At 38.3% G+C, this 57,671-nt stretch carries 54 protein-coding genes, 4 tRNA genes and 1 riboswitch (2 of these 59 cut by a window edge); of the genes, 32 read left to right on the forward strand and 26 right to left on the reverse strand.

Features of this window, described 5'->3' with window-relative positions:
- From FY048_RS15970 to FY048_RS15980, 3 genes are all read left to right on the forward strand, one after another.
- Nucleotides 1-64: the 3' portion of a DUF6160 family protein gene (locus FY048_RS15970; RefSeq protein WP_336169249.1), read on the forward strand. 662 nt of this gene lie to the left of the window's left edge; 64 of the gene's 726 nt are visible here — the last part of the coding sequence; its start codon lies off the left edge, out of view; its stop codon occupies nucleotides 62-64.
- A gap of 32 nt (nucleotides 65-96) precedes the next feature.
- Nucleotides 97-2,508 carry a DUF6160 family protein gene (locus FY048_RS15975; RefSeq protein WP_446091785.1) on the forward strand — a complete coding sequence of 804 codons (2,412 nt, stop codon included), beginning with the start codon at nucleotides 97-99 and terminating at the stop codon, nucleotides 2,506-2,508.
- A gap of 158 nt (nucleotides 2,509-2,666) precedes the next feature.
- A complete protein-coding gene (locus FY048_RS15980; RefSeq protein ID WP_446091786.1) occupies nucleotides 2,667-3,620 on the forward strand; it encodes a DUF6160 family protein in 954 nt (317 codons plus the stop codon).
- 73 nt (nucleotides 3,621-3,693) lie between these two features.
- Here FY048_RS15980 and FY048_RS15985 read toward each other — a convergent pair whose 3' ends face one another.
- A complete protein-coding gene (locus FY048_RS15985; RefSeq protein WP_446091787.1) occupies nucleotides 3,694-4,638 on the reverse strand; it encodes a tRNA dihydrouridine synthase in 945 nt (314 codons plus the stop codon).
- 84 nt (nucleotides 4,639-4,722) lie between these two features.
- The gene (locus FY048_RS15990; protein ID WP_446091788.1) at nucleotides 4,723-5,532 is read right to left on the reverse strand and encodes a cytochrome C assembly family protein; all 810 of its coding nucleotides are present in this window, start codon (nucleotides 5,530-5,532) and stop codon (nucleotides 4,723-4,725) included.
- Between the two features lie 140 nt (nucleotides 5,533-5,672).
- On the opposite strand from FY048_RS15990, the gene ffh reads away from it, so the two are divergent.
- A complete protein-coding gene (gene ffh / locus FY048_RS15995; protein WP_005048705.1) occupies nucleotides 5,673-7,088 on the forward strand; it encodes a signal recognition particle protein in 1,416 nt (471 codons plus the stop codon).
- A gap of 49 nt (nucleotides 7,089-7,137) precedes the next feature.
- Here the strand turns inward: ffh and FY048_RS16000 are convergent, their stop codons facing one another.
- Both FY048_RS16000 and FY048_RS16005 read right to left on the reverse strand, forming a co-directional pair.
- On the reverse strand, nucleotides 7,138-7,872 hold the full coding sequence (locus FY048_RS16000; RefSeq protein WP_446091789.1) for a pantothenate kinase: 735 nt from the start codon (nucleotides 7,870-7,872) through the stop codon (nucleotides 7,138-7,140).
- A gap of 14 nt (nucleotides 7,873-7,886) precedes the next feature.
- Nucleotides 7,887-8,639 (reverse strand): biotin--[acetyl-CoA-carboxylase] ligase, encoded by a 753-nt coding sequence (locus FY048_RS16005; protein WP_446091790.1) that lies wholly within the window; start codon nucleotides 8,637-8,639, stop codon nucleotides 7,887-7,889.
- 30 nt (nucleotides 8,640-8,669) lie between these two features.
- Here FY048_RS16005 and FY048_RS16010 point away from each other — a divergent pair, with 30 nt between their 5' ends.
- The 7 genes from FY048_RS16010 (at nucleotide 8,670) to FY048_RS16040 (ending at nucleotide 19,260) form a co-directional block, all read left to right on the forward strand.
- Complete coding sequence (locus FY048_RS16010) at nucleotides 8,670-9,473, forward strand: sulfite exporter TauE/SafE family protein (RefSeq protein ID WP_446091791.1); 804 nt, start codon at nucleotides 8,670-8,672, stop codon at nucleotides 9,471-9,473.
- Between the two features lie 256 nt (nucleotides 9,474-9,729).
- A complete protein-coding gene (locus tag FY048_RS16015) occupies nucleotides 9,730-10,425 on the forward strand; it encodes a GntR family transcriptional regulator (protein ID WP_016139097.1) in 696 nt (231 codons plus the stop codon).
- 10 nt (nucleotides 10,426-10,435) lie between these two features.
- The gene (gene smc, locus FY048_RS16020) at nucleotides 10,436-13,885 is read left to right on the forward strand and encodes a chromosome segregation protein SMC (protein ID WP_446091792.1); all 3,450 of its coding nucleotides are present in this window, start codon (nucleotides 10,436-10,438) and stop codon (nucleotides 13,883-13,885) included.
- A gap of 1 nt (nucleotide 13,886) precedes the next feature.
- Entirely contained in the window at nucleotides 13,887-14,930 is a 1,044-nt protein-coding gene (locus tag FY048_RS16025) for a cell division protein ZipA C-terminal FtsZ-binding domain-containing protein (RefSeq protein ID WP_446091793.1), read from the forward strand.
- A gap of 94 nt (nucleotides 14,931-15,024) precedes the next feature.
- Complete coding sequence (gene ligA, locus FY048_RS16030) at nucleotides 15,025-17,064, forward strand: NAD-dependent DNA ligase LigA (protein WP_446091794.1); 2,040 nt, start codon at nucleotides 15,025-15,027, stop codon at nucleotides 17,062-17,064.
- 252 nt (nucleotides 17,065-17,316) lie between these two features.
- Nucleotides 17,317-17,781 (forward strand): heteropolymeric bacterioferritin subunit Ftn, encoded by a 465-nt coding sequence (gene ftn / locus FY048_RS16035; RefSeq protein ID WP_001214863.1) that lies wholly within the window; start codon nucleotides 17,317-17,319, stop codon nucleotides 17,779-17,781.
- Nucleotides 17,782-18,069: 288 nt separating this feature from the next.
- Nucleotides 18,070-19,260 carry an MFS transporter gene (locus tag FY048_RS16040; protein WP_446091831.1) on the forward strand — a complete coding sequence of 397 codons (1,191 nt, stop codon included), beginning with the start codon at nucleotides 18,070-18,072 and terminating at the stop codon, nucleotides 19,258-19,260.
- Between the two features lie 69 nt (nucleotides 19,261-19,329).
- On the opposite strand, the gene FY048_RS16045 is transcribed toward FY048_RS16040, so the two are convergent.
- On the reverse strand, nucleotides 19,330-20,763 hold the full coding sequence (locus tag FY048_RS16045; protein ID WP_446091795.1) for an alpha,alpha-trehalose-phosphate synthase (UDP-forming): 1,434 nt from the start codon (nucleotides 20,761-20,763) through the stop codon (nucleotides 19,330-19,332).
- Entirely contained in the window at nucleotides 20,751-21,602 is an 852-nt protein-coding gene (gene otsB, locus FY048_RS16050; RefSeq protein WP_446091796.1) for a trehalose-phosphatase, read from the reverse strand. The genes FY048_RS16045 and otsB overlap by 13 nt, the downstream gene beginning before the upstream one ends.
- Before the next feature lie 357 nt (nucleotides 21,603-21,959).
- On the opposite strand from otsB, the gene FY048_RS16055 reads away from it, so the two are divergent.
- The 8 genes from FY048_RS16055 (at nucleotide 21,960) to FY048_RS16090 (ending at nucleotide 31,641) form a co-directional block, all read left to right on the forward strand.
- Nucleotides 21,960-22,691, forward strand: a complete 732-nt coding sequence (locus FY048_RS16055; RefSeq protein WP_016139090.1) for a hypothetical protein — start codon at nucleotides 21,960-21,962, stop codon at nucleotides 22,689-22,691.
- Between the two features lie 93 nt (nucleotides 22,692-22,784).
- Complete coding sequence (bioA, locus tag FY048_RS16060; protein ID WP_446091797.1) at nucleotides 22,785-24,065, forward strand: adenosylmethionine--8-amino-7-oxononanoate transaminase; 1,281 nt, start codon at nucleotides 22,785-22,787, stop codon at nucleotides 24,063-24,065.
- Between the two features lies 1 nt (nucleotide 24,066).
- The gene (locus tag FY048_RS16065; protein WP_446091798.1) at nucleotides 24,067-25,224 is read left to right on the forward strand and encodes an 8-amino-7-oxononanoate synthase; all 1,158 of its coding nucleotides are present in this window, start codon (nucleotides 24,067-24,069) and stop codon (nucleotides 25,222-25,224) included.
- Nucleotides 25,221-25,970 carry a malonyl-ACP O-methyltransferase BioC gene (bioC, locus tag FY048_RS16070; RefSeq protein WP_446091799.1) on the forward strand — a complete coding sequence of 250 codons (750 nt, stop codon included), beginning with the start codon at nucleotides 25,221-25,223 and terminating at the stop codon, nucleotides 25,968-25,970. Before FY048_RS16065 ends, bioC begins: the two co-directional genes overlap by 4 nt.
- The gene (bioD, locus tag FY048_RS16075; protein WP_446091800.1) at nucleotides 25,971-26,615 is read left to right on the forward strand and encodes a dethiobiotin synthase; all 645 of its coding nucleotides are present in this window, start codon (nucleotides 25,971-25,973) and stop codon (nucleotides 26,613-26,615) included. It begins immediately after the preceding gene.
- A 129-nt stretch (nucleotides 26,616-26,744) separates the two neighbouring features.
- Complete coding sequence (locus FY048_RS16080) at nucleotides 26,745-30,767, forward strand: RHS repeat-associated core domain-containing protein (protein WP_446091801.1); 4,023 nt, start codon at nucleotides 26,745-26,747, stop codon at nucleotides 30,765-30,767.
- A gap of 6 nt (nucleotides 30,768-30,773) precedes the next feature.
- Nucleotides 30,774-31,109 (forward strand): hypothetical protein, encoded by a 336-nt coding sequence (locus FY048_RS16085; RefSeq protein WP_446091802.1) that lies wholly within the window; start codon nucleotides 30,774-30,776, stop codon nucleotides 31,107-31,109.
- Nucleotides 31,110-31,392: 283 nt separating this feature from the next.
- Nucleotides 31,393-31,641, forward strand: a complete 249-nt coding sequence (locus tag FY048_RS16090; protein ID WP_446091803.1) for a hypothetical protein — start codon at nucleotides 31,393-31,395, stop codon at nucleotides 31,639-31,641.
- A 118-nt stretch (nucleotides 31,642-31,759) separates the two neighbouring features.
- Here FY048_RS16090 and rluB read toward each other — a convergent pair whose 3' ends face one another.
- The 5 genes from rluB to FY048_RS16115 form a co-directional block, all read right to left on the reverse strand.
- A complete protein-coding gene (rluB, locus tag FY048_RS16095; RefSeq protein WP_003653361.1) occupies nucleotides 31,760-32,683 on the reverse strand; it encodes a 23S rRNA pseudouridine(2605) synthase RluB in 924 nt (307 codons plus the stop codon).
- A gap of 41 nt (nucleotides 32,684-32,724) precedes the next feature.
- Nucleotides 32,725-33,318 (reverse strand): SMC-Scp complex subunit ScpB, encoded by a 594-nt coding sequence (gene scpB, locus FY048_RS16100; protein WP_016139084.1) that lies wholly within the window; start codon nucleotides 33,316-33,318, stop codon nucleotides 32,725-32,727.
- Nucleotides 33,315-34,106, reverse strand: a complete 792-nt coding sequence (locus FY048_RS16105) for a segregation and condensation protein A (RefSeq protein ID WP_035366239.1) — start codon at nucleotides 34,104-34,106, stop codon at nucleotides 33,315-33,317. Before FY048_RS16105 ends, scpB begins: the two co-directional genes overlap by 4 nt.
- A 224-nt stretch (nucleotides 34,107-34,330) precedes the next feature.
- The gene (locus tag FY048_RS16110) at nucleotides 34,331-34,948 is read right to left on the reverse strand and encodes an L-threonylcarbamoyladenylate synthase (protein ID WP_446091804.1); all 618 of its coding nucleotides are present in this window, start codon (nucleotides 34,946-34,948) and stop codon (nucleotides 34,331-34,333) included.
- Between the two features lie 90 nt (nucleotides 34,949-35,038).
- Nucleotides 35,039-35,701, reverse strand: a complete 663-nt coding sequence (locus tag FY048_RS16115; protein ID WP_446091805.1) for an elongation factor P hydroxylase — start codon at nucleotides 35,699-35,701, stop codon at nucleotides 35,039-35,041.
- Nucleotides 35,702-35,797: 96 nt separating this feature from the next.
- Between FY048_RS16115 and FY048_RS16120 the strand changes: the two genes are divergently transcribed.
- From FY048_RS16120 to lysM, 6 genes are all read left to right on the forward strand, one after another.
- Entirely contained in the window at nucleotides 35,798-36,358 is a 561-nt protein-coding gene (locus tag FY048_RS16120) for a YceD family protein (RefSeq protein ID WP_446091806.1), read from the forward strand.
- 74 nt (nucleotides 36,359-36,432) lie between these two features.
- On the forward strand, nucleotides 36,433-36,618 hold the full coding sequence (rpmF, locus tag FY048_RS16125) for a 50S ribosomal protein L32 (RefSeq protein WP_000290730.1): 186 nt from the start codon (nucleotides 36,433-36,435) through the stop codon (nucleotides 36,616-36,618).
- A gap of 151 nt (nucleotides 36,619-36,769) precedes the next feature.
- Nucleotides 36,770-37,756, forward strand: coding sequence for an ACP S-malonyltransferase (gene fabD / locus FY048_RS16130; RefSeq protein WP_446091807.1), 987 nt, complete (start codon nucleotides 36,770-36,772; stop codon nucleotides 37,754-37,756).
- Complete coding sequence (fabG, locus tag FY048_RS16135) at nucleotides 37,753-38,487, forward strand: 3-oxoacyl-ACP reductase FabG (RefSeq protein WP_446091808.1); 735 nt, start codon at nucleotides 37,753-37,755, stop codon at nucleotides 38,485-38,487. The genes fabD and fabG overlap by 4 nt, the downstream gene beginning before the upstream one ends.
- An 84-nt stretch (nucleotides 38,488-38,571) precedes the next feature.
- A complete protein-coding gene (gene acpP, locus FY048_RS16140) occupies nucleotides 38,572-38,808 on the forward strand; it encodes an acyl carrier protein (protein WP_004641570.1) in 237 nt (78 codons plus the stop codon).
- 190 nt (nucleotides 38,809-38,998) lie between these two features.
- Entirely contained in the window at nucleotides 38,999-39,472 is a 474-nt protein-coding gene (lysM, locus tag FY048_RS16145) for a peptidoglycan-binding protein LysM (protein ID WP_446091809.1), read from the forward strand.
- Nucleotides 39,473-39,515: 43 nt separating this feature from the next.
- Here lysM and FY048_RS16150 read toward each other — a convergent pair whose 3' ends face one another.
- Nucleotides 39,516-40,283, reverse strand: a complete 768-nt coding sequence (locus tag FY048_RS16150) for a hydroxymethylpyrimidine/phosphomethylpyrimidine kinase (protein ID WP_446091810.1) — start codon at nucleotides 40,281-40,283, stop codon at nucleotides 39,516-39,518.
- Between the two features lie 97 nt (nucleotides 40,284-40,380).
- On the opposite strand from FY048_RS16150, the gene FY048_RS16155 reads away from it, so the two are divergent.
- A complete protein-coding gene (locus FY048_RS16155) occupies nucleotides 40,381-41,055 on the forward strand; it encodes an HAD-IA family hydrolase (protein WP_446091811.1) in 675 nt (224 codons plus the stop codon).
- 59 nt (nucleotides 41,056-41,114) lie between these two features.
- Here FY048_RS16155 and ribB read toward each other — a convergent pair whose 3' ends face one another.
- The gene (ribB, locus tag FY048_RS16160) at nucleotides 41,115-41,774 is read right to left on the reverse strand and encodes a 3,4-dihydroxy-2-butanone-4-phosphate synthase (protein ID WP_446091812.1); all 660 of its coding nucleotides are present in this window, start codon (nucleotides 41,772-41,774) and stop codon (nucleotides 41,115-41,117) included.
- A gap of 90 nt (nucleotides 41,775-41,864) precedes the next feature.
- Nucleotides 41,865-42,015, reverse strand: a riboswitch (FMN riboswitch).
- Between the two features lie 176 nt (nucleotides 42,016-42,191).
- Here ribB and FY048_RS16165 point away from each other — a divergent pair.
- The gene (locus FY048_RS16165; protein ID WP_446091813.1) at nucleotides 42,192-43,973 is read left to right on the forward strand and encodes a DUF2157 domain-containing protein; all 1,782 of its coding nucleotides are present in this window, start codon (nucleotides 42,192-42,194) and stop codon (nucleotides 43,971-43,973) included.
- Nucleotides 43,973-44,524, forward strand: coding sequence for a GDYXXLXY domain-containing protein (locus tag FY048_RS16170; RefSeq protein ID WP_446091814.1), 552 nt, complete (start codon nucleotides 43,973-43,975; stop codon nucleotides 44,522-44,524). The genes FY048_RS16165 and FY048_RS16170 overlap by 1 nt, the downstream gene beginning before the upstream one ends.
- 56 nt (nucleotides 44,525-44,580) lie before the next feature.
- Here the strand turns inward: FY048_RS16170 and panD are convergent, their stop codons facing one another.
- The 11 genes from panD to FY048_RS16225 form a co-directional block, all read right to left on the reverse strand.
- Nucleotides 44,581-44,961, reverse strand: a complete 381-nt coding sequence (panD, locus tag FY048_RS16175; RefSeq protein WP_002120296.1) for an aspartate 1-decarboxylase — start codon at nucleotides 44,959-44,961, stop codon at nucleotides 44,581-44,583.
- Between the two features lie 134 nt (nucleotides 44,962-45,095).
- On the reverse strand, nucleotides 45,096-45,677 hold the full coding sequence (pth, locus tag FY048_RS16180; RefSeq protein ID WP_003653332.1) for an aminoacyl-tRNA hydrolase: 582 nt from the start codon (nucleotides 45,675-45,677) through the stop codon (nucleotides 45,096-45,098).
- 20 nt (nucleotides 45,678-45,697) lie between these two features.
- Complete coding sequence (gene rplY / locus FY048_RS16185; RefSeq protein WP_016139072.1) at nucleotides 45,698-45,994, reverse strand: 50S ribosomal protein L25; 297 nt, start codon at nucleotides 45,992-45,994, stop codon at nucleotides 45,698-45,700.
- A 96-nt stretch (nucleotides 45,995-46,090) separates the two neighbouring features.
- On the reverse strand, nucleotides 46,091-47,041 hold the full coding sequence (locus tag FY048_RS16190) for a ribose-phosphate pyrophosphokinase (RefSeq protein WP_016139071.1): 951 nt from the start codon (nucleotides 47,039-47,041) through the stop codon (nucleotides 46,091-46,093).
- Between the two features lie 36 nt (nucleotides 47,042-47,077).
- Nucleotides 47,078-47,152 (reverse strand) — tRNA-Gln (locus FY048_RS16195).
- 91 nt (nucleotides 47,153-47,243) lie between these two features.
- Nucleotides 47,244-47,318 (reverse strand) — tRNA-Gln (locus FY048_RS16200).
- Between the two features lie 20 nt (nucleotides 47,319-47,338).
- Nucleotides 47,339-47,413, reverse strand: a tRNA-Gln gene (locus FY048_RS16205).
- Nucleotides 47,414-47,439: 26 nt separating this feature from the next.
- Nucleotides 47,440-47,514, reverse strand: a tRNA-Gln gene (locus tag FY048_RS16210).
- Nucleotides 47,513-48,346, reverse strand: a complete 834-nt coding sequence (gene ispE, locus FY048_RS16215; RefSeq protein ID WP_446091815.1) for a 4-(cytidine 5'-diphospho)-2-C-methyl-D-erythritol kinase — start codon at nucleotides 48,344-48,346, stop codon at nucleotides 47,513-47,515. The genes FY048_RS16210 and ispE overlap by 2 nt, the downstream gene beginning before the upstream one ends.
- A gap of 18 nt (nucleotides 48,347-48,364) precedes the next feature.
- A complete protein-coding gene (gene lolB, locus FY048_RS16220) occupies nucleotides 48,365-48,943 on the reverse strand; it encodes a lipoprotein insertase outer membrane protein LolB (RefSeq protein WP_446091816.1) in 579 nt (192 codons plus the stop codon).
- Between the two features lie 4 nt (nucleotides 48,944-48,947).
- Nucleotides 48,948-50,657 carry a tetratricopeptide repeat protein gene (locus FY048_RS16225; RefSeq protein ID WP_016139068.1) on the reverse strand — a complete coding sequence of 570 codons (1,710 nt, stop codon included), beginning with the start codon at nucleotides 50,655-50,657 and terminating at the stop codon, nucleotides 48,948-48,950.
- A gap of 88 nt (nucleotides 50,658-50,745) precedes the next feature.
- Here FY048_RS16225 and hemA point away from each other — a divergent pair, with 88 nt between their 5' ends.
- Nucleotides 50,746-52,029: a glutamyl-tRNA reductase gene (gene hemA / locus FY048_RS16230; protein ID WP_446091817.1), complete on the forward strand. Its 1,284-nt coding sequence runs from the start codon at nucleotides 50,746-50,748 to the stop codon at nucleotides 52,027-52,029.
- Here hemA and FY048_RS16235 read toward each other — a convergent pair.
- A complete protein-coding gene (locus tag FY048_RS16235; RefSeq protein ID WP_446091818.1) occupies nucleotides 52,026-53,900 on the reverse strand; it encodes a DNA primase in 1,875 nt (624 codons plus the stop codon). The two genes, hemA and FY048_RS16235, sit on opposite strands and share 4 nt — an antisense overlap.
- Before the next feature lie 157 nt (nucleotides 53,901-54,057).
- Nucleotides 54,058-55,221 (reverse strand): outer membrane protein assembly factor BamD, encoded by a 1,164-nt coding sequence (locus FY048_RS16240; protein WP_446091819.1) that lies wholly within the window; start codon nucleotides 55,219-55,221, stop codon nucleotides 54,058-54,060.
- A gap of 71 nt (nucleotides 55,222-55,292) precedes the next feature.
- On the opposite strand from FY048_RS16240, the gene rluD reads away from it, so the two are divergent.
- The 3 genes from rluD to FY048_RS16255 all read left to right on the forward strand — a co-directional run.
- Entirely contained in the window at nucleotides 55,293-56,345 is a 1,053-nt protein-coding gene (gene rluD, locus FY048_RS16245) for a 23S rRNA pseudouridine(1911/1915/1917) synthase RluD (protein WP_446091820.1), read from the forward strand.
- Nucleotides 56,346-56,355: 10 nt separating this feature from the next.
- The gene (gene pgeF, locus FY048_RS16250) at nucleotides 56,356-57,093 is read left to right on the forward strand and encodes a peptidoglycan editing factor PgeF (RefSeq protein ID WP_446091821.1); all 738 of its coding nucleotides are present in this window, start codon (nucleotides 56,356-56,358) and stop codon (nucleotides 57,091-57,093) included.
- A 192-nt stretch (nucleotides 57,094-57,285) separates the two neighbouring features.
- Nucleotides 57,286-57,671: the 5' portion of a flavodoxin family protein gene (locus tag FY048_RS16255; RefSeq protein ID WP_446091822.1), read on the forward strand. It continues 166 nt past the right edge of the window; only the first 386 of its 552 coding nucleotides appear in the window; the start codon lies at nucleotides 57,286-57,288; its stop codon lies beyond the right edge, outside the window.

Here is a 57,671-nt window from a genome sequence, read left to right on the forward strand (position 1 = left end):
AAACTTGGCTATTCAAGGAAAAGTCATGGTCTTTAGTTGTGATGGTAGCCATCCTCGCTGTTAAGGGTTAATGTAGATTTCAAAGGAACTGAAGTGATGAAAAAAAATAAAGAAAATCACAGCTCAAAGTTTATTTTAAATACATTAGCAACCAGCATGTTGTTAGTGAGTGGACAAATTTATGCTTTAGAAGCTTTAACAGATGCTGATTTGAGTGCCGTTAATGGACAAGATGGAATCTCTATTCAAACTACGTTTAATGAAATTAATATTGATAATGCTTATTGGGATGACCATGCGGGCACACCAACAAGTGCTGATCAGGTCTTAAGAGCTCAAGCAAGTGGCGTAAAAGTCCAAAAAAGTAATGGATCTAATCAACCCTTAAGTACAAATTACCGTTTAGATGTGGGGAGTAATACGACTACAGGTAAAGCAGGCATAGATTTTTCTATGCAGAGTAGTCCTTCTCTTATTACGGTAAATAGCTTTAAAGTTTGTAATAGTTCAGCTACATGTTCGCCAACTTTAGGGCAATTGGCGATTCAAACGACTTCTCCTTTAAATTTGGCAATTACTACTCAAGATGGTTTATTTAACCCTAATAGCCAATCTAGCATGACGCTTGGTATTAATAATGCCAATATTTATTTAGGGCAATTGGATGCTCGCAGTCAGTTAAATCAGTTAATTTTAAGAAACTTTAACTTTAATTTTGTTGGTAAAGGAGTGATGTTTGTAGATCCGACCCGTGGCGTCGTTTTACAGACAAATACAGGCGCAAACATTGCTAGTGTAGGGCAAACTCCAAACAGTACATATGGTTATGTTGATTTTAACCGCGTAGCAGATTCAGCTTCGGGTTTAACAGCAGGTACATATGTTGATAGTAATGGAAAAGTAACGAATTCAGGCCTAAATATTGAGGTCATGCTCAGTTCGAATGTGGATAAATCTAACCCTTATGCTTTAGATGCAAATAATAGCCCAAAAAATGCGAAAGGTTTGATTCGTTTAGGTGCTAGCGGACGTATGGTCAATAGTTATCTACAACTCCGAGGGGTAGATGGTACGGCAGATACAACGACTTTAGGTACTGCAAATACAGCTTCGGGTACAGGTTCAAGTAATAGCATTTTAGGTAATTCTGGCGTTGCCTTTCGTATGAAAGGTGAATTCACCAAAGATAATGATTCAATGCTAGGCGCAGATGGCAAAGCAACAACTTTAGAAATTGGTGGAGCGGGTCTTAACGCTTATGGTTTCGAATTTGGCAACTTAACAGGTCTTAACTCAGCTACTCGCGGTTATTTCGACAGCGGAAATATTTATCTAAATCTTGCTGATACAAAAACCTTATTAATGCCAAACAACGCGACTTTAAATGCAATTCGTTTAGGCAGTGGTACTTTAACAACAGCTGCTGATTATCAGCATAATATTCACCGTGATACGGTTACTAATCCATTCAGTTTAATTCTTGCTATGCGTGGAGCAGAGTTTCAAGCATTTTCAAGACGTGGTCGTTTTACGACAAGTGCGAATGTCGCTCCTGCAAATCAGTTTGCAGACAATGGTGCAAACAACCAGTGGGGCTTAGCACTACCTTTTTATAACTTAAATGCTAATGCTGCTGTATATGGTTTAGACGCGCCAGCAAATAGTGCTTATTACTATACAAAAGATGCCAATGGTAAACCTGTTCAGAATGTAGTTGCTACATCTGGAACGACTTCGCGCTTAGGTTTTGGTATTGCAGCTGGAACTACAGGACGTGATGCGACTGGAACTAAAACGACCTCTGTATTATTGATCGATGGTTCTCCAAATGCGAATAATGTAGGTAACCCGACTGATTATTATATGGGGTTACGTAACATTGATATGTTCGTCAAAGGCAATGGAAGTATTGGTTTAGAAAATGGCAGTCTTAATATTAGTTTAAAAGAGATGCTACTTGCTTTGTCAACTGAGATCGCAGCAGGGTATTTACCTGGGGCAAAATATAAAACTTGTCCAGCTACCGGTTCCTGTACCTCACCAATTGATAACTTTGCCAGAAATAATGATGTCTTATTTGGTCTAAAACTGCGTTTAGGCGGAGATCTTAACTTATCGATCGTGCCAAACAGTTCAATTGCAGATGGCAGTGCTCTAACTGTACTGGGCGATTTCACCATGCCTGCCACAGCAACAGGAAACACAGTTCAAATTAGTGATCCGATCGATGGTTCTGCAATTGGCTTTGATAATATTACTGGAAAGCTTGCATTTAATACTGCTTTAGTCGTTGGTAAAGACAGTGCAAGTGGTTTAGGTAAAGTTGGCGTCAATACGGCGGTTTATTTTAACCCTGATAAGAGTATCGACGGCGCATTACGTGTTAAAGATATTAATTTTTACCCACCTTCAACTGGTGCAGGTGCACGTTTAGGTGAGCTTGCGATTACTGGTGGACGTTTAAATAGTAGCTTTAGTATTGTGCCTAGAAATGGTGCTTTTAACTAATCAAAAAATGGCAGTCATTGCCACTTTTTATGTGGTTTTTATTTTAATGTGATTAGATTTGCATTCGTCGGGTTATAGGGATAATTGTTTTGTACTTGCATATTATTCTGATAGTCTGAACAAATAATAAGCGTTTGTCTCTTAAGGATTAGAGCGACATGAAGAATAAAAATATAGGGTGCTGGTTGCTACTTGTCAGTAGTTCAAGTGTTTTTGCAATGCAGCCTTTAGATGACCAAAGTCTTGCGGCTGCAACGGGCCAAAATGGTTTAACCTTAGGTATTCAGGCTGATAAAGTTAAATTTAATCAAGTCGCTCTGATTGATACAAATGGTATCGCTTCAACTTCATATAACAGTAAGGCTGGCTTTGTCATTGCAGGGAATTCTACTAATCCGGTTCCTGGCATAGAGTTTATTAAAGCTGCTGTATCGAGTAATCCTTCTTTTAATATTGCAATGGATGTCGATGCTGGTAGTGGAAATCCTTTTTTAAATTTAGCGGTATCCATGGGTAGTGATGTAAACGGTATTCGACTTTTACCTTTTTCAGTCTATATGGCCCCTAGTGCATCTTTATCTAGTCCATCCGATTATGCATTAACAAGTTATGCACCAAAATCAATTTTTAGTTCGGGAACGACAGTAAATACGGGCGTAAAAGAGCTAATCCGTTCTACTGGCAATCTAGATATTAACTTTGTACAAACCAATAAACCTCGTTTAAATATTCAGCTTGGCCATGCTGCTCAATCAGTTATGGTTAAATTTGGAGGGGCAATTCAATCTATTTGTTCTGCTGCTGCGGGTTGTCCAATTACTTTAGTGTCCGATAATACGGGTGCTACATTTGGATTTAAATTTGCTGGCACAAATACCTCAACAGGTTTTATGCTTGATGGTTTCTATGCAGGGGTTGATCCAACTGGATTAACTTTTGGAAATACAGGCGTATCAAGTAAATTTGATGCTTCACTTAACAATGTCACTTTAGGAAATATGGGTACTCAAAATACAACAACGTTTAATAATTTACCGAATGGCTCAATGGGGAGTTTTGGTGTCACTGGCGTTTCTGTAACCGACTTTAAAATGAAAGTAAGCGGTTTTTAAATAATAACTTAACCTGAAATACTAAAGAGGGCGGTTGTAAAAACAATCGCCCTCTTTTTTTGACTATACTGCGTTAAATCTTTTCTAATCTGGTGTCTTCTAACTGTTGAACAATTTCATCCAAAGCTTTAATACGTTTAACTTGGTCCCATAGGTCTTTCGCTTGTGGATAGGCTTTAGTCATCATGCCTAACCATTGCTTATAACGACCAACCATACCAATTTCTGTTTTTGCTTGACCGTTTAAAAAACGAATTTGTAAATCAACTAGTTGTTCCCAACTGAATAACGCTTCATCCATGTTTTGGCGAATGCATTGTGTTAAATCTGGAGTCGTTACCGCACCACGGCCAATCATTAAGTCTTCACAGCCAGATTGTTGCTGACAAGCTCTAGCATCAGCATTGTTCCAGATTTCACCATTAGCAATTACATTAATTTTTAAAGCTTCTTTAATGGGCAGAATTTTTTCCCAATAGGCAGGAGGCGTGTAACCGTCTGCTTTAGTACGAGCATGAACCGTTAACCAGCTTGCACCAGCATCTTCAACAGCATGGGCATTTTCCATTGTGTGGTTTTCATCGAGATAACCTAAACGCATTTTTGCTGAAACAGGAATATGTGCAGGTACAGCATCTCTGACTGCTTTAATGAGCATATGTACAACATCAGGTTCATCAAGAAGGACTGAACCACCACGATGTCGATTAACGGTTTTTGCAGGACAACCAAAATTAAGGTCGATTGCTGGTGCACCAAGCTCTACAACTTTTGCAGCATTTGCTGCCAGCATATCTGGGTTGTTACCTAAGAACTGGACATGAACAGGTGTACCAGCTGCTGTTTTACCGTCATTTTTTAATTCTGGACAAAAACTATAGTAAATATGGTCTGGCAAAATACTGTCTGTAACTCGAATAAACTCGGTCACACACCAGTCGAAATGACCAACAGATGTGAGTGTATCCCGCATGATCGGGTCAGTTAAACCTTCCATTGGAGCGAGTATGAGTTTCACAGTCTGTGTCACCTGAGCAAAAAGAAAACAGCGTTATACGGGATATGTATAACGCTGTCTAGTATCGAAGAAATTTTAATTTATTTAACGACCCAAGATCATCTCGAGCACAAATTTACTGCCAATAAAGCCAATGGCTAAAAGCACAAAGCCGATTAAGGTAAAACGAATCGCTTTTTGACCTCGCCAGCCAAGTTTGTAATGGCCAATCAAGAGTGAGCCATAAATAATCCATGAAATAATACTAAATACGGTTTTATGAGCGAGATGCTGTGCAAAGAAGCTATCAACAGTTAAGAAACCAAAAGCAAGTGCAATCGTTAATAAAATAAAGCCAGTAATAATTAGGTCAAATAACAAAGACTCCATCGCCTGAATTGGCGGAAGTAAATTGACCCAAAAACGTTTTTTTTGTTTCTTTTTGAGTTCACGATTTTGGAACCATAGCAAAATAGCGTGAATGGTTGCCATCAGTAAAACTGCATAAGCAGAAAGCGAAAGAATAATATGAGTATCTAAGCCTAACGAATGCTGCTCAATAAATTGATTTGGTCGGCTGAATGCAAAACCTAAAATAAGGCCAATAGCCGCTACAGGAATACCTAATAAGTTCAACGGTACAATAGGGCGAAAAATACTAAAAATTAAACTTAACAACAGCATAAGCCACGATGTAAACGATACTAAATTAAAAACATCGTAGTTAATGCCGGCTGGTGTCAGCATGGCATGGCATAAAACTGTACCGTGCAGCAGAAGTGCCAAAGTCGTAATAAAAGCAAATAACCATGGGTTTGGTTCACGTTTTGACATTAAACGAATAAACAGATACCAGAAAGAAGTGGTATATGCGATGAGTGCCAAAATTGTGTAAACCAAGGGGAGGCTAATCATGTCAAACCTTTTTCAGGATTAATTCATCTATATAAGATATAAATTCGCTGCGAACTAAAGTATCCTATAGCATTCTATGCATAAATTTTCTATTTCGAGAAAGATTTTTTTGCAACTAGCCATTTTAAGCGGATTTTGCAATGTTTGATACCTTAACAGAACGACTCACACAGAGTTTAAGAAATGTTACTGGCTCAGGGCAGCTGACCGAAGACAATATTAAAGATACCTTACGTGAAGTACGTATGGCACTTCTTGAAGCCGATGTCGCGTTACCTGTAACTCGTGAATTTATCGCGAAAGTTAAGGAAGAGGCATTGGGCCAAGAAGTGATGACTCAGTTATCACCAGGCCAGGCATTTGTAAAAATTGTCTATGACGAACTCACCAAGATGATGGGTGAGGCGAATGAAACACTTGATTTAAGTGCTAAGCCTCCCGTTGTTGTATTACTTGCTGGTTTACAAGGTGCAGGTAAAACGACAACTGCCGCTAAGTTGGCACGTTTCTTAAAAGAACGTCAAAAGAAAAAAGTAATGACGGTTTCTGCCGACGTTTACCGTCCAGCAGCAATTAAACAGTTAGAAACTGTGTCAGCAGAAGTTGGTGCAGGTTTTATTCCTTCAGATGCTTCTGAAAAGCCAATTGATATCGTTAATCGTGCAATTGAACAAGCAAAAATCCAGTTTGCTGATGTGTTAATTGTCGATACCGCAGGTCGTTTACATGTCGATGAAGACATGATGGACGAAATTAAAGAATTACACGCTGCCGTTAAGCCGACTGAAACCTTGTTCGTGGTTGATGCCATGACGGGTCAGGATGCTGCAAATACAGCTAAAGCGTTTAATGATGCATTAGCACTTACGGGTGTGATTCTTACTAAAACTGATGGTGATGCACGTGGTGGTGCAGCGCTTTCTGTGCGTGCAATTACAGGTAAGCCAATCAAGTTCTTGGGTATGGGTGAGAAGCTTGATGCTTTAGAACCATTCCATCCAGATCGTGTTGCTCAACGTATTTTAGGCATGGGTGACGTACTTTCTTTAGTCGAGGAAGTTGAACGCAAAATCGACAAAGAAAAAGCCGAAAAAATGGCTAAAAAATTGCAAAAAGGCGGCAGCTTCAACTTTGAAGATATGCTGATGCAATTTGAGCAAATGAAAAGTATGGGCGGCATGATGGGCTTCTTAGATAAGTTGCCTGGCATGAGCGGTGCAGGAATTCAGCAGGCGATTGAGCAAGCAAATCCTGAAAAACAGGTCAAGAAAATGGAAGCTATTATCCAGTCAATGACCGTTAAAGAACGCCGTAATCCAGACTTGATGAATCCGAGTCGTAAAAAACGTATTGCAGCTGGTTGTGGTATGGATGTTGCTGAAGTGAATAAACTCATTAAGCAACAAGCACAAATGGCTAAAATGATGAAGAAATTTGCGAATCCATCTGGTATGAGCAAAATGATGCGTTCATTAGGCAATATGCAAAAACAATTTGGCGGCGGCGGTGGTGGCGGAATGGGCCCACTGTTTGGCAACAACGACCAAAAGAAATAAATTTATAAAATAAAAGGCGCACATAGCGCCTTTTATTTTGTTCTGTGTTTTAGTCTTTAGGATAATGAGCAATATATTGTTGTAGTCCTTTGAGCAAAAGATCTGTTTCTACGACAGGATCATATTTTTTCAAGAACTTAGCAAAAATAGGAGCATCTCCACCCGTAAGGAGCAACTTTTTAGGAGATTGCTGCATGATGGTTTCAATCGTACTAATCAGGCCTAACAAAATACCGTGGTGTACTGCATCGACAGTGTTATTACCCGGGTTTAAATTATCAAAAGCTGAGTCTGGAATTTTGATGCCCTTTGTATTTTGAATAAGCGCATCGCGCTGCAAATACAAATTAGGGAGGATGTAACCTCCTAAATGCTGTTTACCTTGCGTTAAATCAATCGTTAAGGCTGTTCCACATCCAATAATGCAATAATTTTCATCTGTTTGAGCTACAGCGAGTACTTGTAACCAACGGTCAATCCCGAGCTGACTTGGAACTTCATAGCCGCACTTTAACTCAGCATATTCAGCATGCACTTTGGCAAAAACAACAGGAATTTCGAGCCATTTTAAAATCTGCTGAATACGTTGGTTGTTTTCAGTATCGAGAACTGAAGAAATCCCAATGCGATGCAGACCTTGATGTTTAAAGTGTTGAATTAAACCCAGTAATAAATCGGCAGGGGACTGTAAATGTAGCTCAGCTGCATGTTCAATAATCTGCTGATTTTCAGTAATCCAATACTTTAAACGGGTGTTCCCGATATCAAGCCATAAACTTTTCATGGAAGAACACCTGTTTATTGATTTGCTTGTGGTCTTAAGCGACCTTGATAAAACTGCTGAGGTTCAGGAGTCTCAAGAATTACTGCACCTTCATTGGAAATTCCAACAAAACGACCATGTACCAATCCCTGACTATGTTCGAACTGTACCAACTGATTAAGCCATGCAGCATGGTGATTAAAACGTCCAGCTAAGTTGTAGCAACCATGATCAAACCAGCGAGCTGCATTTTGAATTGCAACATAAAGCTCTGAAATGAGTTCAAGACGACTCATTTGTTCTAGGCCTAAATCCTCTAGAGACGTAATCGGTTGATCACTATCAGTCACTGGTGGTGTTTTTAAATTAATGCCTACGCCCACAATAGCCTGATGCTGGGAAAGCGGTTCGACCAAAATCCCACCCCATTTTCCATGCGTACTATACAAATCATTTGGCCATTTCACTTGCAAATTCAGAGCTTGTAACTGTGGGATTTGCAAAATATTTAGAGCAACTTCAAGTGCTAAGCGACCATCTAAGGGTGTTCGAGTTTGCACCAATGTGCTTAAATAAATGTTTCCTTCAGGTGAAATCCATTGCCGTTGATGTTGACCTCGCCCTTGAGTTTGTTGAGCACTGCAAACCAAGCCCGTTGTAATGCCTTTTTGGGCAATTTCACGAATATCATCATTGGTCGAAGTTGTGGTTGCTTTTAATAAAACCACTTCTGGAAGCTGGTTTTTTGCGCTTAAAAGTTGTTGTAGTTGGCGAGTCTCTAAATCCATGTTGAATATGAGCAGAGTGGTAAAACATTTATGGAGTTAATCATATATTTACTCATTGGCGCAATTGCTGGTTTTACTGCCGGATTGTTTGGAGTTGGTGGTGGACTAATTATTGTACCAATCCTCTATGTGGTTTTTACCCAGTTGCACTATGACCCAGCGGTAATCATGCATATTGCAGTTGGAACATCGCTTGCAACCATTATCGTAACGTCGTTTAGTTCAGTTTCTGCCCATCATAAAAAGGGTGCAGTTCTTTGGCCTGTTTTCCGTAATTTAGCACCTGGATTAGTGATTGGTTCATTTTTAGGAGCGGGTATTGCCGATTTGATGTCTGGTCAGCATTTACAACTCCTTATTGGTGTTTTTGCGGTTGTGATGGCCTATCGTATGTTTAAAGGGGCAAATGTGGTTGTTGACCCAACACGTCAGCTTCCTGCAACACCTATGCAATTTATGGCGGGTGGTGGCATTGGTATTGCCTCTGCAATTTTTGGTATTGGAGGCGGTAGCTTAACGGTTCCGTATTTAAACCGTCATGGTGTCGTCATGCAAAAAGCAGTCGCAACTTCTGCTGCTTGTGGTTTACCCATTGCTGTTGCGGGTGCAATTGGTTTTATGTGGTTTGGTGCCAAAGAGCACATCTCTGTACCTAACACGATTGGTTATGTGCACATCTATGCGTTTATTGGCATTAGTGTCATGAGTTTTATTACAGCCAAGTTTGGAGCAAAAGTTGCTCATGCATTGTCACCACAAATGTTGAAAAAATGCTTTGCCTGTTTATTAGTGGTGGTAGGTAGTTACTTTATTTATAAAGGGATTATGCACTAGAGAGTAAAATATTCATCTTGTTAGAACTATGATTTAAGAGCTTGAGTTTTTAGAAATTCGAGCTTTTTTTATTCAATAAAATAAGAATATTTGGGGCTTTTATTCATCCGATTTGGGTGTTGTTTTTAAATGGGTTGGCTTAAAATGCAATAAAATTGTCAGACAATGACATAGTTTTTAATCGGTGCGATCAGTTAAAAACAAGGATGCGAAAGAAAAGCATGGATTAATGCATATAAAAAGTAGCGGGTGATTTATGAATCTCGAAGAGACAGAAAGTCTTTCTGAGCAAATTGTCAAATATATTAGCGAACAGATCATTAGTGGTGAGCTGGTTGAAGGCGAGCGTATTCAAGAATTACGTATTGCCAAAGAGCTGGATGTGAGCCGAGGATCAGTTCGTGAAGCATTGTTATTATTAGAGCGTACTCATTTAATTGAGATATTTCCACGCCGCGGGGCAATTGTTTCAGAAATGTCTGCACAGCAGGTTAAAGCACTGTTTGACACAAATATGATGTTATTGGGGCATATTGTTCAACGCATCAGTGAAACATGGCGAGCACATGAAGCAGATCAATTGCAGCTCTTATTAGAACAATTATTTGAGCATGTAAAAGCAGGGGATATCGAAAAATTTTATGATGGTGTTTTTCAATATCTAGCTGAACAGCAAGATATGGTCGGTAATCCTTATCTAATGAAGTTTTATAAAGAGTTACTACCTTCACTACGTCGTAGTTATTTTTTGACCTTAAATACCTCAAAGCGGGAACTACAAGAAGCATTTGAATTATTTAAACTCGTGACTGATGCAATTTTGATCCGAAAATCACAACAAGCCGCTTTATTTATGGAAGATTTTTGTCGACACTTACGTAACCTTGTGTTGGAATCGCTGACACGAATGAAACAGATTGAATTGGCCTGGGCAAGACGCTCACGCCGCTAGTTAGGGCATTATGCGTTTAAGCAGTTTAAAACTTTCCGGCTTTAAATCTTTTGCAGATAGTACAACTTTAAATTTTAAGGCGAACCGCACAGCAGTGGTTGGTCCAAATGGTTGTGGCAAATCAAATGTAATTGATGCCATTCGTTGGGTGATGGGCGAATCAAATGCTCGTCAGCTACGTGGTGGTAGCATGCAAGATGTTATTTTCACAGGAACCTCCAAGCGTAAGCCAGTGGGTGTAGCGAGTGTTGAGCTACGTTTTGATAATACCTATGGCAAATTGGGCGGATCATATAATGCTTATAATGAGTTGGCCGTTCGTCGTCAGGTCACCCGTGAAGGTAAGTCTGAATATTTCTTAAATGGCACACGTTGCCGTCGTCGTGATATCACCGATATTTTCTTAGGAACAGGGTTAGGGCCGCGTTCTTATGCAGTGATTGAACAAGGCATGATTAACCGTTTGGTTGATGCCAAGCCTGAAGAAATGCGTATCTTTATTGAAGAGGCAGCAGGCGTTTCACGTTATCAAGCTCGTCGACGCGAAACCTTGCAACATCTTGAACATACTGAGCAAAATCTTTCACGTTTAGAAGATATTGCCCTCGAGTTAAAATCGCAGCTTAAGACCCTTAAACGTCAATCCGAAGCAGCGGTTCAATATAAGACTCTGGAAAGTCAGATTCGTACCCTGAAAATTGAAATTTTGTCTTTTCAGGCAGATAAAAGCGTACGCTTACAAGAAGAATATACAGTTCAAATGAATGAACTGGGTGAAACTTTTAAATTGGTTCGCTCAGAGTTGAGTACGATTGAACATGATTTAGAAGCAACCAGTGCTTTATTTCAGCGCCTCATTCAGCAATCTTCACCGTTACAACAAGAATGGCAACAAGCTGAAAAAAAACTATCTGAACTGAAAATGACTCTGGAACAAAAACAGAGTTTATACCAGCAAAATAGTATGACTCTCGTTCAGTTAGAACAGCAAAAATTCCAAACTAAAGAACGTTTACAACTTTCTGAATTGCAACTTGAAACGTTGAATAATCAGTTAGATGAACAAACTGAATCATTAACTGGAATTGAGCATACTGCAACGGAAGCTGAGCAAAACTTTGCTGATTTACAATCTCAGCAAAAACAAGCACAGCAGCAATTTGGACAAGTAAAAGCTCAGGTTGAAAAACAACAGCAGCAAAAAATGCAGATGTCTGCCCAAATTGAGCAGTTAGGCAAAAATGTTCAACGCATTGAACAGCAAAAAGAAACGTTGCAACATCAAGCAAGTCAGATTCAATCGCATGTTCATGAAGGTGAGCAGGACGAATTTGAGCAACTACAACAGCAGCTTTGTCGTGAAATCTCAACGTTAGAGGCTGATATTGAGCAGTATGTGCAACAGATTGAACAGTCTCAACAAGCGCATCAGGCAACTAAAAATCAGCAACAAACACTGAAAACAGAAATACAGGTTTTATTATCTGAGCAGAAAAACTTAAGCCAACTTGTTGCTAAACAAAGTCCAAAGCAAAACCAAGATACGCTACGTTTAATGCAGGCTCTAGAGTTAACGGAGCAGGGTAAGCCACACGCGCAGATTGTTGAAAAGTTTTTAGCAAAATGGTTACAGGCACATATTGTTGAAACCGAACAAGTCTTTCAGGAAGGCGTTGCTCGCCAGTTAAAACCGTCAGAACAAACAAGCAAATTTAAAGGAAATTTGGCCTGTTTAAATGACTGGATTGCATCGCCACAGCTATCAATCTTTTCGAATGTAGCGATTGCACAAGATTTGACTACTGCTTTAAATGAGCAGAAGCAACTACAACATGGTCAGTCTATTTTGACTTTAGATGGCTATCATGTCGGACAGGATTGGGTCATTGCCCTTATGTATGATGACGAAAGTCAAAGTGCACAAGGTATGCTGAGCCATCGCATTCGTCTAGATGAAATTGAACAAGCTCTTGAAAAGCAGCAACCTGAATTACAAGCATTAGATCAAATTTTAGTTCAGCAAAAAGATGAGCTAGGGCAGTTGCAGTCTGATTTGCAGCAGAAACAGCAAGTAGTTAAACAAAAACAAAAAGACTTACAACAGCTTGATGTGCAAATTGCTAAACAGCAAACCGCAGCTCAAGCATTTTTACTGCAAAAACAACAATTGAAAGATCAGTTAGCTCAGTTAGACATGCAGCTTGAAGAAGATGCAATGCAAAAAGATGATCTGGAGATTGATTTGCATGCTCTAGCAATCAAACTTGAAACTATTTTACCTGATTATAAAACTTTGCAATTTCGGGTAGAAGAGTTAACAGAGCAGCTAGAAGAACAGCAACAAGCTTTGCAATATCAGCAACAAGAACGTGAAATTTTACGTCGTAATAGCACGCAAACAACTCAACAAATTGAGCTGCTTGAAAAAGATATCTCGTTTTTGCAGAGCCAATATCAGCAGATTAATGCTCAAATGGAGCAGGCGAAAAAATTTGTTGACCCTATTCAGTTAGAGTTACCAAATCTTGAGTCAGAATTTCAGCAACAATTTGCCCAAACTGAAAAGTTGCAAAAGAACTGGAATGAATGGCAGCTTGAACTCAATAGTGTGCAGGAAAAACAACAAACCCTGACAGATCAGCGTCATCAATATCAACAAAAAGATGAACAGCTCAGAGAGCAACTTGAAGAGAAGCGTTTGGCATGGCAAGCGGCTAAGTCAGATCGTGAACATTACCAAGAACAGCTTAAAGAGCTAAATGCCGAAATCCAAAAAGGTTTACAGATAGATTTAACCGAGCATCAGCAAAAACTGGAAAAAGTACAGAAACAGTTTGAAAAAATCGGTGCGGTTAACTTGGCGGCCTCACAAGAGTTTGAAGAGGTTTCTCAGCGTTTTGATGAGTTGAGTCACCAGATCCAAGATTTGGAAAATACGGTAACTCAACTAAAAGATGCGATGAAAAGCATTGATCAGGAAACCCGTAAGTTGTTTATGACAACGTTTGATCAGATTAATCAAGAGTTGCAAAATCTGTTTCCAAAGGTCTTTAATGGTGGTGAAGCGAGTTTAAGCCTTGAAGATGACTGGCAATCTGGTGTTAAACTGATGGCAAGACCACCGGGTAAGAAAAATAGTTCTCTAGCATTACTTTCCGGTGGAGAAAAGGCTTTAACAGCGTTAGCATTAGTATTTGCGATTTTTAGATTAAATCCGGCACCGTTCTGTGTGTTAGATGAAGTGGACGCACCACTTGATGATGCGAATGTTCAGAGATATTGTAATTTGGTAAAAGAGCTTTCTGAACATGTACAATTCATTTACATTACACATAATAAGCTGGCAATGACCATGGCAACTGATTTGTTGGGTGTGACCATGCCTGAACCGGGTACATCAAAATTAGTCACTGTCGATTTAGAACAGGCAAAAGAATACGGGTTAGTTTCGGAGTCATAGAATGGAAATCAATACGATTATTGGCATCGTTGTCGCCATTGTTATTATGCTAATTGGCTTAAAAATGATTTTAAAAAAGTCAAACCATGCCGAACCTTCATTAGATAGTGATTTGCATATTAATCCTGATAGTAATCAACCAGTTATACCTAGACATGTGCGCGATCAGCTTGAGCAAGCTGAAGCCGAGCGTGTATCGGCGACTAGCGCAGAGCGAGTAGAGCCGACGTTAAATGAATCTACATCGGTACAAGCCAGTGAAACAAAACAAACAGAAACTCTGGCTGTAGAACCCGCTAAATCAATTTCAGCCGAACCAACTCAACCAGTTGTTGAAAAATCTTCAGATGAAATTAAATCTGAAGAAACTCTAAAAAGCTCTACTATTAACACGGATAGTTCAGTTGAGTTAGTTAATACCGTTTCTGTTAAATCAGAAGCTGAAGCTTTATCAGAACAAAACTTAAAATCTGAAAGCGAAAAAACTGAGCCTGAGTTGAGTTTAAACCCAAATATTGAAACTGCCGAAATTGCTGAATTTGAAGGCGAGAGTAATATTCTGGATGTACATTTGCATGAGCAGCAACGTTATGATGATGAAAGTGCATTAGCGGTGGCTGAACAGATCATTGCATTAAATGTCTTTCCGAATCCGCGTCGCGCGTTGTCTGGTGATAAAGCACTTAAAGTATTATTAAAATACGGTTTACGTTATGGCGAAATGTCATGTTTCCATCGCTATGAAAATACGGATGAGCCGAGCGTACTAATGTTTTCAGTACTGCGTATGACAGACAATGGACCAGCTGGGTTTGACCTTGAAACCTTATCTAGTGAACAAGTTCAAGGATTGGCATTTTTCCTTGCGCTTCCAAACAGTAAAGCTGTGACTGGTTTTGACATGATGGCAAGTATTGCCGGTTTAATTGCTCGTGAAATTGATGGCAAAGTTTATGATGAGAATAATCTTGAATTTACACCACAGTTAAAAGAGCACTGGCGCCATCATGTGATTGATTATCGTCCGGCACATGCGACTGCCTAGTTTTAATTTTTTACGTTCGTTGCGATAATTGCAACATATCTAGTCGCAGCTCAGGGTGGAGAAATTTCCACCCTTTTTTATGGTGAATAACATAATGGCAACAACTTCCGTGATCGAACAGATGCGTCAGCTTATTCAACTGATTGCAAAGCATAACCATGCCTATTATGTGATGGATCAGCCGACAATCTCGGACAGTGAATATGATCATTTATTTCACCAGTTAAAAGCTTTAGAAGAGCAATATCCTGATCAGGTTCAACCAGACTCTCCAACAACAAAAGTAGGCGGACAAGCACTCTCTAAATTTCAAAGTGTGACTCATGTCGTTCCGATGCTTTCTTTAGGGAATGTTTTTAATCAGGAAGACTTGTTTGCATTTGCACGTCGTGTTGAAGAGCGTTTACCTAATCAAAAAGTACAATACGAAGTAGAACTAAAACTTGATGGTCTTGCGATTTCGCTTTGGTATGAAAACGGTGTGTTAACACGTGGTGTTACACGTGGTGACGGCGAAACCGGAGAAGACATTACTCAAAACGTCAAAACGATTCGCAACTTGCCTAAAGTGTTGCATTCCGATCACTTTGAAATTCCACGTTTGCTTGAAGTGCGCGGTGAAGTGCTCATGCCAAAGTCTGGCTTCGAGAAACTTAATGCTGATCAGGAAGCAAAAGGTGATAAAACGTTTGCCAACCCGCGTAATGCCGCAGCAGGTAGTTTAAGACAGCTCGACCCGAATATTGCTGCTAGTAGACCTTTAGCGTTTTATGCGTATGGTATTGCTCAGTGCGAACCAAATCATAGCTTAACTACCATGCACGACAGCCTACAATGGCTCACACAGCTTGGATTTGAAATTGCTGAGCGTCAATATCTATGTAATTCAATTCAAGAAGTACAGCAGCGTTATGAGCAAATCCAACAAGAACGTCCAGATCTACAAGTTGAAATTGATGGAATGGTCGTAAAGGTTGATGACTTAAAACAACAACAACAACTTGGTTTCCTAAGTCGTGAGCCACGTTGGGCAACGGCCTATAAATTTCCTGCACAAGCTGCACTAACTACGGTTGATCAGATTGATTGGCAAGTAGGGCGTACAGGGACTTTAACGCCTGTAGCGCGTTTAAACCCCGTATTTGTAGGGGGAGTAACAGTTTCCAATGTAACTTTACACAACATTGGTGAAATCCATCGTCTTGATGTGCGTGTTGGCGATACGGTTAGTGTATATCGTACGGGCGATGTTATTCCTAAAGTAGAAAAAGTTTGGCCAGAATTTCGTTCACCTGACGCTGAAATTGTACATTTACCTGAAAGCTGTCCTGTTTGTGCCTCTCCAGTTGTAATGCCTGAAGGAGAAGCTTTAGCACGTTGTTCTGGTGGACTTTATTGTGCTGCTCAGCGAATTGAAGCGATTCGTCACTTCGTATCACGTAAAGCTCTGGATATTGAAGGTTTGGGCGATCGTTGGGTAGAGTCTTTATTACACCTCGATTTGCTCAAAGATGTTGCCGATATTTACCATTTGCATGAGCACCGAGAAACTTTACTCGGTATTGAAAAAATGGGCGAGAAATCGGTACAAAACCTAATTGATGCCATTGAAGCCAGTAAAAAGACAACTCTTGCGCGTTTTATTTATGCTCTAGGGATTCGTGGGGTAGGTGAAACTACTGCCAGAATGTTGGCCAATACTTTCCAAACTCTAGAAGCGCTTAAAGCTGCTGATGTTGAAGCTTTAAAGAAAACCCCAGATGTCGGTGATATTACCGCGGAGTGGATTGCTGACTTTTTCTTGGCACCACATAACATTGAAGTGCTTGATCGCTTAATTGCAGCAGGAATTCATTGGGATGCACCAACAGCTCCAACACGTCAGCCATTAAATGGCGAAAGCTGGGTGTTAACAGGCACATTAGAGCAAATGACCCGTGATCAGGCGACTCAGATGCTACAAGCATTAGGTGCGCGTGTAAGTGGTAGTGTATCGAGCAAAACGAAATGTGTTGTTGCCGGTGAGAAGGCTGGTTCGAAATTAGAAAAAGCAGCAAAACTAGGTATTGTTGTTATGAATGAGACTGATTTCTTATCACTTATGGCGAGCTATGGGCAGACCTTAAGCGAATAAACATACCGAAATAAGAACCATTGATTTTAGTTACAAATTAATAAATTGATGGTTTGTGCCATATTTTAACGCTTGTTTGAACTTATAAATCAGACAAGCGTTTCTTTTTGCAGAGGAAATTTAATTAACTTAAACTGTAAATGCGTATGTTTCTCATTTTAATTTGATAAAAATCATAAACTTAACTATTTTTTACTTTGCAAACATTTTTAAGATTGCCCATAATAGTTCTCATACGATAGGAGATTTATTATGCGTGGCAATCCAGAAGTCATAGACTATTTAAATATGCTCATTGGCGGAGAATTGGCTGCCCGTGATCAATATCTAATCCATTCTCGTATGTATGAAGATTGGGGCTTAAATAAAATTTATGAACGTATTGATCATGAGATGCAAGAAGAAGCTTCTCATGCTGATGCGATCATTCGCCGTGTATTGTTCTTGGGTGCTAAACCAAACATGCATCGTGAAGATATCAATGTTGGTACAGACGTTGTATCCTGTTTAAAAGCTGATTTGGCACTCGAATATCATGTTCGTGAAAAGTTAGCGACAGGTATCAAACTTTGTGAAGAGAAGGGCGATTACATTAGCCGTGATATGTTGCGTCAACAATTATCAGATACTGAAGAAGACCATACATACTGGTTAGAAAAGCAATTACGTTTAATTGAATTGATTGGTTTACAAAACTATATTCAATCTCAAATTTAATAAAATGACCCAGCAAATGCTGGGTTTTTTATTAGCTGATTTTTAGTTTTAATAAAACAGATAGAAAAACATTTTTCTCAAATTGAACATATTCAAAGCCTTACTATATAAGGCTTTGGCAGTTACAAAAAATTCAGAAAAATTGTATCACACCCCCTGTTTTTTTTATGAAATTGGATATAATTTCGCCAACAAAACCCTTGCCTAGAAATCTAATGAGGCAAGGGTTTTTCTATGGAAAATCGGTTGGTATGGATCGCCAATGATTTTATGGTGAGTTCGCGAAATATGTTATTTACCAAACCTGCTGTTTTAGATACAGCTACTCTCTTAAGCACACAGCGTCTTGCAACACGACTCAGCTTTTTTAGCTTAGGTTTTGCGACCGCCGCTTGGGCACCTTTAATTCCTTTTGCGCAGCAGCGCCTAAACCTCAATCATGCCGATTTTGGTTTGCTTTTGCTTTGTATGGGGATTGGCTCAATGATTGCGATGCCTGCAACTGGTGCTTTAGTCAAGCGCTGGGGATGTCGTCCATTAATTGGGTTGGCATTGATGCTGTTAATGGTGTTATTACCCAGCCTCACGATGTGGAGCAGCATCGTGATGATGGCTGTAGCATTGTTTGTCTTTGGATCGGCAGCAGGATGTTTAGGAGTCGCTATCAATTTACAGGCAGTGGTTGTCGAAAAACATAGCTTGCGAGCGCTCATGTCTAGTTTTCATGGAATGTGCAGCCTTGGTGGCTTAACAGGCGCTATGCTTGTGACTGCATTATTGGCAGTAGGTCTTTCGCCATTAATGAGTACTTTATCTGTTGTCATGATTTTGCTTGTCATTGGTGCAGTTGCTATTCCTCCTTGTTTAACGTCTTATGAACAGGATGAAAAGCCACATCAAGAAACCGATATATCTAAAAAATTCTATCGACCTAACGGTATTATTTTGCTTATTGGCATGATGTGTTTTATTGCCTTTTTATCAGAAGGTGCTGCAATGGATTGGGGAGGTATTTATTTAACAAGTAAGTATCAGCTTAATCCAGCCTTTGCTGGTCTTGCTTATACCTTTTTTGCTCTGAGCATGACGACTGGACGTTTTACGGGCCATATCTTGTTAAAGCAGTGGGGCGAAAAAAATGTTGTAACCTATAGTGCGATTGGAGCAGCAATAGGTATGGTTGTTATTGTGACCGCACCCGTCTGGCAAGTAGTTGTATTAGGCTATGCACTATTAGGATTAGGTTGTTCCAATATTGTGCCAGTCATGTTTTCTCGCGTAGGGCGACAAAACGATATGCCTAAAGCAGCAGCACTTTCTTTAGTCTCAACGATTGCCTATACAGGTTCATTAAGCGGCCCAGCTTTAATTGGTTTAATTGGGGAATGGACGGGTTTAAGTACGGTTTTAACAGGGGTAGCTGTATTGTTATTCGTTATTGCTTTACTTAATCGCTTTACACTCGCAAAGACGAATTAATTTATAAATAATAAAAACAATCTCAAGAGCATCGAGAAATTTAATTTCTCGATGCTCTTTTATTTAGATTTATAAAACTTGATAAATAGATTGATAATTATCTTGTAATAACCGCTGAGGCTTCATCAGTAGAGTTGGTGTTTTTTCCAAATCATCTAAGAAATTATTTCGCCAATGAGTAAGATCAGATGCGGATAAATCCTCTATCAATTGTTGATAACGATTAATACGCTCAGTTTTAGACATCTCTAAAGCCATTTTTAAAGTATCTATCATTGCTACTCTATCTTGCGGATCAACAATCAAGGCTTGAGACATCTGCTCAGCAGCTCCAGCATATTTAGATAAAATGAGCACCCCCGGATTTTCTGGATCTTGGGCTGCAATATATTCTTTAGCGACTAGGTTCATACCATCGCGTAATGAACTGATCCAGCAAATATCAGAGTGACGATAAATATGCATGAGATTATGGTGTTGAACTGGATCATAACAACAATCTACAGGTCTCCAGTCTTCATGTGCAAACTCTTCATTAATCAGTTCCAATTTAGTTTTAAAACGTTCGTATAAGCGTTGATAAGCTGCAATATCCGTACGTGATGGCGTTGCCACTTGCAGATGTCGAACTAAACCATGATATTCAGGGTTGGTTTCTAAAAAGGTTGCAAATGCATTAAAACGCTCAAGTAAACCTTTTGAATAATCTATTCGGTCAACTCCAATGATTGTTTTTTGACGAGGTATTTCTTCAAAATTAAACACACAGGGGCTTGATAAATCTTGTTGTGCTTGCTTTTGAATAATTTCTGGTTGAACGCCAATTGGGTAAGATTTAATAAGTATTTGACGTTTTTTGTAGCTAATACAATCGCGGCGAATTTTCTGAGCTTCAAGTAAACTCAAACATGTTTGCATACATGCATTTTGATCAATCTGTGTTTGTAAGCCAATGACATCATATTGGCTTAAGTCTTGAATTAATTCGCGGGCCACGGGAATTTTGCGCCAGATGTTCAGGCTAGCAAAAGGGATATGTAGAAAGAAACCAATTTTATTTTGCATGCCTAATTCACGGCAGTAGCGGGCTACACTAAAAAAATGATAATCGTGTACCCAGATCATATCTTCAGGCTGAGCAAGCTGTTTTAATTTTTCAGCGAATAAGCGATTGACCTTTTGATAGGTATTATATTCTTGCCCATCATATTCAATCAGATCTTCTCGAGCATGCATTGCTGGCCAGAGAACTTTATTGGCAAAACCACAGTAATATTGAGCGTATTGTTGATGAGTAAGAGGGCAGGTAATGTAGTCAATTCCCGCAGAATAGGCCTGTTCGAATTCTGGTGCTTCGCTATCGGTAATTTGCTGACCATTCCAGCCTAACCAAATACCATTGCTATCATTCAATGCATCTTGTACAGCTACAGCAAGACCACCGGCCGAAGCTTTACCTGAAGGCATACTTATTCGATTCGATAATACAATTAACTTAGACATATTTTTTCTCCATTCTGATTTTGACTATTTTTGACATATAAGCTTTTTATTCTGTTTTGAAATAAAAGAAGAAAGTTTGTGACGGTATCTATATCTTTTAATCTATATTGAGCTTGTGTTTCACCAGAACCTACTTTAATTGAAGTTCCAAATTTCTGATTAATACAAATAAAACCAGACTCATCTGTTAAATCATCACCTATAAAAATAGGGTGAGCTGAAGATATATTAAGATGATTTAATATGGTTTGAATTGCTTTACCTTTATCAGCTTGGTTTGGAATTAACTCGACAACAAATTTTCCATTATTTATTTTTAATTGGGGGTAATTAGGAATAATCTGATGCATAATATTAATAGCATGATTTTCTAATTCAGGATTTTTACGATAATGTAAAGCAATAGAATATCCTTTATCCTCAATTAATAATTCAGGATACTTCTCACAAGATTTCATAATATCTTGTTTTAAATTTTTAAAATTAATTGAACTTAAATCTGGTCGAATATAATGATCTGAATCAAAATAAATATCTAAACCATGCAAGCCAGCAACAGGAATCTCAATAGGCTGTAATAGCTTGTAAGCTGTATCTACATCTCGACCTGTTACAGCAATAACGGGTATATTTAATTTAATAATTTTTTTTATAATTTCTAATGTAGTGTTTGGAATAAAACTTTGCTCAGGATCAATTTGAAATGGTGCTAACGTCCCATCAATATCCAAAAATAAGCAATAATTTTTATCTAAAGATAAATTATTTATAATATCGTCTGGTGTAACAAAATATGTATTCTTTTCTCTCCCATCAGATATTGTATTCTGACTGTTCATATTAGCCTTCCTAATATTTTTTTGTTCAACAATTAATCTTCTAACATTAAAATGAATTGATGAGTCATTTCTTTTAATAAAAAAACATAAGTATTAACATTAATTACATTGCATAATGGATTTATAGGCGAAGTGTGGATTGTGTTGTTTTTTGAGTGGCTTCAATGTTTAGATAATTAAATTTTTGTATGTTTCCTATTAATAATACAGGTCTTATTTATCAATATATTTCAGAATATTAAATAAGTGTAAATACTTGATTTTAATCTTTGGGATTTGTTTTTTATGTTGATTTTAAAAGATATTTTAAATTGATATTAATATATAATCTTTATAAAACTAGCTCTGGGCAAGCATATGAAGTTACAAAATAAAATTTTATTGATTACAGGCTGGGGTGTAGGAATTGAACCTCTGCAATCATTAAAATTACATTTGCAACAGAAGGGTTGTGATGTACAACTTATTAATATATTTGATGTTTTAACTGGTAGTTTCCAGGAACAGCTTGATTTAGTGGCTGAGGTTGATGTTGTAATGGGCTGGTCCTTAGGAGGTCAGTTAGCGACTCACTTAGTTGATTCTTTTTATAACAGCACTGGTCTAACTAAAACTTTAATTACGCTTGCTTCTAATCCATGTTTTGTTGCCAATAACACGTGGCAAACTGCAATGCCTGCTGATGTGTTCAGTCAATTTAAGGCTTCTTTTTTGCAAAACCAACAAGCGACTTTAAAACGCTTTTATTATTTAATTACTCAAGGTTCAGCACAAGCTAAAAAAGATTGGCTAAACATGCAAAATATATCAAACCCGCCTCCGTATGAGCTGTTATTACAAGGGTTAGAAATGTTAGAGCATTTAAACTTGGTAGATAACTTAAAAAATTACTCTGGTCCACAGCTTCATTTATTCACAGAGCAAGATGGCGTCATTCCTTGCAAGATTATTGAAAATTTTAAAGATATAGCGACAAAAAACATGAGTTATAAGCTATTAACAGATGCTACACATGCTTTTCCTTACCTACAGGTCGAAAGAACAATTGAAGAAATCTGCCAATTTTTAACAATTCATCAGCAAAGTTAATCAGCTTTGATTGATATCGCAATTTTCTTTCATTCTTAACAGGTTTAACATGTGTTCAATGAAAGATTTGAACGCTGTAAAAGGGTAAATAGGATGACCGATAATTTTGATTTGGAACATATTTGGCATCCTTATACTTCAATGACCCAACCTTTACCAACATTTAAAGTTAAACGTGCCTATAGCGCGACGATTGAGTTAGATGATGGTAGGACTTTAATTGATGGTATGTCATCTTGGTGGTGTGCTATTCACGGCTATAACCACCCTGAACTCAATCAGGCAGTGACCGATCAATTACAAAATATGTCTCACATCATGTTTGGTGGTTTAACCCATGATCCTGCAATTGAACTTGGAAAAATTCTTTTAAAAATTACCCCGCCAAGTCTCGATAAAATTTTCTATGCAGATTCAGGTTCTGTTGCCGTTGAAGTTGCTTTGAAAATGGCAGTACAGTTTTGGACCGCTCAAGATAAACCGCAAAAAACAAATTTTATTACAACGCGTTCTGGCTACCATGGGGATACATGGAATGCGATGTCGGTGTGTGATCCAGTTACAGGCATGCATCAGATTTTTGGTACAAGCTTACCAAATCGTCTTTTTGTTGCAGCACCGCAAACCAAATTTCATGAAGAATGGAATCCACAAGATATTGCAGAATTAGAACAAGCGATTCAGCAAAATCATGAGCATCTTGCAGCCTTAATTATTGAGCCGATTGTGCAGGGTGCAGGCGGCATGCGTTTTTATCATCCTGAATATCTACGTCAAGCCAAAGCACTTTGTGAACAATATAATCTGTTATTAATTTTTGACGAAATTGCGACAGGCTTTGGGCGTACTGGTAAGCTCTTTGCGTGGGAACATGCACAAGTCGAGCCGGATATTATGTGCATTGGTAAAGGGCTAACAGGCGGTTATATGACATTGTCTGCTACCTTAACGACGAAGCATGTTGCCGAGACCATTAGTCGCGGTGAGGCTGGCGTATTTATGCATGGTCCAACCTTTATGGCCAATCCGCTTGCTTGTGCTGTTGCCTTGAGAAGTACGCAATTGTTAATTGAGCAAGATTGGCAAGCCAATATTAAGCGAATTGAGCAACAGCTTAGCCAATATTTAACGCCTTTAAGTCAGCTTGATTATGTTGCCGATGTGCGAGTGCTGGGTGCAATTGGTGTAGTAGAACTCACCTTTAATGTTGATATGAAAACTTTACAGAAAGAGTTTGTGGACCGTGGAATCTGGATTCGTCCTTTTGGCAAACTGGTTTATGTGATGCCACCGTATGTCATCACTCAACAAGAGCTAAGTGATTTGCTTGAACAATTGGTTGAAGTTGTTAAAACGTTGCAGGGAGCGTATTAAGATGTCATTGCTTGATCATTTTGCTAACGAGTTAGATGAGTTAAAACAACAAGGTAATTTTAGACAATTTACCCAAAATGTGCAGCATGGCCGTTTTATTACAATTCAGAATAAAACAATGCTCAACTTAGCTTCAAATGATTATCTTGGACTGGCTGCTGATATCAATCTTCGTCAAGAGTTTTTAGATAGCTTGCCGTTAGAGCGGAGCTATTTTAGTTCTTCATCGGCCCGTTTATTGACGGGTAACTTTGATGAATATGAACAGTTGGAAAATAGCCTAAGTAAAGCATTTGGTGGTCGGTCGGCACTGCTATTTAATAGTGGCTATCACATGAATATTGGTATTTTGCCTGCTGTTGCTGATAGCAAAACTTTAATTTTGGCCGATAAGTTAGTCCATGCGAGCATGATTGATGGTATACGTTTATCTGGTGCTCAATATGTACGTTATCGCCATAACGATTTACAGCACTTAGAACAACTTCTGAAAAAGTATCATGATGATGACAAGATTGAACGAATCATTGTGGTCACAGAAAGTATTTTCAGTATGGATGGTGATGAAACTGATTTAGCCGCTTTAGTGCAGCTAAAAAAACGCTTTGCCAAAACTATGCTGTATGTTGATGAAGCACATTCAATTGGTGTGCGTGGCGAACAAGGTTTAGGGTGTGCTGAACAATATAATGTCATTCACGATATTGATTTTTTAGTGGGGACATTAGGTAAAGCACTAGCAGCAGTGGGGGGATACATTATTTGTCATCCCATTATTAAAGACTATTTAATTAATAAAATGCGTCCGCTTATTTTCAGTACTGCTCAACCGCCGATTGTTATGGCATGGGCAAACTTTATTTTTCAAAAAGTATTAGTTGCTCAATCTCAGCGTGAACATTTAAAAAATATTAGCCAATATCTTCAACAAGCTGTTGTGCAAAAGGGTTATGTAAGTCCATCGACCAGCCATATTATTCCAGTCATTTTGGGAGAAAGTCAGGCTGCTATCGATAAGGCAAAGCAGGTTCAGGAAAGTGGTTTTTATGCCATGCCTGTGCGTCCACCAACAGTACCTAAAAATAGTTCGCGTTTGCGTATTTCTTTAACGTCAATGGTACAGCAACATGAGCTTGAAGAATTGGTGAGTTTTCTGTGAGTCTGAATAAAAACTTGGTTGCCCAGCGTTTTGCCAAAGCAGGGCAAAGCTATTCAGAGCATGCAATTGTTCAAAAACAAATTTGCCAAAATTTAACGGTTTTACTCCAGCAGTTTTGTCCTACAACGATGTCACGTGTCTTTGAAATTGGTTGTGGTTCTGGCAATTTAACTCGTCTTATTGCTGCATCTTTTCAGATTGAAGAGTTAATTTTGAATGACTTGTATGCAGATGTGCAACAGCACTTTAACCATCAAGAAAATTTGAAATGGTTAATTGGTGATATTGAAGCTTTAGATTTTCCGCAGCAGCTCGACATGATCGTTTCTGGTTCGGCTTTGCAGTGGATGCAAGATTTACCTCGTGTACTTCAACATTGTCATGCTGCTTTAAATGAAAAAAGCTGGTTATGTTTTTCAACTTTTGGGCCAAGAAACTTAATCGAGATTAAAGAATTAACAGGTCAAGGTTTAAGTTATTGGTCTATTGAAAATTGGAACAATGCCTTAACTTTAGCAGGTTTTGAAGTTCTGCATTTGTCTGAGTCAGAAGCCCAGCTCTATTTCGATACACCTAAAGCTGTATTGCAGCATTTAAAAGCAACAGGTGTGACAGCAACCACACGGCATCGCTGGAATAAGCAAACTTTACAACAGTTTTATCAAGATTATGATCGGTTTAAGCATGTTGAGGGATATTCCTTAACATATCATCCGATCTATTGTATTGCGCGGAGAATGAAGTAAATGAGTGGTCAGATCTATTTTGTGAGTGGGATTGATACCGAAATTGGTAAGACCTACGCTACAGGCTTTTTAGCAAAATTATGGACTGAACAGGGTAAAAAAGTGATTACCCAAAAACTCATTCAGACGGGTAATGCTGATATTTCTGAAGATATTGAAAAGCATCGTGAAATTATGGGGCAGGGTTGGTTTCAAGAAGATCATGAAAAGCTCACCATGCCGGAAATTTTTAGTTATCCTGCTTCGCCTCATCTGGCAACACGCCTAGATAACAGAGAAATTGACTTTCAAAAAATTGAAAATGCAACACAAACATTAGCTGAGCGCTTTGATATTGTTTTACTCGAAGGGGCTGGTGGATTAATGGTGCCATTAACTACAAGTTTACTCACCATCGATTATATTGCTCAGCACCAGTTCCCCGTTATTTTAGTAACATCGGGTCGTTTAGGAAGCATTAACCATACTTTACTTAGTCTTGAAGCGCTTAAGTCTCGTGGGTTGAAATTACAAGCATTGGTATATAACCTAAAAGATGAATCAAAAGATCCATTAATTTCTCAAGATACGTCAAATTACTTGAAAGACTATTTAGCAATTCATTTCCCTGAAGCTCAATGGATTGAACTGGCAAAAATGAATTAATAGTGAGATTATATTAAGAATACAATTTTATTATTAAATTATACTTAATATGAGGTTGTATTTTTATATTTTAAAATTTATTTAATTATTTTATAATAATATTACATTAACTTTCTAACTATTATTTTAATGAAAATTATTAACGTTTTTATGTTTGTGGTTTTAACTTTAATTATTATGCAGCAAATCAAGGCAAGAGCAATAAACTGTAATAATATTAAAGAAGAGGAATTGTGTGATATTGTGGAGCTACCTGTAATAACTGTTGGAGCTTCCTCTAGTTCTAATTATTCTTCATTTTATAATGTCGGTTATGGAAGTTCTAGTAGTGGGTCAAGTAGTGCAATACAGCTACCTACTATAAATGTACAAGCAGTTGATAAAGATAAAGAAAATGATGACTGTAGTAAAACTACAAGTAACCCTATTGTTATTTCTCAAGGTAAAAAAATCCAAGAAGAAGTAGATTTTTCTTATTTGGGTGAAATGCCATTGGAATTTGTAAGATATTATAATTCTTTATTAACTGGTTATGCAGATTTTAGCGCATCTGGAAAGTGGAAACATAGTTTCGACTATCACTTGATACAGGATGATAATCAAAGGCTAATTCGTCAATTGCCAAATGGAGAAAATATTTTTATTAATGATCTTTACCATATAACTTTTTTAGATAATAAATGGACAGTTATATTGGAGGATGGTGGTGTAGAAATATATAATAAAGATGGATATCTTTTAAGTAAAAAGAGTATTAATGGTATAGGTTGGAGCCTAAAGTATAATAATAATAAGCTTATAGAAGTTGCTCATACTAATGGTACTAAAGTAACTTTAGAATGGAGTGGCGAGCAAATTTCCAAAGTTAGAGATCCTATTGGAAATATTTATACTTATACATATAATAGTAATCGTTTATATTCAGTAAGTTTTCCAAGCAATACAGGAACAAGATCATATCACTATGGAGAAAATGGGGCAGATCTAAACTATTTAACGGGTATTTCTGTTAATGGTAAGCGATTTAGTACATATCTTTATAGTGGAGATAAAGCTATTCAGAGTGGCCGTGCTGATGGAACTCAGACAGATAAAGTAAGTTATGGTGATAATTACTCAATTTTTACAAATCCATTAGGAGCAATATCTAAATATATTTATACAGATACAAAAAAAGATAAATTGACTAGAATTGAGCGCAGTGGCATAGGTAATTGTCCTAATAGTAGTGCAGTGACATCTTATGATTCAAATGGTTTTATTAATTCAAAAATAAACTGGAATGGTGTAGAAAAAAAATATCAAAGAGATAATTATGGGCGTGTTTTGCAAGAGACTACTGGTATAAGAAATGGTAATTATTCGAATGCCAATATTGTAAAATATACATGGAAAAATTCACCAAGTATTATTTTAAAAAAAGAATATTTCAATAATTCGAATGTCTTGGTAAAAGATATCAGTTATGAATATTATCCTGATCACAATCGTATAAAAAGTATAAAAACATGTAGCAAAGTTGGTACAAGTTTATGCGATACCATAGGTTACGGATATACTTTTCATAGTAATGGTATACCAAAAGATATCGCAGTAAATCGAAATGGAAAAACTAGTATTTATAGTTATGATTCGCTGGGTAATTTAATTCAGGTAAAAAATACATTAGGGCATGTCATAACATTGAGCAATTATGATGGTTTGGGTCATGTTGGAAAAGTAGTGGATGCTAATGGCTTTACTACAGAATATACCTATGATGCACGAGGACGAGTCATTACAAAAAAAGAGACTCTAGGAACTAATCAAGTTCGTACGATAACTTATACTTATGGAGCATTTGGTATTACTCAAATAGAAAGTAATGGAATGCGAGAAACAGTTAATTACAGCGATAATGGAACCATTGCTAGTATTACACATGGTGTGGGTACACAGATAAATAGCCAAAAAATCTTTAATTATTCAAAATTAGGCGTTCTATTGAATGTTGAATATCGAGAGGGTGTGAATGTTAAGTATGCTCGTACCAATAATCATAATCAACTTGGATGGACAACAGCAGATGTGGGTAATAATAGCCAAAATATTCGCTATCAATATGATGGTAATGGCAATATTACACAAAAGACAAATTCTTTAGGTAACCTTACAACCTATACTTACAATGTAAGAGGTCAGATAGAACAAGAAAAACAATATGATGGCAGTATTAATACGTATAGCTATGATAGCCAAGAAAACTTAACAGCAATTAAAGATTCTAAAGGAAATACTACAGCTTATACTTATGATGGATTTGGAAGAATACTTAGTCAAAGTAGTCCAGATAGTGGATTAAGCAAATATGAATATGATGTTGATGGTAATTTAACTAAGCTCACTCGAGCAAATAATGTAGTCACAACCTATAGTTATGATGCATTAAACCGAAGAATTAAAGCTCAAACTGGAACACAAATACAAACGTGGGTCTATGATAATTGTACGAATGGTAAAGGTCGTCTATGTGGGACAGCAGATGATATAAGTTCTACAGGCTATGGTTATACTGTAGATGGGAAACTATCTATCCAAGTGAAAAAAATTAATGGTACTGAATATCAAACCCTTTGGATATACGATCAATATGGACGTTTGATTAGTGAAAGTCGACCTAGCGATGCTTATAAAATCTCATATGAATATGATGCACTTAGCCGAGTGAGTGCAGTCAAAGTTAAAATAGGAGCTACCACACAGTCAGTTGTTAGTAATATAACTTATGAACCGTATGGAGGAACTAAAAGTTGGACATTTGGTAATGGCTTAACTCGGCAAGTAACTTATGATAAAGATTATCGCTTAACTGGTATTCAAACACCAAATATCCAAAATTTATCTCACCAATACAATGCTAATAATTCAATAAATGGAATTAGTAATATTTTAGATAGTAAATATTCGACAAGTTATAGCTATGATAATTTAGGGCAACTTACTAGATCGGCTTCACAGCAATATAGTGAAAACTGGGTTGTTGATAGTAATAGTAACCGCGTTAGTCGAGTAGGAAATACTAATGCTACAACTAACTACAGCATTACTACAGGTAATCGTTTAACTGCTACAACTGGTGCGGAAGCAAAAACATTTAGTTATGATGCCTTAGGAAATATTACAAAAAAGTCTGGGTATGGTGGCACACTTGAGTATAGTTATGATGGTTTTAATCGTTTAAAAACTGCCAAAGCTGGAACAACTACATATACTTATGACTATGGTGCAGATAATCTCAGAACCCGAAAAAGTGATGGTACATCCAACATTCATTACATTTATGCACCTGATGGTCGCCTATTGGCAGAAAGTCCTGCTGCCAATAGTCAAACAGGTAATTTAAAAAATATCTATATTTGGCTTGCTGGTAAACCTATTGGTTTAATACGCGATAACCAGTTGTATTATGTGCATACAGATCATTTGGGACGTCCTGAATTTTTGACGAACAGTGTAAAAGCCATTGTTTGGAAATCACAAACTGCAAGTTATGATAGTGCCCCGATTCAAAGTAGTATTGGTGACTTTAACTTGGGTTTTCCGGGACAATATTATGATGTTGAGTCAAATCTTTGGTATAACTGGAATCGTTACTATGACGCAAGTTTAGGCCGATATACACAAACTGATCCGATTGGTTTGGCTGGGGGGTTAAATCCTTATGCATATGTAGGAAATAATCCAGTTAACTTTATAGATCCTTATGGTTTATGGACTTTAAGTTTTGATGGGTATTATGGTGTAGGTGGTGGAGTTTCAGTTAGTTATAAAAATGGTAAGTTGGAGGTTCTTGGTCGAGTTGGTGTTGGGGCTGGTATAGGGTTTGGCCTTGATCTTAATGGAGAGCCTTCAAAACATGCTCTTGATTGTGGTTCAGGAGTAATTGCACGTACAAATACTACAATAGGGGCTGAGGTGGGACTTGGTCCTGTTGGTGCAGAGCTTAGCGGCTCATTTATTACAGGAAATGCTGCTGTTCAATCACAAGGTGGTAGTTTTTTTGATAATGGTTCATCAATTACTCTTGATCCCACTTCTGATAAGTCTTGGAAAGTAGGAGCTTCGTTAGGTTTTTCTTATACAACCGAAGTTGGTGGATACATTAATAGGTAATATGATATGAGAATTAATATTTTAAATATAACATGGAAAAAAATTATATATTTTGTTATTGCTACTTTTTTTATAGCGACAATTTTTAGAAGCTGTTTACATACCGATGAAAATGTAAAAATTGTGGAGCCTATTTTAAGTAATAATGAAATTATTAAAGATAACTATGGGAAAATTAATAATTATCAAATAGTGAAAGTGCGTATTTATAGTGCAACTCCTTATTATGGGGCAGGCAAGACGTTAACATTGACTGTAGATGGTGAAAAAAAAGAAGGGAGACTGAAAATTGATATTAAAAAAAATGATCCCACTCATTATAAAGTAGAGATTATTCGATAATTTTTTTGTATTGATTGGATTGGTCTTATTTTTATAAATTTAAAGTATTGAATAATCTTATGAGGTGAATGGTTGGAATACCAAAGTGTAGATTAAATATGTAAGAGCCTATTTCGTAAAGCTGACTTAATAGTTTTTTAATAAGATTCTTTTTACCTTAGAGGGAGTGAGAGTTGCTGAGTTTAATGTTTTTATAATTAGTGGTTAATATGAAAAAATTATTCTATTTGTAATTGTAGGTTTTATATTTTCACTTTTAATAGAGCAAGTGTTAGGTAAAGCGATGAAAAGCGATGAGAATATAAAATATATAGAACAGATATTAGCTAATGATGGCAAATTAAAGAAGGATTACGGAGAGGTTGAAAGCTATAATATTGTGTCTAAAGGTAGATTTTCTGGTTCGCCTAGTTTACCTGCCCATAACCATTATAAAATTCGTATTCAGACAAAAAATAATAGCCAAGTTATATTTCTTAATATATTTAAGGAAGAATCAGGGAAATTAATAAAGTATGAATATGAGGATTAGTTCTTAATATATTTAAGGATGATTCGGGTAAATTGTTAAAATATGAATATAAATAGTTTTCATGTTTAAATAAAAAACCGCTCTTATAAGAGCGGTTTTTTATGCATTATTTAATATTTTAGAATTTCTTAGAACCACGGTTAAAACCAGTCGATTTGCGTTGGTTACCAGTATTCACAGGAGCCTCTTTTTCATCATCGCGACGTTGTTGACGCAAGAAACCGCCACGACGAGCTGCCATTGGTTTTTCGGTCATACGGTCAGTACGACGTTTTGCCATACCAAATAAACCTGTGCCTTGACGTGGTTTTAATTCAACTGATTTTGCTAGATTATCGATATCAGTTTTATCGAGTTCCATCCAGCGGCCAGTACGTAATTCGCGTGGTAAAATAACTGTACCGTAGCGTGTACGCAATAAGCGGCTTACTTTAAGTTCTTGTGATTCAAAAATACGACGAACCTCACGGTTACGACCTTCTTTCACCACTACTTGGTACCAGCGGTTAATACCTTCACCACCAATTTCCGAGAAAGACTCAAATTTAGCTGGACCATCTTCAAGCTCTACACCAGTTACCATTTTTTGGCGTATTTTAGGCGTTACTTCACCCATAACTCGAACAGCATATTCACGTTCAATTTCATTTGATGGGTGCATTAAGCGGTTAGCAAGCTCACCATCATTTGTGAACAACAATAAACCAGTACTGTTAATATCTAGACGACCTACCATTACCCAGCGGTCATTTGCAATTTGTGGTAAATGATCAAATACGGTTGGGCGTTTTTCAGGATCATTACGTGAACAGATTTCACCCTCTGGCTTATAGTAAATCAATACACGGCGACGAATTTCGTCTTCAATTTGAAACTGAACTTTACGGCCATCAATGCGTAATTCATCGCCTGGTTCAATGCGCTCACCCACTTGGGCAACACGGCCGTTCACACTCACGCGTCCTGCGGCAATAACCTCTTCCATATATCGGCGGGAACCTAATCCGATTCGCGCTAATACTTTTTGCAATTTTTCACTCATGACAGCACAACCTTAGACATAATGATCAACAGTCCACCTCTTTATGATTTCGGTGCATTTGCATCGAGAGCCATAAAGGCTTCCTTGGCGTTCTGTAGGGGAGGCAATTGGCCTATCGAAGCTAGACCAAAAGCATTCAGAAACTGTGGCGTTGTAATTAACAACGCGGGTCTTCCGGGTAAATCTCTAAAACCGGCTTCTTTAATCCAGTTCCAGTCAAATAGTGTTCTAAGAATCTGACTATTATTAGACACACCACGAATTTGTTCAATATCTGCGCGGGTAACCGGTTGATGATAAGCAATGACGGCCAGCGTTTCTAGTAATGAAGGCGACAGTTTAGTTGGTCGCTCTGGCCAAATTTGCGCAATAATACTACGATATTTAGATCTTACCTGAAAGCGAAACCCTTGCGCTGTTTCAATCAACTCAATAGATCGGCCGTGTTGTAATAGCGCGAGCTGTTGTAAGAGTTGACGAAGCTGTTGTTTATTATACTGATTATTAAATGCTTCTTTTAAACGGGCAATTGAAACGGGCGCATCACTGGCAAAAATAATTGCTTCAAGTTGTAATAAGACTTCGTGATGAATGTCAGCTAATGACAAATCAGTATTATTTTGTTCAAAACTCATATTGAAGATCCTTGAATTGCTAAAGGAGCTTCAATACCAGAGGCAATAATTTTAACTCGCTGTTGACGGGTTAACTCTAAAACAGCCATAAATGTAACAACCATTCCCATGCGACCTTGCAGAGGATTGAGTAATTCTTTAAAACTTAACACGTCACCAGACTCTAATTTCTCTTCAATATATGCAATGCGTTCTTCGAGTAATACAGGCTCTTGAGCTACAACATGAACAACAGGTTCTGGGCGGTTAAATATACAGAACAATGCATCATGTAATGCTGAAATATCATAGCCTTCGTAAACAGGAGCGATATGACCTAAGCTCACATTTGCATTGAATGTATCACGCTCAAGAATTGGCATTTGACCTAAACGTTCTGCCGCTTGCTTAATACGTAGATAGGTTTCAAGTCGATCAATCAGGTCCTGCTTGGGATCTTTTTCAATACTGATCGTTGTTGGCTTTGGTAAAAGTAAACGTGACTTTAAATCAGCCAATAAGGCTGCCATCACCATATAATCAGCGGTTAGCTCAATATTTAAGGATTTCATGCTATCCATATAGGTTAAATATTGACTTGCTATAGGCGCAATATCGACTTGAATTAAATCAAAACCGTTTTTTTGAATCAGATAAATTAAAAAATCTAGCGGACCTTCAAACTGTTCGAGCAAAATCTCAAATGCAGCAGGAGGAATATAGAGATCTTCAGGAATCTTGTCATGCCACTCATCTAAAACACGGATGTGTGGAGCGTCTTCCATGGATTGATGAAGTGATTGATTCATTACGATTATAAGCCACGCGAATTTTCAAAAGCATGAGACTTGTTATTCAAGTCAAAGAGAGCTGTAAATAGAAGAACAGCAGATAGTGGCGATCATTCTAAATGAATTGTGCCTTTTAATAAATTACTTAACGACTAAAGTGTAAAAAAAATCCAAAATAAATAAAGAGTATTTTTTTGAGTGATAATACTTTTTTTAAAACTGTTGGTAAAAATTGTAAGTGCTTATTCAAAAGCACTTACATCTCCAATACCACGGCGGATAATTTCAGGATGTTCACCCGATAAGTCGACAATACTTGTGCTTGTTAAAGTACCCAAACCCCCATCAATAAATACATCAATTCGCTTATCTAACTGATTTTCAATATCGTATGGATCATCGAGTGGGTCTTCTTGGCTTGGTAAAATTAATGTACTGGTGAGTAGGGGTTCACCAAGTTCTTTTAATAAAGCCTGACAAATTGGGTTGCTTGGAATACGTAAACCAATGGTTTTCTTTTTAGGATGCATTAACCTGCGCGGAACTTCACTGGTTGCCGGTAAAATAAAAGTCGTAATGGCTGGGGTGTTCGCTTTCAATAATCGATAAGTTGCATTATCAACTTTTGCATAAGTTGCAATATCAGATAAATCACAGCACATAATTGCATATTGGTGCTTTGGCCCTAAACCGCGAATCTGCGCAATACGTTCCATAGCATTTTTATTACCGATCTGACAGCCAATTGCATAGGCAGCATCGGTAGGGTAAACCACAACATCTCCGGCACGAATGCGTTCAACCGCTTGGCTAATGAGGCGTTGCTGTGGATTTTCAGGATGTACATGTAAATGCATCATATTTTTAGAGACTCCATCACGCCAGTGTTAAAATAATTATTAGGCTTTTTAAATAACCTATGCAAGTGATTAACGTGGTTTTTTTGTCAATTAATCAAGGAGTTCACGTTTAAATTCATTTGATTGTAATGCTATGCCTGAACGTGTACATTGGCAAATAAAACCAATAAATACTGCTGCATCACGTGGTAACTTGGCTTCACCTGAAAAGTAACGTTGTACTTGAGCATAAACATTATCTTTAAATATTTTGCCATCTCCGCCATCACCTGTCAGATTATCAAGCGAGACTCTAAATTTTCGACCAAAAGACTGCGCAAATAACCATTCAATTGCCTGTGGCTTAATTTCTACTTGTTCAAATAGACTTTGTTGTTCTTGCGTACGGCCATCGGGAGCGTACCAATATCCTAGATCGGGTAATAGGCGGCGTTTTTCGCCAGCAATAGACCAATGACTGATTTCATGTAACGCGCTGTTCAAAAAACCGTGGGCGAATTGGATTTTAGCCGGACCCTGATTTGTTGCCGGGAAATATTCTGGTTCAAAATCTCCACGAACTAATGTCACATTATGGTGGGAAAACCAGTGATTAAAGTGTAAAATAAGCCAATCGACTTGCTCAGACTCCGATTTTGAGCTTGACCATGGTGAGAGTTGCACTATGTCAGGTACAAGCGTGTTCTGATGAGTTGAATGGGTGCAAACGAGTAATGAAGTGTTAACTTCAGGTTGCGGCTGCAACAGGTGCATTGCTTAATTTACCCCGAGTTCTGTCTAAAGAAGTGCAAAATTGTATCTTAATCTTTGACAGAGTACCGATGAATTTGTAGAATTGCCGCCTTAATTATGTCAGCAAATACCTTTCCGGCACAGATTGAGCCGTTTAAATGGGCTGAACAAGGCTTTACATGGTCAGGTCAACTGTCCTTGTCTCGCTTTGCTCGTATCGCTCGTGAAGCTGTTGGATCAATTGATAATCAATTGGTCAACATAGACTGTAAGCTATCAATGGATGCATATCATCGCATTGTGTGGATGGATGGTCATATAGACACGATAGTTTTAATGGAGTGCCAACGTTGTTTGGAACCTGTTGAAATACCTCTTGTCTTAGACTTTCATATTGCATTAATGGATGATGAGTCACTGATAGAGCGCTTGGATGAGGATGCTGATTTCATCGTTTTAGGTGAAAGTGAGTCTTCGACGAAAGGCGATTATGATACGCCTGCCTCGATTAACTTGCTCGCATTACTAGAAGATGAACTGTTATTGTTGGTGCCTTTATCTCCCAAGCATGATGCTTGTGAAAATAAACATCAACCTACCGTTCAAGATGTTGTTGAAGAAAAACGGGATAATCCGTTTGATGTTTTGGCAGGTTTGAAGGGTAAACTTAACTCATAATTTGTGATATAATTGTGAGATAAGACAACTGAATTTGTTCTGATCCATTTTTTCGATCTTTGTAAGGAGCCATCATGGCCGTTCAGCAAAACCGTAAAAGTCGCTCTCGCCGTGACATGCGCCGTTCACATGACGCTTTAACCGAGAATGCATTAACAGTAGACCAAGCAACTGGTGAGACTCATCGTCGTCATCACGTTACTAAAGACGGTTTCTACCGTGGTCGTCAATTATTCGCTAAAGCAGCTGATGCTGAATAATTGTATGATATGCATTAAGCGTGATGCTTAAGTATAGAAAAAATGGGAGCGAAAGCTCCCTTTTTTTGTTGTTTTTCGCAATTATAAAAATATAAATAACATGTTAAATTTCCGCTCCAGAAATGAGTGAAAACCCAAAAAAGGATTTCTTATGTCTGCTAAACGTCTTGAACAAGTAGCTTTAGCCACAAAAACTGCGTTTGTGTTTCCTGGTCAAGGTTCACAAAAAGTCGGTATGCTTGCTGAACTAGCAGAACAGTTTAGTGGGGTTGGGCAAACCTTTGCTGAAGCTTCGGATGCACTTGGATTCGATCTGTGGCATATTGCGCAAAGTGGCGAAGGCCTCAACCAAACAGAAAATACCCAACCTGTGTTATTAACTGCCAGCATCGCTCTATGGCGTGTATGGCTTGATTTAGGTGGTCTGGAACCTAAGTACCTTGCAGGACATTCTCTAGGTGAATACAGCGCTTTAGTTGCTGCAGGATCTATGAGTTTGGCAGATGCAGTGAAACTCGTGAATTTGCGTGGCAAACTCATGCAAAGCGCTGTTCCTCAAGGGCAAGGAGCTATGGCTGCAATCCTTGGTTTGGCTGATGAAAAAGTGGTTGAACTTTGCCAAATCGTGAATGCAGAAGGTCAAGGCTCAGTAGAAGCTGCAAACTATAATTCACAAGGCCAAGTCGTAATTGCTGGAAGTACAGCATCTGTACAACAAGTAATGGCTTTGGCAAAAGAGCAGTCTGCTAAGGCAATTGCTTTACCTGTGTCAGTTCCTTCGCATTGTTCATTGATGAAACCTGCTGCTGAAAAATTTGCAGAAGCTTTGGAACAAACTGCCATTGAGCTGCCTACCATACCTGTAATACAAAATGTCAACGCGGGAATAGCTACCGATGTTGCTCAATTGCGTCAGGCGTTAACTGCTCAATTGTACCAATCTGTACAATGGACAGACACGATGCAGTTTTTACAGGATGAAGGTATTCACTACGTTGTTGAGTGTGGACCTGGTACAGTATTGAGTAATCTCGCGAAGCGTTTACCAAATATAGAAAAAGCTTTTGCTATCGATAGCAAGAGTAAAATAGAAGATGCCCTAAATGCTGTTTTAGTGGCAGAAGGAAAAATTGCATGACACAAGAACGCAAAGTTGCATTAGTAACGGGCGCGAGTCGGGGCATTGGCGCTGCTATTGCCCAGCAACTTATTCAAGACGGTTATTTTGTTGTAGGTACTGCGACATCTGAATCTGGTGCACAAAAGTTAAGTGAAAGCTTTGGTGAGCAAGGGGCAGGTTTAGCTCTCGATGTGCGTAATCTCGATGAGATTGAAGCAATCGTTTCTCATATTGAACAAAACTATGGCCCTGTGCTTATTTTGGTTAATAATGCGGGTATCACGAAAGACAATTTATTGCTACGCATGTCAGAAGATGATTGGGATGACATTCTCAACATTCACCTCAAAGCCGTATATCGTTTATCTAAACGTGTGCTTAAAGGTATGACAAAAGCGCGCTTTGGCCGCATTATTAATATTAGTTCTGTTGTTGCACACTTTGCAAACCCAGGTCAAGCGAACTACTCTGCTGCAAAAGCAGGTATTGAAGCGTTTAGCCGCAGTCTTGCAAAAGAGATGGGTAGCCGCCAAATCACTGTGAACAGTGTGGCACCAGGTTTCATTGCAACAGAAATGACAGATGCACTTAGTGAAGACATTCGCAAAAAAATGAGTGATCAAGTGGCTTTAAATCGCTTAGGTGAGCCACAAGATATCGCAAATGCGGTGAGTTTCCTTGCAAGTGATAAAGCAGGTTACATTACCGGTACGGTATTACATGTAAATGGTGGTTTATACATGGCCTAAGGCTGATGTATAAACTTTTAAATTTTTTTATATTCAATTAAACTAGTGGCAAATCAAACGCCACGAGCAATGAGGAGAATTCCTGTGAGCGATATCGAACTACGCGTTAAACAAGCAGTTGCAGAACAACTTGGTCTTAAAGCTGAAGAGATTAAAAACGAAGCATCTTTTATGGATGACTTAGGTGCTGATTCTTTAGATCTAGTTGAACTTGTAATGTCTTTCGAAAACGACTTCGACATCACTATTCCTGATGAAGATTCTAACGAAATCACTACAGTTCAATCTGCAATTGACTATGTAACTAAAAAACTTGGTTAATTCGCATATTGCTGAATAAAAAAGAAGGCCACCGTAAGGTGGCTTTTTTTTATTTGAGAAAAATAAAAAAAGAGATACATATTTTTACAAGATCAACCTCAATTGATAGCAGAGGTATCTCTTTTTTCACGTATAACAATAAGGGTCAGTTTAATGACTTTATTATAAACAAGAATATGAGGACTAAAAGATGGGTCTTTTTGATTTTGTAAAAGGTATTGGTAAGAAAAATACCGCTCCTGCAGAACCACAACCAGCTCCAGCAACACCAGCAGAACCTTCTGCACAAGAAGTTGCAAATAAATTATTGGGTTTAATTAAAAGTTTAGGCTTAGGGGTAGAGGGTTTATCTGTAACCTATAATGGTTCAACTGATACTGCGACTATTAATGGTCAAGTACAAAGCCAAGCAGATAAAGAAAAAATTATTCTTATTGTTGGGAATATTGATCATGTAGCACATGTAGATGATCAAATGACTGTTGCAACTCCTGAACCAGAAAGTAAATTTTATACAGTGAAATCTGGTGATAACCTTTCAAAAATTGCTAAAGAGTTTTACGGTGATTCAAATCAGTATCCAAAAATCTTTGAAGCAAATAAACCAATGTTAAAAGATCCAGATGAGATTTTCCCTGGTCAGGTTTTACGTATTCCTCAATAATTGAGGGTAATAAAAAAGGCGCTTTTAGCGCCTTTTTTATTTTTTAAAATCTTTTTGGTATTTTTTGCCCATTTGGTACTGGAGTGTCGGCGTTCTTTAAAACACCGAATAACCATGTTTCAGCATGCTGAACTGCAATTTTTAAAGAATCACCTAAAGCTAAACGACCAGCAATAAAACTAGCTAAAGAACAACCTGAACCATGATACTCGCCATCTAAGCGTGGGCAACTGCTGCTCGCCGCAAGTTCACCATTAATATATAAATTATTTTTTATATGATCAGGTGTATCTTCGTGTCCACCTTTAACTAATACGGCTTTAGCACCCATTTCGAAAAGTTTTTTAGTCGCTTGTTCTAAGTCGTCAGTACCTGTTAGAGCACGTAATTCGACTGTATTGGGAGTAATAATAGTGGCTATGGGAATAAGCTCAACAAATGCTTTAACGAGAGTCGCCTGATCACCTAAAGAACCACCACTGTTTGCGACCAAAACTGGGTCAAGTACATATTGATAGTCAGGATGTGCGCGAAGAAACTCAGCTAGAGCAGCAATATTATCTGTAGTGCCGAGCATGCCTGACTTAACGCATTTAATTGGTAAATCACCTACAACGGCATTTGCTTGAGCTAATAATAGTTCTTTTGAGGTTGCTTCGAAGCCGAATACTTGTTGTGAGTTTTGAATGGTGAGGGCTGTACATGCAATTGCTGCATGAGCACCACTTTGTCCAATCGCTTCAATATCAGCTTGTAAACCTGCACCACCTGAAGGGTCTAAACCCGAGAAACAAAGTACGGTTGGACGCACGGTTATTTCCTTTTCAATTTAAATTTACGTTAGTATAAGAGAGTTTGATTAAACTCTCGACCAATTGAATTAAATACTTTACTGGGTTAGTGATTGAATGGCTATAAAACATATTTTGATTGATTTAGATGGAACTCTAACAGACCCAAAAGTTGGTATCCATACTTCAATTCGCTATGCAATGGATAAACTGGGATATCCTTTAGCTACCGATTTAAATATTGACTGGACAATTGGCCCCCCGTTAAAAGCGTCATTAGCAAAACTGTTAGCTACTCAAGATGATGCTTTGGCTGAGCAAGCATTACTTGCTTATCGTGAGCGCTTTTCAGTTACGGGCTTATTTGAGAATGAAGTATATCCATCAGTTGCCCAAACGCTTAATGCATTAAAAGAAGAAGGATATCGTTTATTTGTTGCCACCGCTAAACCAACGATTTATGCAAAACGTATCTTGGATCATTTTGACTTAAGCCAATATTTTGTACATATTTATGGTAGTGAGTTAACAGGCGAGCGGACTAATAAAGCTGAACTCATTCATTATATTCTTGAACATGAGCAACTAAATCCTGAAGAATGTATAATGGTGGGTGATCGCCAATACGACATTTTGGGTGCTCGCCATAATGGTATTGAAGCAGTTGCAGTGACTTATGGTTATGGAACACCAGAGGAACTTGAACAAGCACAGCCTAAAGCAACGATTGCGCAATTTTCTGAACTTTTAGACTATGTTGAAGAGCAGGCAGCACAAAAGAAAGTATCTTAAATATTATTAAATTTTAATTTAAAGGTTTGGCTTTAATCTAAAGCCAAACCTTTTTTCATTTAAATACCGTGTTGTTGGCGGTATTGAACAAGTTCTTCAATCGTAATCACAGTGAGGTGATGAGTTTGAGCATATGCCAAAACTTGAATGCCAGATGCCATAGTGCCATCTGGATTGGTTAATTCACATAACACGCCAGCAGGTTTAAGCCCGGCTAGTCTTGCTAGATCAATTGTTCCCTCGGTATGACCTCGACGAGTAAGCACTCCACCATTACGGGCACGTAAAGGAAAAACATGGCCGGGACGGTTAAGATCACTTGGGACAGCACCATCTTTAATTGCAGTTTGAATGGTAGTCACACGATCTTTAGCAGAAACACCTGTGGTAACACCTTGAGCTGCTTCAATAGTGACTGTAAAAGCGGTATGGAACTGGCTTGAGTTGTGAGAAACCATTGGGGAAAGTTCTAGATGATCTGCTAGCTCTTCTGTAAGGCATAAACATACAATACCTGAGCCATCACGAATCATGCGTGCCATTGTTTCTACTGTTAAAGTTTCGGCTGCAACAATGAGATCAGCTTCATTTTCACGGTCGAAGTCATCCATAACCAAGACTGGTTTACCTTGACGGATATCTTCTAATGCTTGTTGAATGCGCTGCTCAGCAGGAGAGAGGGCTGAGAAAAAAAGTTCTGGTTGAATTAAGCTAGACATAATGAAACGCTCTCGTAAAAATACGGTTGAACATTTCAGGACTGATGTAAAAACAGGCTGGCACTGAAATAAAACGGATTTATCCCAGTTCGTCGTCTTCTTTCATCCGGACTATACCGTCGGCTTTGGAGTTTCACCAAATCTGCTCAAATTACACAATTTAAGCTCGTGGGCTTGTTAATCTAATCATAAAAATTAACTTTACCACCGGTGGGGAATTACACCCCGCCCTGAAGCGATGGGTTTTATTATAGCGCGCTTGATAAAATTGGCTAGATGCATTTGTAGAATGCTAAGTTTCTTTATGAATAAGTATTTTCATAAATGGAAATAAGCTTTTTAACAAGAGCTTACTTGTTGATATGAAAATGGAATGCTATGTTTTTTATAGAAAATTATAAATAAAATAGGTGTTTCATGCAGATAAGAGACGATTATCCCCTTAGGAATACTTTATTTATTCAGCATCTCCATATTTTCAGTTATGTATTTATGGCGGTCAGTATTCTTTATTTAATTGCTGCTAACTGGTTAATGCTTCCAGACAGTATTCAGCTAGCCATCCCACCACTTATATTACTTGTGACAGCATGGTTCAACGTAAAAGATACCTTAAGTGAAGGAGTTAGGCAGACTTTACATGGTGTTTGCGGTTTGATGGTAGGCTTAAGTTTGGCTGTAATCGGGCAGGTTTATCAAACTGGTGCAGATAGTTATCTGCTTTTCTTAATTTGGACATTACTTTTACTACCATGGCTATATCGACCGAATATTGGAATCTTTGCTTTAATTTGTATTACCAGTCAGCTCACACTTTATTTATTTTTTAAGCAGACTTTTTGGTCAGAAAAATTTCCTTATTTATATCTATTCGCTCTAAATTTATTAAGTCTTATCGAATTTTGGATATGTATAAAGAGGTATTGTGCTTTAAGATTTGTTTTTATCGCTTGGTTTGCCGTTATTTCAATAACGGGAATGATCCAGTTTTTATCAAGTGAACATATTCCTTACCTGATCTCTGCTTTCTTTGCCGGAATAATCACTTTTTATTATTTTTTTAAAACAGATGATCAGCTATGTGCCAGTTTAATGGCTGCTGTTCTTGGTGTGACCGCAACAATATGGCTTGTAGATGGCATTAATAACTTGTTTAAAGATTCTAATGAATTCATTTTTTTATTAATTGCGGGCATTATTTTTATTTGGTTTGCATTAATTAGTTATTTTCTAATAAAAATCTTTCGTGAAAGCCGCTTTTATGTGATTCCTTTAGCAATTGGGGCTTGGCTTGCGGGTCTGGCACTTGCGGCTTTTACGCTGGTGTTTTGGGGGGCTATTTCTTTAGTTATAGGAGTTATTTTTGTTTTTATAGCTGTCATTTTATTGAAAAAATCCCAACATCACTTCATTCGCCAATTTGCCTATTGTTTATTTATTAGTGGGCAGACTGCTTTTTTATTTCATCTTGGTTCAGAAACAGATCAAATTTTATGGGTTTTAATTGCGCAGATTTTTATTCTATTTGTGAGTTATTTCCTTAAACCACACTGGTTCTTCATTTTAATTCAAATGCTCGCTACATATGGCATAGCTTTTATCTATTTGCTGCAACTAGACCATTCATTGTGGTCAATACATTCTACTCAGATCTATTTAAATTTAACTTTGCTCAGCTACTTGGGTTTTAGCTTGGTACTCTTGCCTAAGAGTGGATCAATAGCTCTATATGAGCGTAGTATTTTGTTATGTGTACTTGGAGTAATTTTGGTAGCTTCTTTCTTTGATGCTTTTGTGGGTTTAGTTCCAGAAATCTCGATAGATCAGCAGAGATGGATTTTATATTTACTGCCTAGTATCTGGTTGTTGTGCTTTAGTATTTTTCATTTATATAGACAACTTCATGGAGTCACTTTTTTCGCCTTTTTAATTTTTGGTGTAGTACTTATTACACTTGGCTATTTTGAAATTTTCATTCTGCTCATTATTTTAACGTGGGCATTAAAAAAGCAAGATTATATTGTTTATGGGGTTAGTTTAGCCGTATTTGTTTTAGTATTCTGGCAGCTCTATTACAACTTACAAGTAACTTTTCTAGCTAAGAGTGCCTCAATTTTTATTTCTGGCATTGTATTGTTGGCTTTATATTGGTTACTTCACCATGAAAATCAACGCAATTTGATTGAAGGAGAGAAATAATGAAGAAGTATTTTTCTCTTATTCTTGCACTAGTCACCATCTTTTTCTTTGCTGGGTTAGTGGCGAAAAATGAATGGCATCTGCATCATAGTAAAAGTATTTTTATTGAACTTAGACCTGTTGATCCTCGTTCAATTTTACAAGGTGACTATATGGCACTGGCTTATGAATTAAATTTACAATCTCTTAAAGCTCTTGCAGGAAGTGAGAGTGATGCTCTAGATCAGGTGATTTTTAATCGTTCTTCTGTTCCAGCAAAAGTTATTTTAGATTCGCAAAATCGTGTTGTTCGTACAGTTCTGGATATCAATAATTCATTTGCTGGACAAAGTTTAATTTTAAAAAATCCTGAAAATCGTTTACAGGCTTTATATCCCGCTTCACGAAGCTTCTTGTTTGCCGAAGGTCTAGCTCAATGCTATGAGAAAGCAAAGTATGCTGAATTTAAAGTAAACCTAAAAGGAGATGCAATTCTGTTTGATTTACGAGGAGAGCAACTCCAGCCTTTAAATTGCAAACAGCAAAAAAACTGGTGGGAAGGAACTATTTAGAATTTATAAAATTATAAAAGCCCGTCAATGCGGGCTTTTTTTATTCTTAGAATAAATTAGGCAACTTGAACAGGAATACAATTCGCTGTGTGATTGACTGTATTATTTGGGTTTGCATAGACCAAACGTGGTTTATGAATATTTGCTTCAGCTTCAGTAAAATCACCAAATGTAGCAATAATGACTAAATCACCAACGTCTGCCTGATGTGCAGCACCGCCGTTTACTGAAATAATTCCAGAGTTATCTTCACCACGAATCGCATAGGTCGTGAAGCGTTTACCATTGGTTACATTCCAAACATGAATTTCTTCATATTCGCGAATACCAGCTAAGTCCATCAATACGCCATCAATTGCACAAGAACCTTCATAGTGAAGTTCAGCATGTGTTACAACTGCACGGTGAATTTTGCATTTTAATAAACGAGATAGCATGGCTAGCGTCTCCTAAGTAGACCTAAGAAGATTAAGATCTTATGGTGAAATCTTTAGCTTTTGCGGTTGGCAAAGTGGCTGATGCGCATTTTGCTCCTAAAAAAGCAAGATAGCAAGCTTGATTGTTCAACAATTTAAGTGGGTTTATATGCATTAATTTGATTCATGGCTTGTGGAACTTGACCTTGAACAAGTAGTTTCACTTTAGAAAGGGCATGATCAATTGCTGCATCCATCAGACTTTGTTCACTACTTGGTGCTTTACCAAGTACATGACCTGAAACTCTCTCTTTCGAGCCAGGGTGTCCGATACCAATACGTAAACGATGAAAATTTGGACCAATATGAGGGACAATGTCACGTAAACCATTATGACCACCATGTCCTCCGCCTGTTTTTAGACGAATTACACCAGGGTTCATATCAAGTTCATCGTGAGCAATCAAAATTGCTTCTGGAGCAATTTGATAAAATTTTGCAAATGGAACTACACTTTGTCCAGAACGGTTCATAAATGTAGTAGGTAGAAGTAGACGGACATCGTGTCCTTCTATATTACCACGTCCACTGATTCCGTGAAATTTCGGATCATTTTTTAATGTAATGCCATACTTATTAGCAAGCTGTTCAATGAACCAAAAGCCTGCATTATGGCGGGTTTGGGCATATTCTGAACCAGGATTGCCCAAACCAACAATTAGCGAAATATTTGACACTAATCTACGCCTTTCAACACTTATGCGCGTTTAAAGTCAGCGTGCATAGGAGTGTTTTTCGCTGGGTGACGTTGTAACGCTTGGATTTTAACGTTTTCAACTTTGTCGCCCATTTGGATTTCTATAACTTCTTCAAAGAAAGCATTGTTTTCTAAAGCTTTTACAAGCTGACGAAGTTCTAAAGTAATAGCTACAGGCTCAGCATTTCCACCATAAATGATAGCTGGAATTAATGCTTCGTGACGAAGGCGGCGGCTCGCACCTTTCCCTTGTTTGTCTTCAGCACGCGCTTGAGCGTTTAATACGAAGTTTGCCATGAGTAAATCCTCATTAAAGTTTAAATGTACTAAACTTGCGACCAGTTTAGTGATAGAAAACCCCAGCCAAGGCCAGGGTTTATAAAAGCTGCGGTATTATAAACTATCGAACATCGCACTGATAGATTCTTCGTTATTAATACGACGAATCGTTTCAGCAACCATGCTAGCAACAGAAACCTGACGGATTTTGCCCAAGGTTAATGCTTCTTCAGAAAGAGGAATAGTGTCAGTGACAACTAATTCATCAATAACTGAATTACGTAAGTTTTCAATAGCCTTGCCAGAAAGTACAGGGTGAGTTGCGTATGCAACTACACGGCGTGCACCAAATTGCTTAAGCGCATCAGCTGCTTTACACAATGTACCGGCAGTATCAACCATGTCATCTACGATAACGCAATCACGATCTCGTACGTCACCAATTAAGTGCATAACTTGCGACTCATTGGCTTTTTGACGACGTTTATCAATAATTGCTAAATCGATGTCACCCATTTGTTTGGCAACGGCACGAGCACGTACTACGCCACCAACGTCAGGAGAAACCACCATAAGGTTATCATGCTGTTGTTGACGTAAGTCAGCAAGCAAAGCAGGAGTACCATAGATGTTGTCGACTGGAATATCGAAGAAACCTTGAATTTGGTCAGCATGTAAGTCAATCATTACGACACGATCAATACCAACAGTGGTAAGCATGTCTGCAACAACTTTAGCTGTAATCGGTACACGTGCAGAACGTGGACGACGGTCTTGGCGAGCATAACCAAAATAAGGAATAACAGCGGTAATACGACCAGCACTTGCACGACGCAAAGCATCTGCCATAACCAAGATTTCCATAAGGTTATCATTGGTAGGGGCACAAGTAGGCTGAACGATAAATACGTCTTTACCACGAACATTTTCAGTAATTTCTACTGAAATTTCTCCATCAGAAAAGTGACCGACTGATGCAGCACCTAGAGGGATATGTAAGTGACTTACGACTTTTTGAGCGAACTGTGGATGAGCATTTCCACTAAAAACGACAAGATTGGGCATGAAGCACCCTTGGCGGTTGGTATGTAATTAAATAGATGGCAGGGGCGGCTGGATTCGAACCAACGGATGCCGAGATCAAAACCCGGTGCCTTACCACTTGGCGACGCCCCTAATGCGGCAGAACTTTAATATTTTTGCAATGCAATGTCAAGATCAATCAACAAAAAGCATAGCAATTAAGTCTGTCTTTAAAATAAGAGAATGGCAGGGGCGGCTGGATTCGAACCAACGGATGCCGAGATCAAAACCCGGTGCCTTACCACTTGGCGACGCCCCTAAATTCGATGATATATATGATGGCAGGGGCGGCTGGATTCGAACCAACGGATGCCGAGATCAAAACCCGGTGCCTTACCACTTGGCGACGCCCCTAATATAATCATCATTACAGGTGAGATTGGCAGGGGCGGCTGGATTCGAACCAACGGATGCCGAGATCAAAACCCGGTGCCTTACCACTTGGCGACGCCCCTAACGTGTAACCTTAAAATGATTAAGAGGAGATTCTTTTAAACTATTTACCAAGTAAGATTTACATGGTGAATGGTTAAGAATTTCATCAATATTCATTTCATTTGTTACTTCAATAAAAACACAAGCACCTGTACCTGTAAGCTTTGCTTGACCAAACTGATCTAAATATCGCATTGCTTCTTCTACTTCAGGGTATAACTGTCGAGCTAATGGCTCAAAGTTATTTCCAAAATTAGAAGGTTCTAACTGATAGGCGCAAAATTTAGTGGTCTTAGAGTCTCTTGTCAATGTTTTTTGTGAAAAAAGCAATTGAGTGCTGATAAAACAGTCAGGTTTTAAAATAATGAACTGTTTTTGATCTAAGTCTATGAATGATAAATGTTCACCTATACCTTCAGCCCATGCATTTTTACCATAAATAAAAATAGGAACATCGGCACCCAACTTCACACCATAGTCCGCAAGTTGTTCTTGATTTAGTCCACATTCCCATAATTGATTTAACACAATCAGGGTTGTGGCGGCATTAGATGAACCTCCGCCCAGACCTGCACCCATTGGAATATTTTTTTCAATTTTGATGTGTAGACCGCAGAATTTTTTTGCATGCGGTCTTAGAATTTGAGCAGCCCGATAAATCAGGTTGTCTTCAGGCTGGACTTCACTCAATCCATCAATTTCGATGTGTTCATCCAAAGTCGGTGTAAATGTCATCCAGTCATATAAATCAATAAGTTGGAAAATGGTTTGTAACTCATGATAACCATTTTCGCGTCGGCCTGTAATATGTAAAAACAGGTTGAGTTTAGCTGGAGAAGGAACTCGAATCATAGATTTATATAATTAGATTTAGCGGTTTTGGATGACCATTGTAATACGGTTTTCTTTATCTTCAGCAAGCGCTTGCTTTAAAACTAGCTTGTTTGGCAAAGTTTGTGCGTCATCATAGCTGAAATTAACCGTCCAACCATCTTCAATGAGTTGGTTTATACGATTTTCATTATCTTTACTGATCTGAGCACTTAAGGTTGCAGGTTTAGCCAAAATCCAGCTCGTTAAATGAGTGATTGGTGCTTGCCAACCCGTTGCACGTTCTAAAAGTTCTTCTGGAGAGGCAGCAGTAATTAACCCAGTTTTTGCACTATTTAACTTCACTTCACCAGGTTTACCCTGAATTTGAGTTTTTCCTACACCTAAAATACCGCTTAATTCAATATCAAAATTATCTTGTTGTTGAACCCATGTGAAAAAAGCACTACCAGTTTGCTGTGGTGTGCGAACCCCGATCTTACCTTGTAAATTGAAGTGTTTTTCATCTTGAACTTGTTGGGTAACCGCAGGTTTTGGTTGAGTAAAATGCTGACAACCGGTTAGAAATAATACACTTGACCCACAGATCGCTGTGCACAGTTGGGCAAATTTGCTCATATATTTAACTCTTTTTTGCAGATGTAGGTAAAATTAACGCATCAAGCTGTTGTAATTGTGGATCATTGGCATGTTTTTGTTTCAGTTGTTGTAACACAGCGCTAAATTGAGTTAATGATCCTTGCATATACAATGCTTTAGCATAACGAACGCCAATATTTATATTGTGGCTAAGTTCATAAGCTTTGCCCAACGCCTCTGCCGCAGCTTCATAATCATTCTGTAAAAATGCAATATAACCAAGCGTATCAAGAATTGAGGCTTGTTCTGGCGCATATTCCAAGGCTTGCTCTGCATATTGACGCGCTTCTTTTAACCTACGGTTTTGCAGGGCTAGTGTATAAGCATATGCATTGAGGTAAGTTGGGCTGTTAGGCTCAAGTTGTAATAATTGCTTTAATGTTTTGTCGAGTTTATCGCGGTCAGTATATGGATCAAGTAATAAAACTTCTGCGTAAATGAGTTCCGGATCATCCGGTAAATTCTTTATCGCCTCATCTAATAAATTTAATGCAGCTTTCTTATTGCCCATTTTCTTTAAGATTTCAGCTTGAGCTTGATATAAGAAACTTGCATGTTGAGGATAATTTACGCGTTCTTGAGTAAGGAACCGTAAAGCATCATGTAAATTTTCTTGTTTATCATATATTGCAATCAGATTGCGTCTGGAAACGACATATAAGCTGCCATCAACTAAACGATAGTAAGCTTTTGCGGTTTCATAATGCTGTTTGCGTTCTGCATTAATGGCTAAATAGTAATAGGCTTCATTTTGATATTTTGCAGAGTTTCGTAGGTCCACAAGATATTGTTCTGCTTTGTCATATTGCTTTAAATCAATACTGGTTAAGCCTGCAATAAACAATGCTTCTTCAGCTTTAGGATTGGCTTCTATAACGTTTTCGAGCTTTTCTAAAGCCAGTTGAGATTGATTCAGTTGTATAAGATAGCGAATTTCAGCTAAACGAATATCTAAATTTTTCTTATATTTACGGCTGGATTTTGCATACCATTTAAGTGCACCTTCTTGATCGCTAAGAGCAATAAGTAGGTTTGCTTTCATTAAAATAAAGCTCGTCACTTTAGGACGTCGGCGTAATGCTTTGTTAATGTTGGTTAGAGCAGATTCTAATTGGCCATTTTGGGCTTCTAAGTTGGCGATGAGCGCTAAAATAGAAGGGTTATCTTTTTCTGCACTAGAACGTAAAGCTGTTAATAATACATCTCGATCTTGAGCATTTTCTGGGGCAATACTCGCTAAAATTTGTTCTAAATCAGCAGTTGGATCTATTTTTAAAATTTTATCTAATGTTTCAGCGGCAAGCTGGTATTCATGTGTTTTTAAAGCAATATGTGACAAATAAAATAAAGCAGGTACATCTTTGGGTTCTTGGGCTACCCAATGTGTAGCAATGTTTAAAGCAGCTTGAAAATCATTATATTCAAGAGCAACGTCTAAAGCTCGCTGTTTAATTGAGGTAGAGTTACTTTTAATTGCGAGGACTGTGTAATTGTGCAGAGCATTAGGAATATCATCATAAGCGAGAGCAAATTCAGCGACCATAGTTTGCTCTAATGCCTGATCAAATGAATGCACGGCATAGGTCTCTTGCACAGGACGTGCATAGACATGCGAGGACATGCTACCTAACAATAAGAATGTGGTAGAATACTGTCTTATCGAAGCACCGTTAAAATTAATACGGCTATTCATTTGACGCAATTTTTATTGATCCAAAGTAATGCTTTTTATGACACCGATGTTGCACAATAGCATAAATTTAGCGAAATGATGATCTGATATGTCTTTCTTTGCATTGGGTGTCAACCATCAAACAGCTTCTGTCGAACTCCGCGAAAAAATTGCTTTCAATGCAGAGCGATTAAGTCGTTTGTTTGCCGAACAAAAACATCATCAAAACTTAAAGGATTTGGTGGTCGTTTCGACGTGTAACCGCACAGAAGTGTATGCCATGGCTGAAAATGCCGAAAGCCTTCTGAAATGGTTAGCTGATGCCAATAATATTGATGTACAGCACTTAATTCATCATGTTTATCGTTACGAGAACACGCAGGCAATTACACATTTAATGCGAGTGGCGAGTGGTCTAGACTCTCTCATGCTAGGTGAGCCGCAAATTTTAGGGCAGGTTAAAAGTGCTTTAGCATTGTCTAAAGAAGCTCAAACCGTCTCTCCTGAATTAAACAGTGTTTTTGAATATGCTTTTTATGCAGCTAAACGTGTACGTTCCGAAACGGCGGTGGGTAGTCATGCAGTTTCGATGGGGTATGCGGTTGCACAATTAGCTTTACAGGTCTTTAGTAAGCCAGAAAAACTTACAGTGATGGTCGTTGCTGCGGGTGAAATGAATAGCTTGGTTGCTAAACATTTGGCTGAAATGGGTGTCGCTAAAATTATTATTTGTAATCGTAGCCGTGAGCGTGCTGATCAACTAGCTCAAGAGATTTCACATCAAGTTGAAGTTGAAATTATTGATTTTGCAGCATTGGCTGAAAATTTGTATCGTGCTGATGTTGTGTCGAGTTGTACTGGGAGTTTATATCAAGTTATTGCTTATCCAGATGTTAAGGCTGCGTTAAAGAAACGTCGCTATCAACAAATGTTAATGGTTGATTTAGCAGTGCCTCGTGATATAGATCCTAAAGTTGAAGCGCTTGATGGTGTCTATTTGTATGGTGTTGATGATTTACAAAGCGTGATTGATGAGAACCTTGCTCAACGACGCCAGGCTGCTGTTGAAGCCGAAGTCATGGTTAATCAATTAGCTACCCAGCTTATTACTCATCAAAAAGTTAAAGAGGCGGGCAGTACAATTCATGCCTACCGCCAACATAGTGAAGAAATTAGCCAACAAGAGCTTACGCATGCGTTAGACGCTTTGCATCATGGTGAAAATGCTGAACAAGTATTACAGCAATTCGCGCATCGTTTGACGCAAAAGCTGATGCATCCGACATCTATTTTGCTACGTGAAGCTGCCAAGGCCGAGAATCCTGATTATTTAGAATGGCTACAACAGCATTTACAGGATGTGTTTGATCATGAGCGTAAGCCAAAACATTAAGACAGCAGTCTTAAGCTAATTTGTTTTGTTAATTCATTGAGTTGTTGTCTTAGATTTCTTGATTCAATCAGTGAAATTGGCGACTTAAGCTTTTGACGTAAGTATCTTTCTTTTAGGCCTAAAGCATATTCTTGAGCTAACTTGTCAGCCACTTCAGGTGCCTGTGTTAATGCCTGTATATTGGTTCTTTGCATAATATCGGCAATTTCATGACAATAACTACTACAAGCACCGAGCACATAATAAGTTGCTAACTCTTGATCATCTGGTAAGTCATCAAAAATACGATTTAAAATAGCCAGAACTTTTGCCAACAATTCATCTTGCTGAATATAGGCACGTAATCCTTCAAAATGAATATAAAGAAAAGGGTGATTCATTAAAATTGCAATCGCGAAGTCTTCATCTTTAGTGTGAATGTTAAATGAGAGCGAGGCATCATGGCTGATTTGTGGGGTAAAACGTTTACCCAATCCGAGTTTTTCACGGAAAGATTGATTAAGTAAATAACGGAAAGAGCCCTGTTTGGGTAATAGTTCAGTCAGTTCTCTGAGTTCTCCCATGACTAAGCTTTTGCCTTCTGGGGTGCTAATGTCGTGTTGACCCGTTAAATAGGCAAAGACAAAATCAGACAGAAGAGGAGCTTGTTGTAATAGTTTCTGGAAATTTTCAAGCCCTTCGCGACGGATAAGAGAGTCAGGATCGTGGTCATTCGGTAGCACGAAAAATTTGAGTTCGCGCCCATCATTGAGAAGTGGTAAAGCAATTTCTAACGTTCTGCGTGCTGCTTTTTGACCTGCAGCATCACCATCAAAAGCAATGGTAATACGGCTATTTTGTTTAAATAAAATATTAAGATGTTCTGTATTACTTGCAGTCCCTAAAGTTGCGACGGCACCTGTAATGCCATATTGCTGAAGCGCAATCACATCCATGTAGCCTTCAACCATTAACCAATCGCTAGATTTAAGTTTTCTACCTTCATAAAGCCCATAAAGCAGCTGATTCTTATGAAAGACTTCTGAGTCTGGAGAGTTGATGTATTTAGGCTTGATTTCGTCATTTAATGCACGTCCCCCAAAACCAACAACGCGGCCTTTAGGGTCTCGAATTGGGAAAATGACGCGGTCACGTAATAAGTCAAAATCACGACCATTATCGCTTGAACGGATAAGTCCAAGTTGTTTTAAACCATCAATGTCATAAGGAAAAGCTTTTTCTAAATGTTGCCAGTCTTCTGGAGCATAGCCCAAGCGCCAAAACTGAATAGTCTGATTGCTTAAACCACGTTGTTTAAAATAATTTTTTGCCTTTTGACTATTAGGTAATTGGTGCTCATAGAACTGAGCAATATTTTCCAGTAAGTCATATAAATTACCTTCTTGAACTGGTTCATCAAAACTAAAAGGCTGCTCAAATTGAGCAAATGGGTCATCAAAAAATACAGGTTCAAGCGTGTTATAGCTTTCATCAGTTGGTTGTTGCGGAGTTGGAGTTACAGGCTCTGCCGTATTTGCTTTAGCAACTGGTGGTTTCGTAACCTGACGGGTATAAGACAGCTTTTTATTTTCAGTATTATCTTTAGGTAATTCGACTCCGGCGCTACTCGATAACTCCTTCATCACATCTATAAAATTTCGGTTATCAATGTCCATGAGAAAACGGATCGCGTTACCGTTGGCCTGACACCCAAAGCAGTGATAATACTGCTTGTCACGATAGACATGGAACGATGGGGATTTTTCTTGATGAAAAGGGCAACAGCCGGAATATGTACGTCCCGTCTTTTTCAGTTTCACACGCTGACCAATCAAATCGACAATATCTGTGCGATCTAAAATTTGATCAATCGTATGTTGTGGAATTGCCATAATTCAGATAACCGTATTAAAACTGATGAGAGAGTGATTCAGAATATTCTGACATGATGAGGCAAGATCTACACAATAAATATTTTAATATTTTATAAAAACAAACAGGCAAGTGGTATCACTTGCCTGTTTATTGGTGCTTTTTAAAGTTTGTAACTTATTGAGCTGCGTCGTTAGTACCTTGTGTTGCATCATCTGATTGGGTATCAGTTGATCCATCTGTAGAACTAACAGCAGGGGCAACAGTTGTATTTTCTGCTGGTTGTGGCTCAGGTTTATCTAATAAACCGAAGCTTAAACGATTTGTCCAACTACGCTCTGACTTTGGAGCTTCAACAGTTGTTTTTTCTGGTTCTTCAGTTTCTTCTTTATTCGAATTACCAATTAAACCAAAGCTTACGCGATTGAGGAAACCACGTTTTGGAGCTTCTGCTTCAGCTGTGCTTTCTGGCGTTGCAGCCGTAGATTCACGACCAAAAATACCTAGAGTTGCACGGTTAATCCAATTGCCTTCTTTACGCGCAGCACGCATGTTAACTGTGCCGTCTTTTTTCACCAAGTTAGGGTAATTAAGCTTTAAAACTTCAATATATTGTTGTGAAGTCGCTTTATCACCTAATTGGTTATAACTATAAGCCAAAGTCGCTAATGCTTCTGGAACTTGAGGCGTTTGTGGATAGTGTTCAATTACCCATTGCGAACGCTCTGCAGCTGCGATCCAAGCTTTACGCTTAACGTTAAAGCGTGCAGCAGTCATTTCATTTTCAGCAAGCTCTTGGCCAATAAATTTCATGCGCTGAGCAGCATCAACTGAATATTGGCTACTTGGGAAACGACGAATTAAATCAACAAAATTCTGATAAGCAACTTTTAAATAACTCACATCACGATGAGATTGTTGCAAAGATGTATAGCGCATCAAACTGTCGTAGTTTTGCTCCATATTCGCTACAGCACGAACATAGTACGCATAATCTACATTTGGATGTTGAGGATTTAAACGAATAAAACGTTCAGCTAAGGCAATCGTGCCTTCATAATCTTTTTGTTTAAATTTTGAATATAGAAGTTCAAGTTGTGCTTGTTGTGCGTATTGCCCAGTCGGATAATAAGTATCAATTGCTTCTAAAGACTTGGTCGCATCAAGATATTGACCGCGGTCAAGCGACTTTTGGGCCTTTTCGAAGTAAGCTTGTTCACTAGATTGTGGGCCACTATCGACCACTTCTTTTTTACTTGGATTGCTGCTACAGCCCACAAATGCAGACGCTAAACCTAAAGATAAGGCAAGCATCGTAATTTTATAACGTGGTAGCGACATAAAAACTCCTCTGTTATGTTGGGCAATGAGCTACAATTGCGCTATTAAACCACTTTTATCTCAATGATCAAATGACTTCAGCACAATCTTCAAACACAAACTTATCTGAAACCGACTTCAATTTACTTGAAGATTCTGAGGATGCAGATAACCATACTTCTGATACAACTGCAACACGTTTATCGTTGCAAGTTCAGTTAGATGAAACCTATCTGGGACAACGCATCGATCAGGTTGCGGCCTTGGTGTGGAATGAGTTTTCACGTGAAAAGCTTAAACAATGGTTGAAGGATGGCCATCTGTTGGTGAATGGTAACATTGTCAAGCCTAAGAACCGTTGTGAAGGGACAGAGCTGCTTACACTCGAAGTTGAGCTTGAAGCTCAGACCACGAGTCAACCTGAAAACATTCCACTTAATATTGTCTATGAAGATGACGAAATTTTAGTCATCAACAAGCCAGTCGGCATGGTGGTACATCCAGGGGCTGGCAATAGTTCTGGAACTTTAGTGAATGCCTTGCTTTACCATTTTCCAAAATTGTCGGAACTTTCTCGCGCTGGTTTAGTACATCGTATTGATAAAGATACTAGCGGTTTGTTAGTCGTTGCCAAGAGTCTCGAAGCACAATTTTCTTTAAGTAAACAGTTGGCAAATAAATCGGTTTACCGCGTATACGACTTAGTTGTTTATGGCAATGTTATTGCTGGCGGTACTATTGATGAACCTATCAAACGTCATCCAGTTGACCGTGTGAAAATGGCGATTTTACCGGGCGGGCGCGATGCTGTGACCCATTACAATGTAAAAGAACGCTTTAAAGATTTTACTCGTGTACAAGCTCGTCTTGAAACAGGTCGAACTCATCAGATTCGTGTCCATTTTAGTTATATCGGTTATGGACTGATCGGTGATCAGATTTATATGAACCGTGTACGTGTACCAGCAGGGGCGTCTGAATTACTCATTGATACTTTGCGTGGTTTTAAACGCCAAGCATTGCATGCAGCTAAATTGGGTTTAAAACACCCTCGTACTGGTGAAGAAATGCTATTTGAAGCGCCGTGGCCTGAAGATTTTACACATTTAGTGAATGTGTTACGTTCAGAAAACGCTGCATATTAAGGACGCATATATGGAATTTGTTCAAGGTTTACCTCAAGGCGTATATGTAGGCCAGACACGTGTTCAACATCCTTTGGCATTACCAACGGATCAACTTGAGTTGTCTGGCTTTAATCTGGCTTTACATGTCAACGATGATGCAGGGCGTGTTCAGCAACATCGCATGATATTGCTAGATGAGTTTGCTAAGTTCGGTGTTAAAAAAATGACATGGATGACTCAAACACATAGTACGATTTGCCATACAGTAAATGAACAAATTCCTTTTAAGGCTTTAATTGGTGATGGTTTGGTCACTCAAATCAAAGGTCATGCTTTAATGATGATGACCGCTGATTGTTTACCTGTCGTGTTAGGTAATGCCGAAGGTACTGAAGTCGCAAATTTGCATGCGGGTTGGCGTGGTTTAGCTGGTGGGATTGTTGAAAATACAGTTGCCGCTATGCATAACCCTCCAGCTTGGGCATGGTTAGGAGCTGCGATTAGCCAACCTTGTTTTGAAATTGGGGCTGAAGTAAAGGCTGCTTTTTGTGACAAGTATCCTGAGTTGGAAACAGCTTTTGTTGAGGGAGCAGCTCCAAATAAATTTCATGCAGATTTATATGCAATTGCACGTTTTATTTTGCAGAGTCTAGGTGTGAAAAGGGTTTTAGGCGGAGACCAATGTTCTTATCAACAAAGCGATGAATATTTTTCTTATCGTCGTGATGCGAAGACTGGGCGTATGGCTACCTTTGTTTTTATCTAAGCTTTATAAACATCAGTAAATCCACTCTCTTATTTTGTAGTAATTAAACAAAGTAAGAGAGTTTTTATTTAGCTTAACGATATTGGGATTGTGAAGTGTATCAAAACGCTTCTATTTCATATTTATAGATGTAGGTTTAGCAAGTGTTAATAAAATGATAAAATAGAAAAAATCGCTCAAAATTTTAATCTTATGTCTTTGTCTGAAAAACATCTCTCTATTGTTTACCACAGTCCATATGGTCATACCGCCAAGGTGGCCGCTGCTATTGCTGCTGGTGCAGAGGTGATGGGGGTAAAAGTACATCTAATGAATATTGAGCATATTAATTGGGATGCGCTTGATGCATCACAAGGCATTATTTTTGGATCACCTACCTACATGGGAAGTATGACTGCCGACTTTAAAAAGTTTATGGATAGTACTTCTAAACGATGGAAAGAACGTTTGTGGCAAGGCAAGCTTGCGGCTGGCTTTGCAAATTCAGGTGGATTAAGCGGCGATAAACTCGCGGTATTACAACAATTAAATATTTTTGCCATGCAACATGGGATGCTTTGGTCAGGTTTGCCTTTAAT

Source organism: Acinetobacter sp. 1124_18A, assembly GCF_052824995.1.

Coding starts and splice junctions, on each gene's coding strand:
- FY048_RS15975 (WP_446091785.1), top strand. CDS start 97: ATGAAAAAAAATAAAGAAAATCACAGCTCAAAGTTTATTTTAAATACA.
- FY048_RS15980 (WP_446091786.1), top strand. CDS start 2,667: ATGAAGAATAAAAATATAGGGTGCTGGTTGCTACTTGTCAGTAGTTCA.
- FY048_RS15990 (WP_446091788.1), bottom strand. CDS start 5,532: ATGATTAGCCTCCCCTTGGTTTACACAATTTTGGCACTCATCGCATAT.
- ffh (WP_005048705.1), top strand. CDS start 5,673: ATGTTTGATACCTTAACAGAACGACTCACACAGAGTTTAAGAAATGTT.
- FY048_RS16000 (WP_446091789.1), bottom strand. CDS start 7,872: ATGAAAAGTTTATGGCTTGATATCGGGAACACCCGTTTAAAGTATTGG.
- FY048_RS16005 (WP_446091790.1), bottom strand. CDS start 8,639: ATGGATTTAGAGACTCGCCAACTACAACAACTTTTAAGCGCAAAAAAC.
- FY048_RS16010 (WP_446091791.1), top strand. CDS start 8,670: ATGGAGTTAATCATATATTTACTCATTGGCGCAATTGCTGGTTTTACT.
- FY048_RS16015 (WP_016139097.1), top strand. CDS start 9,730: ATGAATCTCGAAGAGACAGAAAGTCTTTCTGAGCAAATTGTCAAATAT.
- smc (WP_446091792.1), top strand. CDS start 10,436: ATGCGTTTAAGCAGTTTAAAACTTTCCGGCTTTAAATCTTTTGCAGAT.
- FY048_RS16025 (WP_446091793.1), top strand. CDS start 13,887: ATGGAAATCAATACGATTATTGGCATCGTTGTCGCCATTGTTATTATG.
- ligA (WP_446091794.1), top strand. CDS start 15,025: ATGGCAACAACTTCCGTGATCGAACAGATGCGTCAGCTTATTCAACTG.
- ftn (WP_001214863.1), top strand. CDS start 17,317: ATGCGTGGCAATCCAGAAGTCATAGACTATTTAAATATGCTCATTGGC.
- FY048_RS16040 (WP_446091831.1), top strand. CDS start 18,070: ATGTTATTTACCAAACCTGCTGTTTTAGATACAGCTACTCTCTTAAGC.
- FY048_RS16045 (WP_446091795.1), bottom strand. CDS start 20,763: ATGTCTAAGTTAATTGTATTATCGAATCGAATAAGTATGCCTTCAGGT.
- otsB (WP_446091796.1), bottom strand. CDS start 21,602: ATGAACAGTCAGAATACAATATCTGATGGGAGAGAAAAGAATACATAT.
- FY048_RS16055 (WP_016139090.1), top strand. CDS start 21,960: ATGAAGTTACAAAATAAAATTTTATTGATTACAGGCTGGGGTGTAGGA.
- bioA (WP_446091797.1), top strand. CDS start 22,785: ATGACCGATAATTTTGATTTGGAACATATTTGGCATCCTTATACTTCA.
- FY048_RS16065 (WP_446091798.1), top strand. CDS start 24,067: ATGTCATTGCTTGATCATTTTGCTAACGAGTTAGATGAGTTAAAACAA.
- bioD (WP_446091800.1), top strand. CDS start 25,971: ATGAGTGGTCAGATCTATTTTGTGAGTGGGATTGATACCGAAATTGGT.
- FY048_RS16080 (WP_446091801.1), top strand. CDS start 26,745: ATGAAAATTATTAACGTTTTTATGTTTGTGGTTTTAACTTTAATTATT.
- FY048_RS16085 (WP_446091802.1), top strand. CDS start 30,774: ATGAGAATTAATATTTTAAATATAACATGGAAAAAAATTATATATTTT.
- FY048_RS16090 (WP_446091803.1), top strand. CDS start 31,393: ATGAAAAGCGATGAGAATATAAAATATATAGAACAGATATTAGCTAAT.
- rluB (WP_003653361.1), bottom strand. CDS start 32,683: ATGAGTGAAAAATTGCAAAAAGTATTAGCGCGAATCGGATTAGGTTCC.
- scpB (WP_016139084.1), bottom strand. CDS start 33,318: ATGAGTTTTGAACAAAATAATACTGATTTGTCATTAGCTGACATTCAT.
- FY048_RS16105 (WP_035366239.1), bottom strand. CDS start 34,106: ATGAATCAATCACTTCATCAATCCATGGAAGACGCTCCACACATCCGT.
- FY048_RS16110 (WP_446091804.1), bottom strand. CDS start 34,948: ATGATGCATTTACATGTACATCCTGAAAATCCACAGCAACGCCTCATT.
- FY048_RS16115 (WP_446091805.1), bottom strand. CDS start 35,701: ATGCACCTGTTGCAGCCGCAACCTGAAGTTAACACTTCATTACTCGTT.
- FY048_RS16120 (WP_446091806.1), top strand. CDS start 35,798: ATGTCAGCAAATACCTTTCCGGCACAGATTGAGCCGTTTAAATGGGCT.
- rpmF (WP_000290730.1), top strand. CDS start 36,433: ATGGCCGTTCAGCAAAACCGTAAAAGTCGCTCTCGCCGTGACATGCGC.
- fabD (WP_446091807.1), top strand. CDS start 36,770: ATGTCTGCTAAACGTCTTGAACAAGTAGCTTTAGCCACAAAAACTGCG.
- fabG (WP_446091808.1), top strand. CDS start 37,753: ATGACACAAGAACGCAAAGTTGCATTAGTAACGGGCGCGAGTCGGGGC.
- lysM (WP_446091809.1), top strand. CDS start 38,999: ATGGGTCTTTTTGATTTTGTAAAAGGTATTGGTAAGAAAAATACCGCT.
- FY048_RS16155 (WP_446091811.1), top strand. CDS start 40,381: ATGGCTATAAAACATATTTTGATTGATTTAGATGGAACTCTAACAGAC.
- ribB (WP_446091812.1), bottom strand. CDS start 41,774: ATGTCTAGCTTAATTCAACCAGAACTTTTTTTCTCAGCCCTCTCTCCT.
- FY048_RS16165 (WP_446091813.1), top strand. CDS start 42,192: ATGCAGATAAGAGACGATTATCCCCTTAGGAATACTTTATTTATTCAG.
- FY048_RS16170 (WP_446091814.1), top strand. CDS start 43,973: ATGAAGAAGTATTTTTCTCTTATTCTTGCACTAGTCACCATCTTTTTC.
- panD (WP_002120296.1), bottom strand. CDS start 44,961: ATGCTATCTCGTTTATTAAAATGCAAAATTCACCGTGCAGTTGTAACA.
- rplY (WP_016139072.1), bottom strand. CDS start 45,994: ATGGCAAACTTCGTATTAAACGCTCAAGCGCGTGCTGAAGACAAACAA.
- FY048_RS16190 (WP_016139071.1), bottom strand. CDS start 47,041: ATGCCCAATCTTGTCGTTTTTAGTGGAAATGCTCATCCACAGTTCGCT.
- ispE (WP_446091815.1), bottom strand. CDS start 48,346: ATGATTCGAGTTCCTTCTCCAGCTAAACTCAACCTGTTTTTACATATT.
- lolB (WP_446091816.1), bottom strand. CDS start 48,943: ATGAGCAAATTTGCCCAACTGTGCACAGCGATCTGTGGGTCAAGTGTA.
- FY048_RS16225 (WP_016139068.1), bottom strand. CDS start 50,657: ATGAATAGCCGTATTAATTTTAACGGTGCTTCGATAAGACAGTATTCT.
- hemA (WP_446091817.1), top strand. CDS start 50,746: ATGTCTTTCTTTGCATTGGGTGTCAACCATCAAACAGCTTCTGTCGAA.
- FY048_RS16235 (WP_446091818.1), bottom strand. CDS start 53,900: ATGGCAATTCCACAACATACGATTGATCAAATTTTAGATCGCACAGAT.
- FY048_RS16240 (WP_446091819.1), bottom strand. CDS start 55,221: ATGTCGCTACCACGTTATAAAATTACGATGCTTGCCTTATCTTTAGGT.
- rluD (WP_446091820.1), top strand. CDS start 55,293: ATGACTTCAGCACAATCTTCAAACACAAACTTATCTGAAACCGACTTC.
- pgeF (WP_446091821.1), top strand. CDS start 56,356: ATGGAATTTGTTCAAGGTTTACCTCAAGGCGTATATGTAGGCCAGACA.